This is a genomic window from Chryseobacterium oranimense (assembly GCF_900129755.1).
Classification (GTDB): Bacteria; Bacteroidota; Bacteroidia; order Flavobacteriales; family Weeksellaceae; genus Chryseobacterium; species Chryseobacterium oranimense.
The window spans coordinates 57,068-112,991 of sequence record NZ_FQWT01000003.1; the positions used below are offsets into that span (position 1 = coordinate 57,068).

At 40.2% G+C, this 55,924-nt stretch carries 67 protein-coding genes (1 of these 67 only partly in view); 33 read left to right on the forward strand and 34 right to left on the reverse strand.

Translation table 11 applies throughout. The features are described 5' to 3' along the window. The first annotated feature begins 73 nt into the window (after positions 1-73). From BUB03_RS10765 to BUB03_RS10780, 4 genes are all read left to right on the forward strand, one after another. A complete protein-coding gene (locus tag BUB03_RS10765; RefSeq protein ID WP_073062881.1) occupies positions 74-301 on the forward strand; it encodes a glutathione synthase in 228 nt (75 codons plus the stop codon). 8 nt (positions 302-309) lie between these two features. Further along, entirely contained in the window at positions 310-540 is a 231-nt protein-coding gene (locus tag BUB03_RS10770; protein ID WP_073062884.1) for a hypothetical protein, read from the forward strand. 162 nt (positions 541-702) lie between these two features. Then, positions 703-1,269: a YciE/YciF ferroxidase family protein gene (locus BUB03_RS10775; protein ID WP_040995074.1), complete on the forward strand. Its 567-nt coding sequence runs from the start codon at positions 703-705 to the stop codon at positions 1,267-1,269. Positions 1,270-1,402: 133 nt separating this feature from the next. After that, positions 1,403-2,011: a DNA-3-methyladenine glycosylase gene (locus BUB03_RS10780; protein ID WP_073063737.1), complete on the forward strand. Its 609-nt coding sequence runs from the start codon at positions 1,403-1,405 to the stop codon at positions 2,009-2,011. A gap of 36 nt (positions 2,012-2,047) precedes the next feature. Here the strand turns inward: BUB03_RS10780 and BUB03_RS10785 are convergent, their stop codons facing one another. Both BUB03_RS10785 and BUB03_RS10790 read right to left on the reverse strand, forming a co-directional pair. Next, the gene (locus BUB03_RS10785; RefSeq protein WP_073062887.1) at positions 2,048-3,445 is read right to left on the reverse strand and encodes an alkaline phosphatase; all 1,398 of its coding nucleotides are present in this window, start codon (positions 3,443-3,445) and stop codon (positions 2,048-2,050) included. 117 nt (positions 3,446-3,562) lie between these two features. Continuing rightward, positions 3,563-3,901 (reverse strand): MerC domain-containing protein, encoded by a 339-nt coding sequence (locus BUB03_RS10790; RefSeq protein ID WP_073062890.1) that lies wholly within the window; start codon positions 3,899-3,901, stop codon positions 3,563-3,565. Positions 3,902-3,987: 86 nt separating this feature from the next. On the opposite strand from BUB03_RS10790, the gene BUB03_RS10795 reads away from it, so the two are divergent. After that, entirely contained in the window at positions 3,988-4,386 is a 399-nt protein-coding gene (locus BUB03_RS10795; RefSeq protein ID WP_040995080.1) for a Fur family transcriptional regulator, read from the forward strand. A 68-nt stretch (positions 4,387-4,454) separates the two neighbouring features. Next, entirely contained in the window at positions 4,455-5,000 is a 546-nt protein-coding gene (locus BUB03_RS10800; protein WP_139258818.1) for a hypothetical protein, read from the forward strand. A gap of 3 nt (positions 5,001-5,003) precedes the next feature. On the opposite strand, the gene BUB03_RS10805 is transcribed toward BUB03_RS10800, so the two are convergent. Together BUB03_RS10805 and BUB03_RS10810 are read right to left on the reverse strand one after the other, a co-directional pair. Further along, complete coding sequence (locus tag BUB03_RS10805; RefSeq protein ID WP_073062893.1) at positions 5,004-5,468, reverse strand: NUDIX hydrolase; 465 nt, start codon at positions 5,466-5,468, stop codon at positions 5,004-5,006. Positions 5,469-5,502: 34 nt separating this feature from the next. Further along, the gene (locus BUB03_RS10810; RefSeq protein ID WP_139258819.1) at positions 5,503-6,354 is read right to left on the reverse strand and encodes an AraC family transcriptional regulator; all 852 of its coding nucleotides are present in this window, start codon (positions 6,352-6,354) and stop codon (positions 5,503-5,505) included. Positions 6,355-6,445: 91 nt separating this feature from the next. On the opposite strand from BUB03_RS10810, the gene BUB03_RS10815 reads away from it, so the two are divergent. The 5 genes from BUB03_RS10815 to BUB03_RS10830 all read left to right on the forward strand — a co-directional run bounded on the left by BUB03_RS10815 (position 6,446) and on the right by BUB03_RS10830 (position 10,924). Further along, positions 6,446-7,423, forward strand: a complete 978-nt coding sequence (locus BUB03_RS10815; RefSeq protein WP_073062896.1) for a polysaccharide deacetylase family protein — start codon at positions 6,446-6,448, stop codon at positions 7,421-7,423. A 14-nt stretch (positions 7,424-7,437) separates the two neighbouring features. Further along, the gene (locus BUB03_RS10820) at positions 7,438-7,830 is read left to right on the forward strand and encodes a DoxX family protein (protein WP_073062898.1); all 393 of its coding nucleotides are present in this window, start codon (positions 7,438-7,440) and stop codon (positions 7,828-7,830) included. Positions 7,831-8,048: 218 nt separating this feature from the next. Beyond that, the gene (locus BUB03_RS21695; protein WP_040995092.1) at positions 8,049-8,216 is read left to right on the forward strand and encodes a lmo0937 family membrane protein; all 168 of its coding nucleotides are present in this window, start codon (positions 8,049-8,051) and stop codon (positions 8,214-8,216) included. 185 nt (positions 8,217-8,401) lie between these two features. Continuing rightward, on the forward strand, positions 8,402-10,060 hold the full coding sequence (locus tag BUB03_RS10825; RefSeq protein WP_073062899.1) for an FAD-binding dehydrogenase: 1,659 nt from the start codon (positions 8,402-8,404) through the stop codon (positions 10,058-10,060). A 60-nt stretch (positions 10,061-10,120) separates the two neighbouring features. After that, positions 10,121-10,924: an SDR family oxidoreductase gene (locus BUB03_RS10830; protein WP_073062901.1), complete on the forward strand. Its 804-nt coding sequence runs from the start codon at positions 10,121-10,123 to the stop codon at positions 10,922-10,924. A gap of 60 nt (positions 10,925-10,984) precedes the next feature. Here BUB03_RS10830 and BUB03_RS10835 read toward each other — a convergent pair whose 3' ends face one another. Continuing rightward, the gene (locus BUB03_RS10835; RefSeq protein ID WP_175547500.1) at positions 10,985-11,977 is read right to left on the reverse strand and encodes an aldo/keto reductase; all 993 of its coding nucleotides are present in this window, start codon (positions 11,975-11,977) and stop codon (positions 10,985-10,987) included. 236 nt (positions 11,978-12,213) lie between these two features. On the opposite strand from BUB03_RS10835, the gene BUB03_RS10840 reads away from it, so the two are divergent. Then, entirely contained in the window at positions 12,214-13,206 is a 993-nt protein-coding gene (locus tag BUB03_RS10840; protein ID WP_073062905.1) for an SDR family oxidoreductase, read from the forward strand. A 58-nt stretch (positions 13,207-13,264) separates the two neighbouring features. Here the strand turns inward: BUB03_RS10840 and BUB03_RS10845 are convergent, their stop codons facing one another. Continuing rightward, positions 13,265-13,585 (reverse strand): helix-turn-helix domain-containing protein, encoded by a 321-nt coding sequence (locus BUB03_RS10845; RefSeq protein WP_073062907.1) that lies wholly within the window; start codon positions 13,583-13,585, stop codon positions 13,265-13,267. A 12-nt stretch (positions 13,586-13,597) separates the two neighbouring features. Continuing rightward, positions 13,598-14,026, reverse strand: coding sequence for a transposase (locus BUB03_RS10850; RefSeq protein WP_040995102.1), 429 nt, complete (start codon positions 14,024-14,026; stop codon positions 13,598-13,600). A gap of 409 nt (positions 14,027-14,435) precedes the next feature. On the opposite strand from BUB03_RS10850, the gene BUB03_RS10855 reads away from it, so the two are divergent. Together BUB03_RS10855 and BUB03_RS10860 are read left to right on the forward strand one after the other, a co-directional pair. Beyond that, positions 14,436-16,064 carry a helix-turn-helix domain-containing protein gene (locus BUB03_RS10855; protein ID WP_083538903.1) on the forward strand — a complete coding sequence of 543 codons (1,629 nt, stop codon included), beginning with the start codon at positions 14,436-14,438 and terminating at the stop codon, positions 16,062-16,064. Between the two features lie 152 nt (positions 16,065-16,216). Then, entirely contained in the window at positions 16,217-18,064 is a 1,848-nt protein-coding gene (locus BUB03_RS10860) for a chloride channel protein (RefSeq protein WP_073062910.1), read from the forward strand. Positions 18,065-18,163: 99 nt separating this feature from the next. On the opposite strand, the gene BUB03_RS10865 is transcribed toward BUB03_RS10860, so the two are convergent. From BUB03_RS10865 to BUB03_RS10880, 4 genes are all read right to left on the reverse strand, one after another. Continuing rightward, a complete protein-coding gene (locus BUB03_RS10865) occupies positions 18,164-19,108 on the reverse strand; it encodes an aldo/keto reductase (protein WP_073062911.1) in 945 nt (314 codons plus the stop codon). 167 nt (positions 19,109-19,275) lie between these two features. Next, positions 19,276-19,869 (reverse strand): hypothetical protein, encoded by a 594-nt coding sequence (locus BUB03_RS10870; RefSeq protein ID WP_073062912.1) that lies wholly within the window; start codon positions 19,867-19,869, stop codon positions 19,276-19,278. A 186-nt stretch (positions 19,870-20,055) separates the two neighbouring features. Beyond that, complete coding sequence (locus BUB03_RS10875) at positions 20,056-21,861, reverse strand: hypothetical protein (RefSeq protein WP_073062913.1); 1,806 nt, start codon at positions 21,859-21,861, stop codon at positions 20,056-20,058. 254 nt (positions 21,862-22,115) lie between these two features. Continuing rightward, a complete protein-coding gene (locus tag BUB03_RS10880) occupies positions 22,116-22,724 on the reverse strand; it encodes a hypothetical protein (RefSeq protein ID WP_073062914.1) in 609 nt (202 codons plus the stop codon). 523 nt (positions 22,725-23,247) lie between these two features. Here BUB03_RS10880 and BUB03_RS10885 point away from each other — a divergent pair. Continuing rightward, a complete protein-coding gene (locus BUB03_RS10885; RefSeq protein ID WP_073062915.1) occupies positions 23,248-24,498 on the forward strand; it encodes a site-specific integrase in 1,251 nt (416 codons plus the stop codon). A 196-nt stretch (positions 24,499-24,694) separates the two neighbouring features. Here the strand turns inward: BUB03_RS10885 and BUB03_RS10890 are convergent, their stop codons facing one another. Next, positions 24,695-25,048, reverse strand: coding sequence for a hypothetical protein (locus BUB03_RS10890; protein ID WP_139258820.1), 354 nt, complete (start codon positions 25,046-25,048; stop codon positions 24,695-24,697). A gap of 20 nt (positions 25,049-25,068) precedes the next feature. On the opposite strand from BUB03_RS10890, the gene BUB03_RS10895 reads away from it, so the two are divergent. The 11 genes from BUB03_RS10895 to BUB03_RS10940 are packed head-to-tail and all read left to right on the forward strand — an operon-like array spanning position 25,069 to position 31,145. Further along, positions 25,069-25,461: a single-stranded DNA-binding protein gene (locus BUB03_RS10895; protein ID WP_073062920.1), complete on the forward strand. Its 393-nt coding sequence runs from the start codon at positions 25,069-25,071 to the stop codon at positions 25,459-25,461. Between the two features lie 44 nt (positions 25,462-25,505). Next, on the forward strand, positions 25,506-26,579 hold the full coding sequence (locus BUB03_RS10900) for a DUF932 domain-containing protein (RefSeq protein WP_073062922.1): 1,074 nt from the start codon (positions 25,506-25,508) through the stop codon (positions 26,577-26,579). Positions 26,580-26,632: 53 nt separating this feature from the next. Beyond that, positions 26,633-26,803 carry a hypothetical protein gene (locus BUB03_RS21885; protein WP_167357242.1) on the forward strand — a complete coding sequence of 57 codons (171 nt, stop codon included), beginning with the start codon at positions 26,633-26,635 and terminating at the stop codon, positions 26,801-26,803. Positions 26,804-26,809: 6 nt separating this feature from the next. After that, positions 26,810-27,016 carry a DNA-binding protein gene (locus BUB03_RS10905; RefSeq protein ID WP_073062926.1) on the forward strand — a complete coding sequence of 69 codons (207 nt, stop codon included), beginning with the start codon at positions 26,810-26,812 and terminating at the stop codon, positions 27,014-27,016. A 16-nt stretch (positions 27,017-27,032) separates the two neighbouring features. Further along, the gene (locus tag BUB03_RS10910; RefSeq protein ID WP_073062929.1) at positions 27,033-27,371 is read left to right on the forward strand and encodes a molybdenum ABC transporter ATP-binding protein; all 339 of its coding nucleotides are present in this window, start codon (positions 27,033-27,035) and stop codon (positions 27,369-27,371) included. Between the two features lie 18 nt (positions 27,372-27,389). Further along, positions 27,390-27,605 carry a hypothetical protein gene (locus BUB03_RS10915; protein ID WP_228417841.1) on the forward strand — a complete coding sequence of 72 codons (216 nt, stop codon included), beginning with the start codon at positions 27,390-27,392 and terminating at the stop codon, positions 27,603-27,605. Beyond that, a complete protein-coding gene (locus tag BUB03_RS10920; RefSeq protein WP_073062932.1) occupies positions 27,602-28,213 on the forward strand; it encodes a PRTRC system protein E in 612 nt (203 codons plus the stop codon). Before BUB03_RS10915 ends, BUB03_RS10920 begins: the two co-directional genes overlap by 4 nt. A gap of 18 nt (positions 28,214-28,231) precedes the next feature. Further along, positions 28,232-28,450 carry a PRTRC system protein C gene (locus BUB03_RS10925; protein ID WP_073062935.1) on the forward strand — a complete coding sequence of 73 codons (219 nt, stop codon included), beginning with the start codon at positions 28,232-28,234 and terminating at the stop codon, positions 28,448-28,450. Between the two features lie 18 nt (positions 28,451-28,468). Then, positions 28,469-29,632, forward strand: a complete 1,164-nt coding sequence (locus tag BUB03_RS10930) for a hypothetical protein (protein WP_073062937.1) — start codon at positions 28,469-28,471, stop codon at positions 29,630-29,632. Beyond that, positions 29,629-30,339, forward strand: coding sequence for a PRTRC system protein B (locus tag BUB03_RS10935; RefSeq protein WP_073062940.1), 711 nt, complete (start codon positions 29,629-29,631; stop codon positions 30,337-30,339). Before BUB03_RS10930 ends, BUB03_RS10935 begins: the two co-directional genes overlap by 4 nt. Then, positions 30,339-31,145 carry a PRTRC system ThiF family protein gene (locus BUB03_RS10940; protein ID WP_073062942.1) on the forward strand — a complete coding sequence of 269 codons (807 nt, stop codon included), beginning with the start codon at positions 30,339-30,341 and terminating at the stop codon, positions 31,143-31,145. Before BUB03_RS10935 ends, BUB03_RS10940 begins: the two co-directional genes overlap by 1 nt. Positions 31,146-31,430: 285 nt before the next feature. Here the strand turns inward: BUB03_RS10940 and BUB03_RS10945 are convergent, their stop codons facing one another. The 22 genes from BUB03_RS10945 to BUB03_RS11060 form a co-directional block, all read right to left on the reverse strand. Beyond that, positions 31,431-31,880, reverse strand: coding sequence for a response regulator (locus BUB03_RS10945; RefSeq protein WP_073062944.1), 450 nt, complete (start codon positions 31,878-31,880; stop codon positions 31,431-31,433). Positions 31,881-32,151: 271 nt separating this feature from the next. Then, positions 32,152-32,451 carry a helix-turn-helix domain-containing protein gene (locus BUB03_RS10950; RefSeq protein ID WP_073062947.1) on the reverse strand — a complete coding sequence of 100 codons (300 nt, stop codon included), beginning with the start codon at positions 32,449-32,451 and terminating at the stop codon, positions 32,152-32,154. Next, a complete protein-coding gene (locus BUB03_RS10955) occupies positions 32,432-32,743 on the reverse strand; it encodes a helix-turn-helix domain-containing protein (RefSeq protein WP_073062950.1) in 312 nt (103 codons plus the stop codon). Before BUB03_RS10955 ends, BUB03_RS10950 begins: the two co-directional genes overlap by 20 nt. A gap of 174 nt (positions 32,744-32,917) precedes the next feature. Continuing rightward, on the reverse strand, positions 32,918-33,205 hold the full coding sequence (locus tag BUB03_RS10960) for a molybdenum ABC transporter permease (RefSeq protein WP_073062953.1): 288 nt from the start codon (positions 33,203-33,205) through the stop codon (positions 32,918-32,920). A gap of 110 nt (positions 33,206-33,315) precedes the next feature. Then, a complete protein-coding gene (locus BUB03_RS10965) occupies positions 33,316-33,765 on the reverse strand; it encodes a DUF3872 domain-containing protein (protein ID WP_073062955.1) in 450 nt (149 codons plus the stop codon). Positions 33,766-33,776: 11 nt separating this feature from the next. After that, a complete protein-coding gene (locus tag BUB03_RS10970) occupies positions 33,777-34,337 on the reverse strand; it encodes a conjugal transfer protein TraO (protein WP_073062957.1) in 561 nt (186 codons plus the stop codon). Positions 34,338-34,358: 21 nt separating this feature from the next. After that, entirely contained in the window at positions 34,359-35,255 is an 897-nt protein-coding gene (gene traN, locus BUB03_RS10975; RefSeq protein ID WP_073062959.1) for a conjugative transposon protein TraN, read from the reverse strand. Positions 35,256-35,286: 31 nt separating this feature from the next. Next, on the reverse strand, positions 35,287-36,621 hold the full coding sequence (gene traM / locus BUB03_RS10980; RefSeq protein WP_073062961.1) for a conjugative transposon protein TraM: 1,335 nt from the start codon (positions 36,619-36,621) through the stop codon (positions 35,287-35,289). Continuing rightward, on the reverse strand, positions 36,608-36,895 hold the full coding sequence (locus tag BUB03_RS10985) for a nitrogen regulatory IIA protein (protein WP_073062963.1): 288 nt from the start codon (positions 36,893-36,895) through the stop codon (positions 36,608-36,610). Before BUB03_RS10985 ends, traM begins: the two co-directional genes overlap by 14 nt. A gap of 20 nt (positions 36,896-36,915) precedes the next feature. After that, a complete protein-coding gene (locus tag BUB03_RS10990; RefSeq protein ID WP_073062966.1) occupies positions 36,916-37,353 on the reverse strand; it encodes a hypothetical protein in 438 nt (145 codons plus the stop codon). Positions 37,354-37,364: 11 nt separating this feature from the next. Beyond that, positions 37,365-37,988 carry a conjugative transposon protein TraK gene (traK, locus tag BUB03_RS10995; RefSeq protein ID WP_073062969.1) on the reverse strand — a complete coding sequence of 208 codons (624 nt, stop codon included), beginning with the start codon at positions 37,986-37,988 and terminating at the stop codon, positions 37,365-37,367. Between the two features lie 26 nt (positions 37,989-38,014). Next, positions 38,015-39,010 carry a conjugative transposon protein TraJ gene (gene traJ / locus BUB03_RS11000; protein ID WP_073062987.1) on the reverse strand — a complete coding sequence of 332 codons (996 nt, stop codon included), beginning with the start codon at positions 39,008-39,010 and terminating at the stop codon, positions 38,015-38,017. Between the two features lie 3 nt (positions 39,011-39,013). Further along, positions 39,014-39,646: a DUF4141 domain-containing protein gene (locus BUB03_RS11005; protein ID WP_073062990.1), complete on the reverse strand. Its 633-nt coding sequence runs from the start codon at positions 39,644-39,646 to the stop codon at positions 39,014-39,016. A gap of 258 nt (positions 39,647-39,904) precedes the next feature. Continuing rightward, the gene (locus tag BUB03_RS11015) at positions 39,905-41,719 is read right to left on the reverse strand and encodes a reverse transcriptase domain-containing protein (protein WP_073062993.1); all 1,815 of its coding nucleotides are present in this window, start codon (positions 41,717-41,719) and stop codon (positions 39,905-39,907) included. A 550-nt stretch (positions 41,720-42,269) separates the two neighbouring features. Then, positions 42,270-44,660, reverse strand: a complete 2,391-nt coding sequence (locus BUB03_RS11025; protein WP_073062996.1) for a TraG family conjugative transposon ATPase — start codon at positions 44,658-44,660, stop codon at positions 42,270-42,272. Further along, complete coding sequence (locus BUB03_RS11030) at positions 44,657-44,989, reverse strand: DUF4133 domain-containing protein (RefSeq protein WP_073062999.1); 333 nt, start codon at positions 44,987-44,989, stop codon at positions 44,657-44,659. The genes BUB03_RS11025 and BUB03_RS11030 overlap by 4 nt, the downstream gene beginning before the upstream one ends. Positions 44,990-45,000: 11 nt before the next feature. After that, positions 45,001-45,306, reverse strand: a complete 306-nt coding sequence (locus BUB03_RS11035) for a DUF4134 domain-containing protein (protein WP_073063002.1) — start codon at positions 45,304-45,306, stop codon at positions 45,001-45,003. Between the two features lie 201 nt (positions 45,307-45,507). Beyond that, entirely contained in the window at positions 45,508-47,157 is a 1,650-nt protein-coding gene (locus BUB03_RS11040; protein WP_073063005.1) for a hypothetical protein, read from the reverse strand. A gap of 31 nt (positions 47,158-47,188) precedes the next feature. Then, complete coding sequence (locus tag BUB03_RS11045; RefSeq protein ID WP_073063008.1) at positions 47,189-47,827, reverse strand: conjugal transfer protein TraD; 639 nt, start codon at positions 47,825-47,827, stop codon at positions 47,189-47,191. Positions 47,828-47,829: 2 nt separating this feature from the next. Beyond that, complete coding sequence (locus BUB03_RS11050; protein ID WP_073063011.1) at positions 47,830-48,102, reverse strand: DUF3408 domain-containing protein; 273 nt, start codon at positions 48,100-48,102, stop codon at positions 47,830-47,832. A gap of 11 nt (positions 48,103-48,113) precedes the next feature. After that, positions 48,114-48,563 carry a DUF3408 domain-containing protein gene (locus tag BUB03_RS11055; RefSeq protein WP_073063013.1) on the reverse strand — a complete coding sequence of 150 codons (450 nt, stop codon included), beginning with the start codon at positions 48,561-48,563 and terminating at the stop codon, positions 48,114-48,116. Between the two features lie 4 nt (positions 48,564-48,567). Beyond that, positions 48,568-49,335 carry a ParA family protein gene (locus BUB03_RS11060; RefSeq protein ID WP_073063016.1) on the reverse strand — a complete coding sequence of 256 codons (768 nt, stop codon included), beginning with the start codon at positions 49,333-49,335 and terminating at the stop codon, positions 48,568-48,570. 738 nt (positions 49,336-50,073) lie between these two features. Here BUB03_RS11060 and mobA point away from each other — a divergent pair. From mobA to BUB03_RS11090, 7 genes are all read left to right on the forward strand, one after another. Next, positions 50,074-50,511, forward strand: coding sequence for a conjugal transfer protein MobA (gene mobA / locus BUB03_RS11065; RefSeq protein WP_073063019.1), 438 nt, complete (start codon positions 50,074-50,076; stop codon positions 50,509-50,511). 87 nt (positions 50,512-50,598) lie between these two features. After that, a complete protein-coding gene (gene mobB / locus BUB03_RS11070; protein WP_073063022.1) occupies positions 50,599-51,888 on the forward strand; it encodes a conjugal transfer protein MobB in 1,290 nt (429 codons plus the stop codon). A 102-nt stretch (positions 51,889-51,990) separates the two neighbouring features. Next, on the forward strand, positions 51,991-53,991 hold the full coding sequence (gene mobC, locus BUB03_RS11075) for a conjugal transfer protein MobC (RefSeq protein WP_073063025.1): 2,001 nt from the start codon (positions 51,991-51,993) through the stop codon (positions 53,989-53,991). 196 nt (positions 53,992-54,187) lie between these two features. Then, positions 54,188-54,358, forward strand: coding sequence for a hypothetical protein (locus tag BUB03_RS21890; RefSeq protein ID WP_175547501.1), 171 nt, complete (start codon positions 54,188-54,190; stop codon positions 54,356-54,358). Further along, positions 54,355-54,951 carry a superoxide dismutase gene (locus tag BUB03_RS11080; protein WP_073063028.1) on the forward strand — a complete coding sequence of 199 codons (597 nt, stop codon included), beginning with the start codon at positions 54,355-54,357 and terminating at the stop codon, positions 54,949-54,951. The genes BUB03_RS21890 and BUB03_RS11080 overlap by 4 nt, the downstream gene beginning before the upstream one ends. A gap of 1 nt (position 54,952) precedes the next feature. Next, positions 54,953-55,417: a tetratricopeptide repeat protein gene (locus BUB03_RS11085; RefSeq protein ID WP_073063030.1), complete on the forward strand. Its 465-nt coding sequence runs from the start codon at positions 54,953-54,955 to the stop codon at positions 55,415-55,417. Between the two features lie 29 nt (positions 55,418-55,446). Continuing rightward, on the forward strand, positions 55,447-55,924 hold the 5' portion of the coding sequence (locus BUB03_RS11090) for a peroxiredoxin (protein ID WP_228417843.1). 125 nt of this gene lie beyond the right edge of the window; 478 of the gene's 603 nt are visible here — the first part of the coding sequence; its start codon is at positions 55,447-55,449; the stop codon falls past the right edge of the window.

The following is a 55,924-nucleotide window of genomic DNA, read 5'->3' on the forward strand; positions in this document are numbered from 1 at the left end:
TTTTAAATTAAAATGAAATTCAGGTTTATATTGGCATAATTTCTTCATTATTCTAAAAATAAAACCTTATCCCATGTTAAATAGAAATTTTACAAAAGCGGAATTCATATTGAATAATGAAAATCAGTATCAGTTAGAATTTAGCATAAAGGAAATCGGCCAGGGATCGAATCTCACGGTTGAAAGAAAAAATGAAAACGGCGAGTATGAAACCATTCAGGCCATGATTACCAGGCTGAACGACCAGATTTTTATAAAATGGAGTGAACCTTTCGACGGCAGATTAATTTTCGAAAAATAAAATATCTTATGAAATACACCGAAGCATTAGAATATAAAAAAGAAGCTGTAAAAAAAGCGGATGAATCCGTAATTCAGAATTATCATATTATTATTACACCGGCTGATACTGGAGAAAGTGCAAAATATGTCGAAGATTTTTCGAAGAATCCAGATCAGTTTAATGACAGCAGCTGTAAACAATACAGCTCAACTGATGACTATGAAGTGGTAAGTTTCAGGAAAGAGCCGGAAGATTAACGGTTCTTCTACCCTTTCCAGGCAACTATTTTCTTCATGGAAAATAATCTTCAGAATATATAGTTCCCTTGTTCGCAGCTACCACACGAATACCCGGAATTGCAGGCTGGTCCTATAATTGCAACTATCAGATAACAAAATCAACACTAAATTATAATTATTATGGAAACTAAAAAAACAGCAAGAAAAACAACGTCGAAAACTACAGCGAAAAAAACAGCAAAGACGCCTGCTAAAAAAGATGCAGCCAAACAATTGAAAGATCTGTTTGAGGATTCGCTGAAAGACATCTATTGGGCAGAAAAAGCTCTTGTAAAAGCACTTCCTAAAATGCATAAAAATGCTACAGACAAAAAGCTGAAAACGGCTATTGAACAGCATCTTAATGAAACGGAAATCCATGTGAAAAGACTTGAAGAATGCTTCGCTTCTCTCGGAAAAAAAGCCCAGGCTAAAAAATGTGATGCCATGCAGGGATTGCTGGATGAAGGAAAAAGCATCATGGAAGAAACGGAAGCCGGACCCGTAAGAGATGCAGGGATCATTGCTGCAGCACAAAAAGTGGAACATTACGAAATTGCTACTTATGGCTCACTTGCCGCATATGCCAAAGTTCTTAAAGAGAAAGACTGCTTAAAGAACCTTCTAGCGACTCTCAATGAAGAAAAAAAATGCGATCAGCTGTTAACTAAAATTGCCGATACTGCTCTTAACAGCAAGGCTAAATAATCATTACAGCAGTACATAAAGAGCCCTGTCAAAGGGCTTTTTTTATGCATATAATTCCGGATGCCAGCACTGATATATTGATTTATAAAAGCTGATGTTTACCTTTGCAGTAACTTTAAGTATGATCAAAAAAATGAAATTAAAGCTTCCCCTTTCCTATTATCTCAACCAGGACGTCATTTTTCTGGCTAAAGACCTTCTGGGGAAAGTACTTTTTACCGAAATTGACGGAGATGTCACGGCTGGCATCATCGTGGAAACCGAAGCCTACTTCGGGGTATTGGATAAAGCTTCCCATGCTTACGGAGGCCGCCGTACCAGCCGTACAGAAACATTATACCATCCTGGCGGTGTTTCCTATGTTTACTTATGTTATGGGATCCATCATCTTTTTAATATCGTAAGCTCCGTTGAAGACGAGCCGCATGCTGTATTGGTGAGAGCTGTAGAACCTTTAATCGGGTCTGATATTATGGAGCTGAGACGAAATATGCCTGCCTCCAGGCCTGCTATTTCATCAGGACCGGGCTCGGCAGCTAAGGCTTTAGGTATTGACCGTTCTTTCAATAAAAAAGATTTGACTGAACATGAAATATGGATTGAAGATCACGGCATCAGATACGCTGCTGATAGCATTGTAGCCGGCCCAAGAATCGGGGTGGCTTATGCCGAGGAAGATGCCTTGCTGCCATGGCGTTTTTATGTAAAAGGAAATAAGTATGTAAGCAAACCAAGATCCTGATCATTCCTGTTTTTGATTCATTTAAAGTTTACTAATTTATATTTGTCCCGCTTTCAGCATCAGATAATGCAGGTCTGTATTTTTAATAAAAGGCGGTAAAAGCTCTCTCCCCGGGCCGTACACTGCTACTTCCACATAATCCCCGGAATGGTCCATGCTGATCCAGCCGACAGAATTATGTTTTTTTTGAATTTCCGAATACGCTTTAAAAGGAAGTTTCTTATAGTTGTAAATTCCTCCTTCCTGTCTTTCAAGTCCTGAATAAAAGCTGAGCAAATGTTTCGCTTCATCATCAGCAAGACTTATTGTGTTGGTCTCATAGATCCAGTCTTTTATCTGCTGAAGATTAAAATCAGAATGAATGGCATTCAGGATGTATTCGTTTGTAAATTTATAATTGGAAATGCTGTTAAAATTCTGGGTAGCATCAGGACCGTAAATCGTTCCCGGATTGGCATTACCATGATCTGTGGTGATTATTACCAGCGTATTCTGGTCTTTTTCTGCAAAATCAATTACCGTTTTTATCGCTTCATCAAAAGCAAGCTGGTCATGGATTAAAGCTGAAATATCATTGGCATGGGCTGCCCAGTCAACTTTTCCGCCTTCGATCTGTAAAACAAAGCCTTCTTTATGATCTTTCATCTGGTCAATTGCAGTTTGAGCCATTTCAGCAAGGGATGGGGTTTGCTGCAGCTCAGGAATATTTTTTCTGTCGATGGAATATGGTAAAGCTCCGGAATTGAATATTCCTAAAACTTTCTTACCCTTTTCTGCTTTATTAAGATCAGCTTTACTTTTAAGGATCTGGTAGCCTTTCTGTTGGCATAGACTATAAACATCCTTCTTATCTTTTCTTTTTAAAGGATTAAAAAATTCATCTCCGCCGCCCATCATCACGTCAAAACCTATTTCAGCATACATTTCGGCTATTTCATTTTCTGCATTTCTGCTGTCGGAATTAACGCAAAAACCTGCAGGAGTGGCATGGGTAATGGTTACTGTTGTTACGCAGCCTGTTTTTTTTCCTGCTTTTTTAAATTTTTGCCAGACCGGGATATGCTTTTCTCCGTTGGCTCCGATATTAAGAACACCATTCCTTACCCGATAGCCTCCCCCAAAAGACGAACTGGCTGCAGCAGAATCGGTAACAATAGAACTTGCAGAAGCAGTATCCATCAATGCCCTGGAAACTTTGTTTTCAAGATACAGGCTCATCCAGTTTCCGTTCTTGCCCAGGATATTCTGAGAATACAGATTGGCCATGGCAAGGGTTCCGGAACTCATTCCATCACTGATCATGAAAATAATATTTTTTGCCTTGTTTTTAGGATCGGGAATTTCTTTTACTCCATTGGCAAAAAAGTCAACCGGATTTAGGGTGAATAGGCCGGACAGTAATGCTGAACCTTTTAAAAACTTACGTCTGTTCATCTTGGTAAAATTTCGTATGGCAAGTTAGAGGGTAATTTCAATTAAAGAAACAATGTTGCATTAATTAATTGTGAATTTTCATTTAAATATATCATCTGCTAATTCTTACAGGAATTACTAATGCTTGTGATTCCTGAAATTTATGATATGGCCTGTAATTAATCCTGCTGCGCCTGCATAAATCAATGGAATATGAAATTCAAAAATCAGGTCCGTCAAGACGGAAACAGCAATCAGGGCAATGGAAATCCAGAAAAGAAATTTCAGTCGGTTCCAGGGCATATTTTTAGTAATTCTGTAGACCACTACGGCACCAATAATAAGAAAAGTGAGATCAATAAACGGATTGTGGGATATTCCCAAAGGAATGATCATCAGAAGCGGAAAAGCAATACAGTGAATAAGACACAGAACTGCTGCGGAAATACCTACAGCATCAAGAATTTTTGATTTCATAAAGATCGGGATTTAAATTTCTTATTGTAACTTTGTTGCAAAAGTATAGATAAAATTTTAATTAAAGCAACTTTGTTGCATTAAAAATGAAACAGATCAGAAATACTCAGGCTAAAACTGAAATTTTAAATGTCATTAACCATTCTGACGTAGCACTCTCCCAACCCGACATTCAGAAAAAACTGGGCAATCTTTGCAACAGGGTGACCATTTACAGAGTTTTGGAAAGACTTGAAAATGAAGGACTCATCCATAAAATTGTCAACATAGACGGAGTTGTGAATTTCGCCAGATGCAGCGGGAAATGCAGTACGGAAAAACATGCGCACAATCATATTCACTTTAACTGCAAAGAATGTCATTCCGTAACGTGTATTGAAAATGCAGTTCCTGATATCAGCCTGCCTCCCGGCTTTACAGCACAGGAATACAATTTTATAGTGAGCGGAATATGTCCGAAATGTTCCGGAGCTAAAGAATTATAATGTTGCCTGCTATCCGGACCTCTAAAACCTTCAGCATCAGCATTCCTGTATCTGAATCAGATTAATGTTTGGAAAAGCAAATAAAAGTACTATTTTTATTTTCAGAAAAGAAAACACCCATTATGCCGACTGAAGCTTCCCACAAGCTGATTCCGATGACAGATTTTGTTATTGAGTATTACTCTAACGAAGGATATGCCGACCTTCAGACTTTGCGTCTGATGAAAAACTATGCCAATCTTCTAAGAAAACCTTTGACTCTTGGAATGTTTGTTCCTGTAGATCCGCAAGGAAATGTATTGAAAGAACCTAAAAATTACACCTCCTGGAAATCTCTTGATCATAATAACGTAAAAAGAAATGATACAGCCGGATTTGAGGAATATACAGAATATCAGAAAGCTGAAAAGAACTGCCTGTTTGAAGGTTTCACCATTGCCTACAACGGATATTCGGTGGTAAGGATTGTAGCTTCCTATGACCAGTCTATAGAAATCTCTTTTAATAAAAATGACCTGCTGTCAACGGCTTTTAACGATATTGAATCCCTGACTGTTTTCGATGACATTTATCTTACGGCAAATGCTCTAAAATCTATCGGGATTAAAAAGTAAATTTTATTCCTGCGTATTCACTAATTCTTCCAGTTCTGTGATGAAGGCGGCCTGTGCCGGATTGATTCTTTTTTGAGCTTCTTCAGATTCAAACCATTCCCATTGATCTACCTCAGGAATTTCGATCATTTTTGAAGACCTTGGAGGCCATTCTATCCGTAATGTATTGCTGTAAAGCCCGGATAATTCAATGTCACCCTCCATAGCCCAGGCATAAACAGTTTTGCCGCCTTTCTGCTTAACCGGTGTGAGCGCTGTGAATTTTCCTTTGATCACTTGGCCGGTTTCCTCCTTAAATTCAGTTAAAGCCCGGTCCAGAGGATCCTCATCAGGCTGCACCTCTCCTTTCGGGACAGACCATGCGCCTGTATCTTTATTTTTCCAGAAAGGTCCGCCCGGGTGAACCAGAAAATAATACAGTTTATTTTTCTCTCTTTTAAACAATAAAATGCCGGCGCTTGTTTTCATAACCTTAAGATAAGGCTTTAAGAATAATAATCGATCATGTGGTTAATTTTTTTTTCCTGAATGCTGATGGCGTCATATTTTTATAGCTCCGGAAGATCTTATTAAAATGGCTGGCATCATTAAATCCAAGTCGATCCGAAATTTCATTGATATGATAATTACTCTGTTTCAAAAGTTTTTCAGCAGCCTTAATTTTCTGATGCATCACATGCTGCTGTATGGAAAATCCTGTCTGTTTTTTAATGTAAATGCTGATGTAATTCCGGGAAAGCATGAATTCTTTCGCAAGGTTTTCAAGCTTCATTTTATCGGCATCCATTGCATTTACATTAATATAATAAAGGATTTTTTCTGCCGGGCTGATCTCTTTCGATACCCGTTCCATGCCTCCGCTGTTCATTGTATTTCTGATCAGGATAGTAATCATTGCAGAAAAAAGATCTGATGCTGTTTCTTTATTGTAAAGACTTTTATTGCTGAATTCATAAAGAAGAATACTGGCAAGCTGCAACATATGTTCCCTGTCTGCTTTGTTTCTTATGGCTGATTCATAAACCAAAGAGCTGTCTTCCATCATGAGGCGGATTACTTTATTAAGCTCGCTTTTCTTATCAGTATGAAGACTTTCCCAGATATAATTGTCTGTGAATTTGATATAAATGAACTTAGTTTTACTTTTTATAGAAAATTCATGAGCATCGCTGGGTCTCAGCAGAAAGACATCCCCTTTCTGATAGGTAAAAGTAACACCATTCAGGTGATGAGTGCCTTTTCCGCTTGCAATGACAATCAGCTCATAAAAATTGTGATTATGGTATTCTATATCCCAGATTTCCTTTTCAATACTGAAAACATTAAAAGAACTGAAGTTAACAATACGCTTCATGAATGAATGGATTTTTACAAATTTAGCATAAATTTTTACAACATAAACCCACCGGTTATTGATCAATTTTGCAGAACAAAAACTTTTTAAAATGAAACATTTAAAACAATCTGCCTTCCTGATCGCATCCGTAATGATGCTGGCTTCCTGTATCGATAAGAATAGGAAAGGCACCCATGAACAATCTGAAAAGACAGAATCAATATCCAAAAAATACTGGCCCAACGGCGCCCGCCTGGTTATCTCAGTATCCATGCAGTTTGAAACCGGAGGCCAGCCCGAAGGAGCAGAAAGCCCTTTCAGTGGAACTCCCCTTCCTAAAGGGCAGCCGGATCTTGCTGCAGAAAGCTGGTATCGTTATGGAGCAAACGAGGGAATTTACCGTATGCTGGATCTGTGGAAAAAATATAATATAAAAGTAACCTCCCATGTTGTAGGTACTGCTGCCGAAAAATATCCGGAAATTGCCAGGGCCATTGCCAATGGAGGCCATGAAATAGCAGCTCATGGCCTTGCGTGGGACAACCAGTGGAATAAAAACTATACGGATGAGCTGCATTTTGTAAAAGACGGTGTGGACGCAGTGGAAAAAATTACTGGACAGAAAGCTTTGGGCTACAACTGCAACTGGCTCAGAAGAAGCCCTAATACTTTAAAGGTCCTGCAGGAGCTGGGTTTCCTTTATCATATAGATGATCTCAGTCACGATGAACCTGTCATTACCAAAGTCAATGGCAAAAATTTTGTTGTAATTCCTTATACCCTCAGAAATAACGATATTGTGAATATTGAAGGCAAACACTGGAGCCCGGATCAGTTTCTTACCCAGCTGAAGTTTGAGTTTGACCGTTTGTATGAAGAAGGAGCTTCCAAAAGAAGAATGATGAGCATCAGTTTCCATGACAGGATTGGCGGTACTCCGGCAATGGTTCATGCTATGGAAGAATTTATCAGATATACTAAAGAAAGGCAGGGAGTCGTTTTTATGCGTAAAGATGATATTGCAAAAATGGTGATGAATGATCCTGCAACCCCAGTAGATAACAGCGAAGAAAAATATAATAACTAAAAAAAATAAATAGTATGAATAAAAATATAGCTTATGCCCTTTTGCGTATATCCATGGGAGTAAATCTTCTGGGACATGGTCTTGCCCGAATTCCCAAACTTTCCGTTTTTGCTCAGGGAATGGAAAAAGGTTTTGAAAAAAGCTGGCTTCCGCAACCTTTTGTACACTTATTTAGCACAACTCTCCCATTTTTGGAATTCATAATTGGCGGTCTCCTTATTATCGGCTTTAAAACCCGTTTGGCAAACATGGCGGGCGCCGCACTTATTATCATGCTTCTTTTTGGAAGCAGTACCGTTGAAGACTGGGAAGCAATGGGAATACAAATGATCTATGCCCTTTTCTTTTACATCCTGATCAGTAAAATAGAAGATAACTGCTTTGCACTGGACCGGAAAACCTCTTAGAAAGGAGGATTTAAAATCTTTAGATGTGTTAATTTTATTTCGGCTTTAATACACTGTAAATAAGTATGTTATTAATCTGAATAATCCTTTCATTGACTGAATTTATTCCTGCTGTAAATATAGTATAGATACCACATTTTAAATATTATTGGAAATTTTATTACATAAAGGCACAGAATGTGTATTAAATGAGGAAATAACATTAAAAATTTAAAGTCATGAGAAATTTATTATGGTTAGTCGCTGTCATTTGTATTATTGTTTGGCTTCTTGGAATGTTAGGTGTTGTACCGGGAATCAGTACCGGTTACTTAGTGCACGTACTATTGGTAATTGCCATTATTGTGATCCTTTACAATATCATTACCGGTAAAAGACCTCTCTGATAAAAAATCGAAACTTGCTTACATAAAAACAGGTCAGGAATACTTTTTCTGACCTGTTTTTTTATGAGGTCATATCCTGCCAGAGCCAAAATACGGTGCATTAATTTTTCAACATGCGGATATGAAATATTTTATATATTTATTATAGGAAATAAAATTCAGTAAAACAAAAGCAAATCAATACCATGGAAGAACAATTCCAGCCTGATGCTATCATTGTGGGAGCAGGATTAGCAGGACTTACCGCTGCTATGGAAATTACCAATGCAGGAAAAAAAGTACTCCTCCTTGATCAGGAAACGGAACAGAATATAGGAGGCCAGGCATTCTGGTCATTTGGCGGCCTGTTTCTGATTAATTCTCCCCAGCAACGCAAAATGGGAATTAGGGATTCTTATGAGCTGGCTCTTCAGGATTGGAAAGGTACAGCAGGTTTTGACCGTAAAGAAGATTACTGGCCCAGAAAATGGGCCGAAGCTTATCTGAAATTCGCAGCTTATGAAAAATATGCCTATGTGTCTAAGCTGGGAATTAAATTTATGTTCATGGTTGGATGGGCGGAACGTGGTGACGGGTCAGCAACCGGTCATGGAAACTCTGTACCGCGCTTCCACGTAAGCTGGGGTACCGGAACCGGAGTCGTAAAGCCATTTGTAGATAAGGCCTACCAAGCAAAAGAGAACGGGCTTTTACAGATGAAATTCAGGCACAGGGTAACTGAGCTGATCATAGAAAACGGCAGAATCAAAGGTCTCAAAGGTGATATCCTTGAGAATGACGATAAAGAAAGAGGTGCTGAAACCAACAGGAACGTCACAGCACAGTTTGAATACCATGCTTCACACATCATCATTGCATCCGGCGGCATAGGAGCCAACCATGAGTTGGTAAGAAAAAACTGGCCGGAAAGATTAGGAAAAGCTCCGGAAAATATGGTGTGCGGTGTACCTGCCTATGTAGATGGAAAAATGATCGGTATTGCTGAAAATTCAGGAGCCCATATCATCAATCCGGACAGGATGTGGCACTACACGGAAGGAATACAGAACTGGAACCCGATATGGCCGAAACACGGCATCAGAATACTGCCCGGTCCCTCTTCTTTATGGTTCGATGCAAAGGGAAACCGCCTACCAGCTCCTTTCTTGCCAGGATTTGATACTTTGGGAACCCTCAAGCATATACAGGATACAGGATTTTCTTATTCGTGGTTTATTTTGACCCAGAAAATCATTAAAAAAGAATTTGCCCTTTCCGGATCAGAACAAAACCCGGATATCACCAATAAGGACTATCCCCTTTTTCTGAAGAGAATTTTTGGTAAAAAAGCACCGGGACCTGTAGAAGCATTTAAAGAACATGGAAAAGATTTTATTGTTTCGGATGACCTGAAAGACTTGGTGGAAAGAATGAATGAACTCTCGGGTGCCCGCCATTTGAGTTACGATAAAATAAAGGAACAGATAGAAGCCAGGGACCGTGAACTGGACCATAAGTATTCAAAAGATACACAGGTAAATTATATCAGGAATACAAGGAATTATCTGGGAGATAAATTAGGCCGTGTTGCGGCTCCGCATAAAATATTGGATCCTAAAAACGGACCTTTAATCGCTGTACGGCTTCATATTCTTACCCGGAAAACATTGGGAGGTATCAAAACCAACCTTAACGGACAGGTACTGAGGGAAGACGATACTGTAATTGACGGACTGTATGCAGCAGGAGAAGCCGCAGGCTTCGGAGGTGGCGGAATGCATGGCTACCGTGCGCTGGAAGGAACCTTTCTTGGAGGATGTATCTTTTCCGGAATGAAAGCAGGAAAATACATAGCGGAACTTTAAACGTCAATAGTAAACAAATGATGAATGTAAAAGTTTAAAATAAACACTAAAAAAGCAAAGATGAAAAGTTATTTCAATGATAAAGTAGTTTGGATTACAGGAGCGTCCTCAGGAATCGGAGAAGCCTTGGTTAATGAACTGGCGATGAAAAGCACGGCAAAAATTATTCTTTCATCAAGAAATAAAGACCAGCTGGATGCGGTTGCTCAAAAAGCAGGTCTTGAATCTGGCCGTTTCACTGTACTACCTTTGGACCTGGAAGATTATAAAAAGATGCCGGATATTGTATCAGAAGCTGTAGACAGATTTGGGAAAATAGATATTCTGATCAATAATGCCGGGCTTTCCCAGCGTTCCCTGGCTATGGAAACCGATATAGAAGTGGATAAGCGTTTAATAGATATTGATTTTATAGGAACAGTAGCCCTTACCAAATCCGTCCTTCCCTACATGATCAGAAACGGTGGCGGACATATTGCCGTAGTTTCCAGCCTGATGGGAATTTTCGGGGCACCTATGAGAAGCAGTTACGCCGCTGCAAAACATGCACTCCACGGGTTTTTCGACAGCCTGCGTGCCGAATTGTATACAAAGAATATTACAGTGACAATCATTTGTCCCGGATTTGTACAGACCAATATTTCCATCAATGCAGTTACCGGTAATGGCTCATTGCAGGGAACTATGGATGATGCCACTAAGAAAGGGATGCCTGCTGATGTTTTCGCCCGGAAAATGCTTTCAGCTATAGGAAAAAAGAAAAATCAGGCTTCTATAGGCGGACAGGAAGTGATGGGAGCTTATCTTAAAAGATTCTTTCCTGACCTTTTGGCTAAGATTGTACGTAAAGCAAAAGTAGTTTAGTTAAAAATACAAAACCTCCCGTCATGAGAGGTTTTTATATTTTGAAAAAGCTTTAAAATTTTATGATCCGGGCACCTGTGCCTTTTCATAAATAAGTCCTTCAGATTTTAGTTCATTCCAGAAATCTGCAGGAATCTCAGCATTAAGCCCTTCCAGATTATCTTTAACCTGTTCCGGTTTGCTGGCTCCGGGAATTATAGATGCAAACTCATCCGATGCCAGTACAAAATGCAGGGCAGCATGTACAATATCTGTATTATACTTTCTGGCAATATCTTTTATGGCAGCTCGTTTTTCAGCCATGCCTTTTGGAATTACATCTTTATAATTGTATCGTTCTCTTCCGGCAATATACCCTGAATTGTACCCTGCACCGGAAACCAGCTTTACTCCTGCTTTTTTTACAGCGGGCAGAAGCCTGTCCACCGCATCTTCATGCTCAAGAATCGAATATTGGGTGGCAGAAAGGCAGATATCCGGGTCTGCGGAATCTATACAGTCGAGAATAGGTTCAATTTTATTTACTCCCATCCCCCATGCTTTGATGACCCCCTGGTCACGCAGTTCGGAAAGAACTTTAAATGCTCCTTTTCTTGCCTGTTCCAGAAAATATGGATACCGGTCTCCTACCTGATCTTCGGAAAGGTCATGAACATAAACAATGTCGATATGGCTTAGTCCTGTTCGCTCTAAACTGCTTTCAATCGATTTTTTGATGGCGTCTGCAGTATAATCGTGTTTAAAATCATAGTTCAATGGTTTTTTCCACATGGTAGGGGGAACTTCTGATTCCGGAACTTCATGAAACAGTCTTCCTACCTTAGTGGAAAATACAAATTCATTTCTGTCCTTATCCTTTAGAAAATGCCCGAATCTTCTTTCACTTTTGGTGAGGCCATACCACGGTGAAGTATCATAATAACGAATCCCCAGATCCCATGCGGTTTGAAGTATTTGGTAAGATTCTTCATCACTGATATTTTCAAAGGCGGTTCCTATAGCTACTCCACCAATTCCTAACCTGTGCTTTTCTGTTAAAATGTCTGTTTTCATATTGAGAATATTTAAGTGTTGGGTATAAGCAGATACAAACATCGTGCAGACTATCCCTTAAAAAACTGCGAAACATATTTATATTATGTTAAATGTTTGTCACAGAGTCCATTTGGTCTTGTTCTTGAATGAAAAACAATAGATTGACGCATTAAACTGAACGGATTTAATAGCCTGAATCACTTAATATTCCGAAAAGAACAGAATATACATCTTACCACCTTAAAAATATTAATATGAAAAATTCTAAAAAACCTTATTTGTTTGGAAAAACAGTGGTGATCACCGGAGCATCCAGCGGTATCGGCAAAGCCGCAGCAGAAGCATTTGCTCAGGAAGGAGCAGATCTTGTTCTCGCTGCACGCGGGGAAGAAGCTCTGAATGAAACGGCTGAAATATGCAGAAAGTCAGGAGTTGAAGTAATGGCAGTACCTACCGATATGTCTTCTCCTGAAGAAGTATACCGTCTTGCAGAAGAAGCTGTTAAAATTAATGGCAGAATTGATTGCTGGGTAAACAACGCAGGAGTGCTCGCTTTCGGGAAATTCGAAGAGATCCCTATTGAAGTGACAGACCAGATTATAAAAACAAATCTTTTAGGATATTTGCATGCTGCCCATGCAGTATTGCCGGTATTTAAAAGACAGAAAAAAGGAATTCTGATCAATAATATTTCCATCGGCGGTTGGATGCCTGCCCCATACGGAACAGCCTATACCGCTTCAAAATTTGGAATCCGGGGTATGGTGGAAACATTGCAGGGTGAAGTGTCGGATTTTCCTGATATCCATATCTGTGCTATGTATCAGGGCTTCCAGAAATCTTCAGGGATAGAACATGCGGCCAATTATTCAGGCATAAAACTGAGCACCCCTCCTCCATCGTTCGATCCGCGTGAGCTTGCTGCCTCAATGGTAAAAACAGCAAAGAATCCTGAACAGGCTGTTTATCCAGACTGGTCATCGGTTGTTTTTAAAAATCTTTATGAACTATTTCCCGGCCCTATCCGTTCTATTTCATCGGCTGCATTGAGAATGGTGATGAAGAAATCTGGCAACGAAGAAAATACTTCAGGAAACATACTTGGGCCCTCAGTGGGGAATATGAAAATTAATGGTAAAACATTACTGCCTTCTCCTTCCAAAGCACTCAAGGTGGCCGGAGCGGGAGCGATGGGCATATTGGCGATTGGACTTCTCTCATTGTCTTTATTAAAAGCAAGAAAATAATACTTTACAGTATCTCAAGAAAAAAATAGCCTCCCGAATGAGAGGTTATTTTTGATTTCTAAATAAATTTCTTTTTCCATTTTGAAATCGTATTCCTGCTTAGTTTAAAATGTCTGGCGAGCTGAGCATTGCTGTACCCATGTTCCTTCTGATAGTCCAGCATTTCAAGAATGGTCTCCCGGTCGAAACAACGGTGTCTTTGATTAAAAGTAAAGGCATTTTTATCTTCTCCGTCTGTAAGCATAGTACTGCATCTAATTACGTCAAGTATGGATAATTCCTTTTGTGAGAGCATGGATTTGAATAATTCTTTTTTTTCAGGGTACCTTTCATTGATAAGGTCTGTATAAATTCTTTTGTAGTCAGGGATGTTTTTCATTGTATATTATTCTTACATCATATTGTATTTATGCAGCCATTTGTAGAGGGTGCTTTTGGGAATTTTATATTCAGAAATGACGCTTGATTTTGTCATTTCACCATTTCTGATCTTGTCCAGAACAAACTCTATGATCTCCTTGGTATAAAGGTTTTTACGGAAAGAAGGCAATGAGTCCGGCGTATTTTTCTTCTGAATATAGTTCATGGAAGACTGTGGGGAATACAAAATCTGGTGCTGTGAATAGAGCCTGAAGAAATCATACTGCAGGAGCTTGCACCACCGTAATAGCATTTCTGTGTCGGAAGAAGGTGAATCATACATTTTGATGACATCCTCTTCCTTGCAGTTTAGAAATTTGCATATCCGCGACATTTCTATCCCGCTTTTGTCTGCCTTTTCTTTTATCATCGATCCAATATTCAGGTTTTTTAGATCCATATATTTTTTGTTTGTGTTTTTTATGTAAGGAATTTATTGCCTGGGAAAAGATAAAGGAAAAGCAATAGGACAAACTTCTTGTTGACAGGACTATTGCTTTTCATACCTGTGTTTTAGAATTTTTCAAGCCTGATTCTGTTAAGGACTATCATGGGATTCAGGAACAAGATTAAAGATTTAACCTGCCATAGAAAAGCTTTAAATGAAATGATTTCTGAAAAAAGAACAACTATTCTGAATATTTCGTTAAAATTAAAAAACAGCAGAATTAGAAATCGTTGAGGTGATGTAAACAGTTGTAATTCAGTGAGTTTAAAAAATTAATTAATCATATGAATTCTGAAAAACTAACACTATTAATGTACAGTTTTTATTAATATTGTACTTAATTTGCGCTTTCAAAACACACATGATGAAAAATATTGCTCTATTTCTTTTTTGTCTGGTTTCCGGACTTCATCAGGCCCAGATGAATTCTGAATTTACAACGAATGCACAAATTGACTTAGGAATTAGCCGGGCCGATGAGCTGTCTGCCTCCGATCCTGCCCAATCCATACGGCTGGCTAACGAGATTTACAGAGCTTCAAAAAAGCAGGGCTATACAAAAGGTATACTTGGAAGCAGTTCCATATTGATGGCAAGATATTATGATGCAGGTAACCACAAAAAAGTAATTGATCTGAGTTCGGAAGCTGAAAAGCTGGCTATTGAGCTAAAAGATAATGCAAAATTAGCCAATGTATACAGACTTAGGGCATCATCCTATACCGAACTCGGTTTTAATGATGAAAGCATCAGAGATTATAAAAAAGCACTCACGATTTCCGAAAAGGTATCTTCCAACGACAGAAAGAATTATCTAAAATCTTTAACCTATACCGGGATCTGTGGATATTTTGCCCATATAAATGCACCGCTCGACTCCGTAATAGCCTATCAGAAGAAAGCTCTTGAAAGTGCCGTTTCTATAAGTGAAAATAAGGATTTTATCTCCAGAAAATACCATCTTCTGGCCCTGTCTTACATCAATCTGGGGATGACAAGTGTTGCGTCACACCGTATAAAAGATGCTGAAAACTACTTCCTTAAAGCTCTGAAAATTTCCCAAAATCCGGATTATGGAGTACCCAAACGTATCAATATCACCATTCTTAGCGAATATGCCTGGCTCTATTATGACCAGAAGAAGTATAGGCAGGCCGTAGAATATGCTCAAAAAGCTGAACAATCAGAGAAAACACTCAGTATTCCTTACATACGGAGGGATCTTTATGAAGTAAGTTTCAAATCTTATGTAGAATTAGGTGAAAAAGAAGCCTCTAAAAAATACATGAATCTTTACACCAAGCTGAATGACAGCCTTGTGAATGAAGAAAAGAAAACAATTAATTCCCCGGTAAAACAAATTTTGGATAAACAGGGAGAAGCCTATACCTGGAATATTCAGAAAATCATTATGTTTTCTGGCGGATGTATGGCTGTTCTGCTGGCTGGCGGGTTGTTTTTATGGAACAGAAACAAGAAAAAGCTGCATAAAAAGTATGATATTGTGATTAAAAATCTGAAAGCAGCCCATCAGCTTCAGGCGGAAACCATAACAAGGCCTGAAGTTTCTTCTGAGAAAAGCATCAGTATCACAGATGAAACGGTAAAAACAATTCTTACCAAACTGGAAAAATTTGAAAAATCCCGGAAATTCACCAGAAAAGATCTCAGCCTGACTTCCCTGGCCAACGACCTGAATACCAATACGCGTTATCTTTCCGAGATTATCAAACAATATAAAGGAAACAATTACAATAATTACATCAACGGGCTCAGGATCAATTATATCACCAATAAACTGTATGAAAGCCCTATTTACAGGGAGTACAAAATCAGTTATCTGGCCGAGGCCTGCGGGTTTTCGTCAAGAGAAGTTTTTGCGGTTGTCTTCAAAAAAGAAACAGGGGTAAGTCCCTCCTATTTTATCAATAATCTCAAAAAAGACAGTATGGAATCTTCCACACAGGATTTCATTCAAAATCCGGAATAAAAGTTTTTGAGAATAATTTAAAATGATTTAACTTTCATTATATCAATTGTTTAATCTGCGTTTTGCACCCGTTTTCATCGTTGCAGATCAATTATTTATAAAGATATTTCATAAATTTACGGAACCATTATAATTTTAAAAGTGGTTTCCAGGTGAAAATTCACAACAAAAAAAAGTATTTAAGCTTTCTAAAATTTAAAAGAGACTTTCAGGAATACGGACTGGAAAAGGCCCGGAGCTACGAGCTGATCCTTCACTGGCTGAATAACAGGCTCAGCAGGAACCAGTTTCTCGTACTCTCCGGAATTCTTGTAGGCTGTACTGCGGGGCTTGCCGGAGTGGTCCTGAAAACCCTTGTGCATACCATTCACAATTTTATTACCCATAAAGTTCATTTTGAATACCAGATCCTGTTCTACATTGTCTTTCCTTTTTTGGGAATTGTACTCACTACTTCTATTGTGCTTACTATATTCAAAGGGCAGGACCGGAAAGGAATCGGTGCAATCTTATATGAAATTGCCCAGAACTCGAGTATTGTAGCTTCTGTAAAAATGTATTCGCAGATTATCCAGAGTGCCGTGACAGTGGGATTGGGAGGCTCTGCGGGATTGGAAAGTCCTATAGCTGTTACGGGAGCTGCCATCGGCTCCAATTATGCCCAGACCTACAGGCTGAGCTACAAAGAACGGACCCTCCTGTTGGCGGCAGGTGCTACCGCCGGGATCGCTTCGGCTTTTAATGCTCCGATTGCCGGGATCATGTTCGCTTTTGAAATTCTTTTGACAGGCGTGGTTTTTACAGATTTTATACCTTTGGTAGTGGCTGCGGTATGTGGAAGCCTTTTATCCAGAATTCTGCTTCAGGAAGATGTGCTTTTCAGGTTTTATACGAGGGATCCTTTTAACTATAAGAATGTTCCCTATTATCTTATCCTGGGAATTGTAACAGGATTGTATGCCCGTTATTTTGTGGTCATTTCCCAGAAGGTAGAGCATTTTATTAAAGAGCTTAAACTTTCAAGGATGCGCAAAGCAATGTTCGGCGGATTGGTACTGTCGTTGCTCTGTGTTCTCTTCCCACCCTTATTCGGAGAAGGATACGAGACGGTGAAAGCTTTTACCAACGGTAGTACTCATGCGATTATCAGAAACAGCTTTTTCAGGTATTTTGAGATCGGAGACTGGACCATTATTATATTTCTGGTTCTGGTATGTCTTTTAAAGGCTTTTGCCACGTCTTTTACCATATTCAGCGGAGGTAACGGAGGTAATTTTGCTCCTTCCCTTTTTGCCGGAGGTACGGTTGGGTATTTATTTGCCTTGGTTTGCCAGCACATAGGTTTTACCGATGTTCCGGTAACGAATCTCGTTCTTGTAGGCATGGCGGGTGCAATGAGTGGCGTGCTGTATGCTCCTCTTACAGCTATCTTTCTGATTGCTGAGTCCAGTTTTGGGTATGATCTCTTTATTCCGCTAATGATTGCATCTATTATCTCCTATCTGATTGCGAAATGGTTCTCCCCGATCTCTCCCGAACTTAAATCTTTGGCTGAACAGGGGAAAATACTGACCAAGCAGCATGATACCAACCTGCTTTTTGCTTTAAAAACCGAAGATTTCATAGATAAATATTCAGAAACGATCAATGAGCATGCTTCAATTACCGAATTATTCGAACAGGTGAAGAACGGAAATAAAAATATTTTTGCCGTCACAGATGAAGCAGGAAAACTGAAAGGGATTCTGACTTTGGATGATATACGCCCCTATCTTTTCAATAAAGAAACGGACAGCTCAATGACGGTTTCACAGATTATGAAAGCCCCGCCAGCAATCATTTACCGGGAAAATAAACCATTGGAAATCCTTCAGATTTTTGATGACTCCGGAGTGTGGAATCTGCCTGTTACGAGTGAAAATAATGATTTTATTGGGTTTATATCAAAATCATCGATCCTGATGAGCTACAGACAGCTCTTAAAAGAATACTCCGATTAAATTTTCTAAATAAGATCCGGGGAAAATAAAGATAACTTAAAAAAATATCCATTCAGTAAAACCGAATGGATATTTTTATTATATGTATGAGGTAAGAAATTATTTACTTGCTTCATTAAGCAGTTCAATATCTTCCTGATCCAGGACCAGTTTCGGAGCTTTGAATAAAGTATCAAGCTGAGAGGCGCTCGTTGCACTTACAATCGGTGCCGTGATCAGAGGATTAGCCAGAAGCCAGGCCAAAGCAGCTGTTCCCTGTGTGGTCTGATGCTTTTCGCTGACCTGGTCCAGAGCTTGCAGCACCTGAAGTCCTTTTGGGTTGAGATACTTTCTTACCCCATCACCTCTTTGGCTTTTGCTTAAATCCTCCTCAGTCCGGTATTTTCCGGTAAGAAAACCTGCAGCTAATGACCAGTATGGAAATACACTAAGGTCAAATTCTTGTACAAGCGGTGAATAATTTTTTTCGAACCCTTCTCTTTCCATCAAATTATAATGAGGCTGCAAAGCGACATATTTGGGAAGATTATATTTTTCCGAGGCTTCGAATGATTCCCTGAGGCGTTCAGGAGATAGATTGGAAGCAGCAATATATTTCACTTTTCCCGCTTTAATGATCTCGTCATATGCAGAAAGAGTTTCCTCTACCGGTGTCGTATTGTCATCATAATGAGTATAATAGAGATCAATATAATCAGTCTGAAGTCTTTGTAAAGATTCATCTACAGATTTCAGAATGTGTTTTTTGCTGGTATCCAGACCATGCTCTTTGGTTTGAGCTCCTACTTTGGTGGCCAGCACAATATTCTGACGGTTGGAGCGAGTTTTCATCCATTTCCCGATAATTTCTTCAGATTGACCGCCTATTCCGTTAACCCACCATGAATAAACATCCGCAGTATCTATAAAATCGAATCCTGCTTCCGTAAATTGGTCCAATATATCAAAAGACTGTTTTTCGTCAAGCGTCCATCCGAAAACATTTCCTCCAAAATTCACAGGAGCTACTGACAGATCAGTGTTTTTTATCTTTCTTTTTTCCATAAAAATGAATTGTAATTAAATTTTAAGAAGTATCTAAGGTAGGGAATATCATGGAGGATTCCAGATTCAAAATAAGCATACCGTTTATAGTTATTATAAATGGACAAGGCTAAAATCGCCTGTGTCAGTATGGTTTAATAACTTTTCAGAACCGGAGAATTTTTGTTTTAAGAATCCTTTAAATGTAACAGATCTAAAACCCCTGGTGAAACTTTCAAATCGGGCCGGAATTGTAGAATACCCTTTATAAAATGTCTTTTTAATTCCTTTCCATTGCGTATTGAAAATGGAGTATTTAATATAATGGTTTTATAAACTATCTTGTTTCTGGAATTATCAAAATAACATACACAAATATCAAGTGCTACATCTTCACCATCCGATACAAATACATCATACTTTTGCGGATCGGGATTTGGATATAAAGACTTAAAAGTTAGTGATTCAACATTTTTTTCATCTTTAAAATGGTGCAGCCCATTTTGATCAACAATTACTTTGATGATTTTATTTTTTCTGATCGCCATGGTATCCTTTAATATGAAATATACCAGAAAAGATAAAAGAATTATGCCCAGTGCCGCGGAAAGAATCTTAACTTCAACAGATATTTTTCCGGATTCAATAATAATCAGTTCTAAATAGACTATTCCAAAAACTGCAATCACAAGAACAGCCGCCCCAAAAGCCATTGCTATAAAAGTTGCTGTATTTGATTTTATTGATTCCAGTTTTGAAAATTCATTCTTCTGAACATCCATTTTTTGTGATTACAGTTTGAAACAAATGTAAGGAAGATAAATTTATTTATTAATATTTTTTGGAACAGCTCCAGAATTGAAAGCATAAAAGCAGGTAAATGTAATCTTACCCACCTGTGATCTGTCTGCAAAAAAACAGCCTCCATTATGTGGAAGCTGTTTATCTATCAATCTAAAAAAATACTGTTACTTTTCAACCTGAGGAATCTCAATAGCTGTAAGCATCAGTTTATATTCCTGCAGCTGCAGTTCTATAGTTTTTAACCCGCTTTTAAAGAAATTAGACGTTGGAAACAGGTTTTTATAATAATCTATTCCCTCAAGAATATTCTTTTTGAAAGTATTCCATTTTTTGACTTGGGCGTTGGTAATCTGTACCGAAGAATCACTGATTTCTTTTTTAAGGTAATCAACATACATTTTCAGCTCGTTGATGAACATATTCGGACGGTGATTATCAGGAAGAATATTGGTATTTCCGTAGATATGCCTTACCATTTCTGAAAGTGAAACTTCTTTATCAAAAAAAGCAAGATTAGGCCCCGGACATATCACTACGCCTTGTTTTTCACCTTTTATCTCCAGGTTCTGCTCTATGTAAGCTGCATTGACCAATCCTACACACAGACAGGCTTTATCTGTAATTTCAGTTTTTCTTTTGTTAAATTCTTCAGGGGTAAGTTCATGATCAGCCTCAAGCTCTTTTAACTTAATGTCCTGATACTTTTTAGAGGCTGTACATGTTCCTTGCGGTGAAAATTCCTTGCTCAGGGCCAGTAATTTTTTAGGGCATGAGCTTCCGTATTTTCCGGCGGCTTCTTTCTGGTATTTCAGGATTTCATTAGAGGTGCCTTTTACTGTATTAAAAGGAACTCCCAGAGGGGAAATATTACTCAGATAAAAATCCTGTTCTTTAGATTTCAAAAGCAGGTTTCTGGTTTCGGTGTCTACAGAAGTGGCTTCAGGAACCAAAAGGAATGGTGATCCCCATCCAACACTGTCCACCTGATAATTTTCGAGTAAAAACTCATGTTCCTCAGAAGTGCCTACGCCTCCCTGAACGGTAATTTTCATTTCAAGAGACTCAGAAATCACATGTTTTCCTTTCTGTTCCAGGGCAGTGACCATTAAAGCATGGGCAGATTGAATAAGATCATTTTTTTTCAGCTTAAATTCTTCCATGATAGGTCCCAGCAACATTCCTTCCGTAGCAAATGCATGCCCTCCGCAGTTCAGTCCGGACTCAATCCTGTATTCTGATATCCACAGCCCTTTTTTAGCTAGAAAATTCCCTTGTATCATAGCTGAACGGAAATCACTGACCTTAAGAATGATTTTCTTTTTCAGAATTCCATTACAGTCAGGAAAAAAGTCGTCAAATTCTTCAATATAGCTGTATAAGCGTGGATTCATTCCCGCAGAAAGGACCATTGAAGAAGACAGCTTGCTCTGTGCAAATCCGCGTAATGAGGCATGCGCATCATTAAATATAACAGGAAGCTGCTCATCTTTTTTGTAGTTGTCCTTATCCACTTTCGTCATGATATTGACATCGATACTTCCCGGCTTCAGATTAGCTTCAATAAAATTTTTGATGCCGGAACCTAAATTCTCTTTCTGATTCATCAGATTTTGCAATCCGTTTTTCAGGTCTGAAGTATTGGGCAGAATGGCCATGAAATTCTTTAATGTCTCTTTGTTTTTGATGATTTCCTGTTTGAAAGATTCAAATTTTTCATTTACGATATCATCTACCATATCCAGGTAGGCTGTAATTCTTTTCGCTCTGTAATCCTCGGCTTTTGTTGAAATCCCCAGATAATCAAGATTAAATTTCCTGTTGTAGAAGTTTTTCATTTTTTCCAGGATTTCATCGTCAATGATGGAAATAACGGAAGAAATTCCATACTGGGCAACACGGATCGGGCTGTCTATGGTATAAGCCAGTCCCATTACCGGAATATGGAAATTGTGTAACGGTTTATGTGTCATTTTATTTTGATAAAAATTCTTTCGCAAAGAATGAATTAAAATCCCGGATTACCTTATCCGGACCGATGAATAGTACGGTTTAAAATTTTAATTGACTTAAATTTATCATTTTAATATTAGTTATGCATTAAATAACACTTATAATATCGGAAATATGTTAAATATCATTTTTTGGAATAAGTGAAAATTGTCTGTTTGAATTAAATACGGATGAAAGCAGCTTTAACTGACTTAAAAAAATAATAAGCCTAACCCTATTCGAAATCCAGAAAACCGTCTGAAAGCTTTTTCCACTGTATTTTTGATAACCCCATTATTCCCCCGACAGCAACCATAAGATTCCTGATGATATCAATAAATCCGGCCTTAAAATTGGGACTCTCGTTCCTTCCGTAAACTGCTGCTTTCAAATGAGTGGGTGTTCTGGCAATCATAAAGGAAGAGGTTGCTCTGGAACTGTAAAAATGGGCAATATGTCTGTTTTTTTTATCTTGCGGGTTTCGGGAAGGGGTACAGGTCATGAGAATACTTTCAGAGAAGTTATCTTCCTGGAAACAGATATCGGTGACTTCTACCCAGTCATACCCTTTTGCTTCTGGATCTCCTGGCCCCGGAATGTCAATTCTCATGAAATCTCCTTTTTGAGGAGTTCTTTCTGTCTCGTTTCCCTGGGAATCATAGAGTTTGAAAGATGCAAACCCCTCACCGCAATAGCTTTGCCATTTGCTGACAGAGAAAAATCTTTGTTTTAACACATCAAATTTAAGAGGAAGAAGAGCAGGCTCAAACTCCTTCTGGCTTTCTGTGTCATGAAATCCGCCTGATTGCTGCTGGGGAACCCTGTTAATCTGCTTTGGTTTCATTGTAGATGATTTTATACTAAGTTATAAAAACCCGGAAGATCTCTTTATGAGCGGGGTCATAAGATAGAATAAAAAGCCTCTCAATTGAGAGGCTAATGTTAAAACGTAATGTATTGATGGGGAATATTATTTCCTTCACCAAAAGTAAGGGGAATGGGCGGTGTATTTTATGACTGGAGTCAGGTTGACAAATATTTATTATGGATTTTGTTTGGATTTTAAAGTTTTGTGTGCTTTTTTTGAAGTGATAATTATTTTAGAATAAAAAGATTATTAAAAAGCAAAGATAAGCAAAACGGTTAAACCCGTTACTATACAACGCTTTATAAAATAGTAGTCTTAGTTTGGAACTCGGTGTCTGATAAGTTTTAGGCTTAAAATGACAAGGTTAGGTTACTAATTCGTTACCGATTGATAAAGGTAACACCACAGCTTAACCAGTTATATTTCAGTGTTTTGCACTCTTTTTTATATTCCCTTGTAACTCAATGTAATTTAATTTTAAACATTAAACATTTGAGTTATGGAGCAGACAAAAAAGTCCACGTTCAAACTACTTTTCTATTTGAAAAAGAACGAACTGAAAAAGAATGGTAACGCCCCGGTTATGGCACGTATTACCATTGACGGAACAGCTAAAACTTTGGGTACAAAGTTAGAAATTAACCCCAATAATTGGGATTTAAAGTACGGAAGAGTTGAGGGTAAAAGTGCAACAGCTTTAAGCATCAACCAAAAATTAGACAATATACGTGGGCGTATCGACACGATTTATGAAGATATGCTGAAGCACGAGGGTTTTGCAACCGCACAAAAAGTGAAACTTTCTTTTTTGGGTGTTGGAGTAATGGATGATGCCATATTGAAACTTTTCAAAGTCCAAAATGAAGAGTTTGAAAATATGGTAGCAAAAGGCAAACGTACACAAGGCACTTACAACAAATATATCACCGTTTACAATCATCTTACAGAGTTTATCAAGGAACGCTACCATAGGGACGATATGGCGTTTCGGGAATTGACTACCGATTTTATCCGTGAATTTGATTTTTACCTCCGCATTGATAAAGGGTGTGCTCATAATACGGTTTGGATTTACACAATGCCTGTCATAAGTTTAGTTAAGCTGGCGGTCAAGAAAGGTATGATACGTGAAAATCCTTTTGAGGATTACGAAATCAGTATGGAAGAAACCGACAGAGGTTATATACTGAAAGAAGACGTAGAAAAGCTGATGATGTGCAAACCACCGCATAAAAGATACGAGCTTGTAAAGGATATTTTCATTTTTAGCTGTTTTACAGGACTTGCTTATGCGGATATTAAAAAACTGACGAGGAACAATATCCAGTCTTTTTTCGATGGTCATCAATGGATTATCAGCCGAAGACAGAAATCTGATATTTCTTCCAATGTTCGTTTAATGGAAATCCCTAAACGTATCATAGAAAAGTATATTGGCACTACACGTAATGAATTTATCTTTCCGGTTCCTACAAATGTAACCTGCAATAACCACGTTACTAAACTGATTGAAAAAGCAGAAATTATTACGGAGCAAAAAGTAACTTTCCATACGGCAAGGCATACTTTCGGAACAATGTTCTTGACCGAGGGCGTACCGCTTGAAAGCCTTAGTAAAATGATGGGGCATAAAAACATTTCCACTACACAGATTTATGCTAAAATCACAAGCCAAAAAATCAGTAAGGATATGGATTTGGTAACCCCAAAATTCAAGGCAATGGAAGAAGCATTTTTAACGGCTATCTAATTAGCTTTTATATTCATAATTGAGCAGAACTTAACGGTTCTGCTTTTTTTATGTCCATACTTTTTGTAGCCAAAGCACATTTACTTTCCCCAAAGCAATCCCACCGCAGTAAAAGAGCTTTTGACTACTTCTGAAACAGTAAATTGAAAAATGTAATCCCCCTGCACTAACCTCATTTCCATTTTCCAAATCACTTTTAACAGGCTATCACAGCCTGAATATTATCCCCAACAAAAATATTATTAGAATAGAATTTTCCACAATCAACCGGTAAAAAGGCAGCTAAGGTATAGCGGGCAGCCACGCACCTCCCCAACCAAAAGACTACGGCATAATGACAAGGCAAAATGATGGCTTCGCCGGGTTGTAGTGTGTTGCCTTGCCACCCTTCGGGACTTATTCCGTTTCCTTTTGGTTTTTCGCCTTGCCCGCTTGGATTATCTGCTTTCTTTTTTCCGGTTTTTCTTTTGGAAAAATTTATGCGAAGCGAAGCGGAGCAGACCACAACAGGAAGCAGGGAACGAGAAAAGCGAACGTAACAAAATGTCAAATTTTTAAAACAGAACGATTATGAACATCATCGGACGACTGACAAGAAATGCGGAAGTACGCACCTTGTCGAACAGCAAACAGGTAGTGAATTTCTCAATCGCTACGAACGACAACTATCGCAACAAGCAGGGCGAACGAGTAGAGCAAACGACCTACTTCGACTGTGCCTATTGGATTTCTGCAAAGGTGGCAACGCTACTGACCAAAGGCACTTTGGTGGAACTCACAGGTAGGGTAAGCACAAGGGCGTGGGTAGGCAAAGACGGAGAGCCAAAGGCAGGGTTAAACTTCCATACCTCAAACATCAAACTGCACGGAGGTAGCAGGAGAGCCGAAACCGTACAGGCTACTGAACAAGCAAACAACAACGAATTTACAGCACAGGGAACGGAGGACGACCTCCCATTTTAATCAAGAACATTCATTCATTTTTTAACATCAAAATTTTAAGCATTATGGCACACAACATCAATTTCAACGAGAGAACAGGAAAGTACAGTTTCTTTACAGTACAGCAAAAAGCGTGGCACGGATTAGGACAGGTTGTCGAACAATACCCGACAAGCGAGGAAGCTATTAAACACGCTGGGTTAGATTACGAAGTCGTAAAATCCCCACTATTTACCAAAGGTTCGGGCATTATCGAAACCGCACAGGGCATAGAGATAGGCAGTAGCGAATTGGAAGTACCTAACTATTTTGCTAACATTCGCACCGATAACAATGCAGTATTAGGCGTAGTCGGTAAGGATTACCACATTGTGCAAAACCGTGAAGCCTTTAATTTCTTTGATGCTATCGTAGGTGGTGGCGAGGGTATTCTCTACGAAACCGCAGGAGCATTGGGTAAAGGAGAACGCATTTTTATTACTGCAAAATTACCCGACTATATCCGTGTAGGCAATGGCGATGACGTTACGGAAAAGTACATCTTCCTAACCACTTCACACGATGGCAGTGGAAGTATAACAGCCGCATTTACTCCTATCCGTATCGTTTGTCAAAATACCCTTAACGCTTCGTTACGTAGTATGACCAATGTAGTCCGTATCAAACATACTTCGGGAGCAAAAGGGCGTATCGAGAACGCTCACAAGATTATGGGATTGGCGAACACATTGAGCAACCAATTAGAGGGCATTTTCAACGAGTGGACAAAGGTAAAGGTAACAGACCGAGAGGTAAGAAAGCTAATCCAATTGGCACTTTGCCCGAATAAGGAAACCCTTGATTTGATTAAAAAAGGTGCGGAAGATGAAGTTTCAACCGTGTTTAAAAATGTCGTTGATGACGCTTTTGGCTATGCAATGATGAGCGACACACAGCAAATGGACACGACAAAAGGCACATTGTTCGGAGCATACAATGCGGTTACAGGCTACTATCAGAATGTACGGAATTACAGGGATGACGAAGCCAAGTTGCAGAGTATTGTATTAGGCGGAACGGCACAAGCCAAATCACAGAAAGCATTTGACCTATGTACTGCCTTTGCATTAGACGGTGCGGAAATCCTAACACTTAATTAAATAACCACAGGCTACCGCCTTAATCGGTGGTAGCCTACTATAAAACAACAATAATGAAAGTAGAAACATTTATAGCAACCATAAAGCACAACAACGGAACAGTAAACCTCAAAGTGGTATCACTAAATGGTAAGCAGGGAGCAATACAGCAGATAACAACCGTAGAGGATTGCCCCGAATGTGCCATTACGGAAATAGTAAAGATTGATAACGACACAAATTAGTGAGAAATGAAGACAACATCAAAGACCGAAGCGAAGCAGTTGGCAAAAGCATACAGCCATAATAAAGAGTACAAAGACGTGGCTTTATACATCATCTACTGTAACCGAACAGAACTATACTATGTAGATACTAACAGCCTAATAAGGCTTTGGGAACAACTAATCGGCTACTATGTAAACGGAGTTTATACTGCCGAAAAATCACATTCATAACCTTTAAGCGAGTATAATGAAAACGAAAGCAATAGCCACAAAGTTTGTCCGCCACGAAGTACCCGAACTGGAAACGCTGAAATCTTCAAAGGTCTATCAGTTAAGGGAAAAACTGAACAAAGGCGAGAAATTGAGCCGAGCCGAAAAAAATTGGATTGCGGAAGCAGTAAACCGCAATGCGTTTTTCAGAAAAGCCGTACCCCTTATGGGTTATCGCTTTGGTTTTGAGGATATTTTAAAAGCCTATGTAGTGAAGCAGTACGACAGTTGGCAGGAATACAATGCCCCCGATAAAACGAGCCTACGGAGTTTCATTTATGGCAGGATTGAACAAATAGCGGAAATAAGCAAATAACATTTAAAAGCGAGTACAATGAAAATGCACGTAACAGATTTAAACGGTTGCCCCATTGAGATAACAGACCTTGATGAAGCTATCCAAATAACGAAAGAAAACAAGGAATACAGGCACGAGGACAAAAGTTTTTCCGAGTTCGACAAAAGGCAAAACGCCTATTGGACGGATATGTACGAAAAACTAAAAGCAATCAAAAAACAAGTAACAACAATTAAAATTTTAGAGCGATGAACACAAATTTTTTCAAACAAGTACAGCAGTTGGATTTTACAGGCAATTTACAACTGACGATAACCAAAGGAGCAGAAAGCAATCTAATTGTATCGGTATTGCTCCATAACGAACAATGCGGAGATAGTGCCAAAAACCTCATTCCCCCATTGACATTTAACGCCACCGCACAGGAGTTTGACGAGGGATTTTTTGAGCAAATAACCACACCTGTACAAAAGGTATCGGGCTTAATGGTAGATATGGAAAAGTTCCAAAAGCAATTGGACGAAGCCAAAGCACAATCGGCAATCGAGAAAGCAAAAGCCGAAAAAGAGAAAAAGGAACAGGAAGCCAAAGACAAGAAGTTTAAACAGGCTATGGATAAGGTGGACGAGTTGGAGAAAGAGGGTAAGTTCCGTGAAGCGTGGATAAAAGTACCCGACATAGCGGAGTACCCCGAAAAAGCGGACGAACTACGCAAACGCAAAACATCATTATCAGACAAGTTTGCAACACCGAGCCTTTTCGGAGCAACGGAAGAAACAGCAACCGAACCGCCACAGGTGGCAGAAGCTACTGCCGATTGCCCGACAGACACAGCGGACGAAGAAGAAAACGAGTATTAACCATTAAAAACGAGCATTATGTTATTAGCAACGCATTTAGAGAGAGTTTTTGTACTCAAAGATAAAGGACAGGACATCAGACTGACCGACCCAGAGCCACGTTGGAGCGTGGAAGCGGTAATGAATTATTACGCCAATATGTACCCCATTCTGACGACTGCAAAAGCATCTGCACCGCAGATAAAAGACGATGCAGTAGAGTACAGATTTGAGAGCGTAATGGGTACGAAAGGTTAAACCAAAAATTGTAAAACGATGAATTATGCACAAACATATCATATCGGGAATAATCAGCATACCCGAACAGAACAGGCAACGGCAATTGCACCGACAGTTGGGCGAATTCGCAAATTGGCTACAAAGACCAAAGGACGCAAACCAAGTGCAGAAAGACAAGCAGAAATCCGTACCAATAGCAATGCTACCAATGGTATTCTAAAGTGTACGTTTCTGCCTAAACTGAAAACGGCACAATCCGTACAGGCTTGTCAGAAAACGGAAAGGGATTTTTACAAGTCCCTTTCCAAACTTGCCGAGCATTACAGCATTGAGCCGATGACGACACAGGCATATAATTTCCCTTACAATATTGCATTAGGTATGTGGGATATAGACACAAAACTAAAACGTACCCACAGGAATTGGGATAGTTTACGTTTGTTACAGGACAGTAAGAAAACCATTTTGCAAAGCGAGGAAAGATATAACGTAGGTACGACTTTGTTTCATATTCCTATTGTGCCACTCTTTCAAATGCTCAAAGACCCGAAACGTAAAAAGAACGCACAGTTACTCATATCGGTTTGCAGTTATCTGTATCATATTGCCCGAATACCCTATTACCGACAGGAAGACAGTTATCTGTATTGGCTGTATGAAACGCATAAAGATTGGATTGAGTATGACGAAACGGACGAAACCGAAACCTATAAAAGTGAGTTGCGACAGGCAGAGGTAATTGGCGACAGGATAGAACAAAAGCTATACAACCGTATCAATCTAACATTATTTGAACAGCGTTTGAGCCGATTTAAAAGCCGTGATACATTCGACAGGGAATGTTGGCAGGTGGCTTGTAATGCGTTTGCTATTTACACGGAATACCCGAAAGCAACCATTTTCCGAAATGCACCATTTTCCGAAGAAGACCCCTATAATGATGATTGCGAAAATGAAGCAATCGGAATGGAAAAGTACATTTCATTTGTTGCCGATACCAAAGGGTTGCTTTATAACAGCATTGTAGAGAATATCAATGGCGAATTTAACGAGTGCGGAATATTGGAAGAACCGAGCATTTCCATACCCTTTAAAGGAAACGACACTTCGGGCAAAAGCCTTGATTTTGAAAACCGAATGTTTGACTTATTGGACGACTTGTATATGTTATTGGAAAACTATAAAACGACAGAAAAATGAATGATATAACCGAAAAATTTGGAACATTGTACTATCCAAAATCCGCTTTGGTTTTCTATGAAACCAAAGGAACGGAAACCGATATGTACGTGGAGCATTTTGATATGGACAGCAACGGAACGCCCGTAAATGCACACCCATTGACCGTTAAGGAAGCCGAAATATTGGCAAAGGCTTTACAGACCGATGAAGAAAGAAGCAGAGCATTTTTAAAACCAAAGGGAATTTTGCCGACCAACATTCTGCATATCAATCCGAGCGAAAAAGGTGCGGTAATATGGTACACCAAAGCACAGCAAAGGCAGTTGTATTTTGTGGGTAGTTTGGGCATACCCAACGGAAAGGCACAAGTACCGCCAATGCTTTGGATAGCAAACAAAAACAGCCTTGCAGTTTTTGCCCTTGCCACCAACCGAAGACCTACCGAGAAAACGCCTTTGCATTATGCCCCTTTTTTCAATATCTACGAAAAAGGCAATGTATGTATGGGTACTGTTAGTATCGACATCAAAAATTCGGCTTCGGTTGAGGAATTTATACAGGCGTGGGAACATTATTTTTTCAATTCCTATTTCAGCCATTCATTATGCGAAAATTTGACGAAGAAAAATATTGTAAACCTTTGGAAAGACCTTATCAATACAGATAAACCCTTTCCGAAAGAAGTATTAAAGAAGAACAACAAAACCCTTAAAAATCTATTGTGATGAATACTACAAAAACAGCAATCCATTTTACAGATAACTATCTGCTCAATCCGACAAACCCGATTTCGGTAAACCTTATCGGAGCAGGTGGCACAGGCTCAAAAGTATTGACCGCTTTAATGGAAATAAACGAGAGCTTGATAGCATTAGGACACGCAGGATTACAAGTCCGCCTCTGGGATGATGATATTATCACGAGTGCCAATTTAGGCAGACAGCGTTTTTTTGAATGTGAAACAGGATTGTACAAATCCGTTGCATTGATAAACCGTATCAATCGTTGTGTCGGTACAAATTGGAAAGCCGAAACGGTTAAATTTGAAAAGGACAATTTGGGAAGAATACCCGAAGAAGCAAGGGCAATCATTACTATTACTTGTGTGGATAACGTACAGGCAAGGTTTGGCGTTGCGGAAATTCTGAAAGAAGTCAGCTACCGCAGACACTACCAAAACCACCCTAAATATTGGTTGGATTTTGGCAACAGCCGACACACAGGGCAAGTGATACTATCTACTATCGGAGAGATACAGCAACCCAATTCGGAGAAATACGAAGCGGTTGGAAACCTGCCCTTTGTTACCGATGAATTTGGCGAATTGCTGAAGCAATCCGAGCAGGAAGACAACACGCCAAGTTGCTCACTTGCCGAAGCGTTGCAACACCAAGATTTGTTTATCAATTCATCATTGACCCAAATGGGTTGCTCCTTATTATGGGACTTGTTTCGCTACGGAATGACACCGTATAAGGGATTTTTTCACAATCTGAAAGACTACCGCACCCACCCGATTAAGGTCGCTTAAACGCCAAAATCGGCGGGCAAAAATGCAATTCCTCGCTACGGTCGGAAACGCATTTTTGCGGTTTGAATAGGTGCAACCCCTTTGTCAAAATGCACCGCTCCACACATTCCCTTTCTTTACATTTTACCAAACAGGTTGCGAGTTTTTTGCGTGGGATATTCGGTATCCCAAAGATTGGTTTTAGCATAATTGACTTCTTTTCTTTTCACACAGCGACCAAAGAAAAGAAGCAAAAGAACGTCGCTTTATTAGAACAGATATTTTTACGCTGTTAGGATTGGACGGTTACTTATTGCCAAAATATTCCTGTACAATCTTCGCTACTCCAACACTAAAATATCTTCCGCCATTTGAAACTCCCTCAATGGCTTTTTTAAAATCGTCCCCATCGCTACCAATGAGCAGATAACCGTCAAAACCTATTTCCAAAAGAGGTTTTACGGCTTTTTCTGTATCAATATCACTATGGGCAATCAGTTTGATGCTTGGGTATTTTGTCCGTAGTTCCTGAAGCTCTGCCAATATATCCTTATCGTAAAAGTCGAGGTCAATAATACAAACTTCGGGAAGTGGGTTTAATGCAGATAATTGAGTTATTCCGTCCCCGATATGTTCCGAGCGGTACAGTATCTCAAATCCTAAATTAGTGAGGTCATTGCAAATAATATTTACAATCGGGCTTTTATCATTGATAAAGGCGAGGGTAATGTTTTGTTGTTTTGTACCAGTTTCCATATCATATCTTTTTAGAGTTGATATGTGGTTCTGCACAAAAAAAGCGCAGGCAACCACACTTATCGATACTACGGCACTGGTACGCCTAACCCCGAATAAGCGAGCGCCCACGCCATAACGTGAGCGTTCTTACTTATTGCCTCGGGGTTACGAAAAATTACCAGTTTTTAGTACCAAGACCTAAAGCAAAAACACTTTAAGTATTTTCTATATTTTCAGACACAAATATACTAAAGTCATTTCGATAGAAACGCAGTCAGAGCAAAAATAATCACACACTGTGTTTGTTATGGGGTATATAATTCTGTTCCAAGACAGTGAGGATATCACTTTCCTTATAAATTATCTTACCACCTATCTGTATATACGGCAGAATATTATCATCACGGTATTGCTGTAAAGTGCGTTTGCTGATGTGTAACAGCTTGCATACATCTTCGCCCGATAGGTAAATTTCTCCGTTCATTACAGGACGGTAATTTTTTAGTATTTGTTCGATACGGCTTCGCAACCGTGTTATCATCTCCTGTTGTTCGATGATTTCTTGGGCTTCATTCGTCAGTAAATCCATTGTCGTTGGTATTGTACGGCTGTCCGGCTTCAAGCAAAGCCTGTACATCCGAGCGTTTATAATAATTCTTACGGTTCAGTTTGGAATAAGGCAGTAAGCTTTTGTCCTTATAGGTTTGCAAAGTCCGTTTGGTAATATTCATCATCAAACAGACTTCCTGGTTATCGAGCCATTGCTCCTCTTTGAAAATCGGGGTATATTTCCGTACAGCATTTTCGGTCATTTCCAAAAGTTCCCTTAGCTCATTCTTCATTCCGTCCAATGCGGATTTTTGTATTGCGATAACTTCCATTTTTTGCTTGATTTTTCTGTGGAAGTCGAATTTATCAAGGCTTTTTACAGGGTTGGGAAATGTGGTATTGATTGGCGTTGAAAGGTAGTGTTTGGCGTTTTACGTTTGCTACAAACGAAAAATCGGATAACCTTTTGGGCTATCCGATTTATTCAAAATATTGTTAGAAAAAAGTCAGTGTTGAGCAGGTTGCTCTGTCTTTACTTCCTGTTTTTCCTTATCCTTTTTCATTTGGCTGTAAGTCCAGATACAGACAACACCAAGAATAATCAAAGCATAAGCAATCCATTTGCCGACACGTTCTAAAAAACGCACAAATACGGCAGTAGAATACCTCGAAAACATTTCTACACCTGCCACGCTACGTCTGTAAAACTTCCTGCGGTTGATAAAATAGATAATCCCTATACCAACAACGATAACAATAATACCAAACACTAATTGAGCCGTAACCGTATCCATACCACTAAAATTATATCAAGTAAAATTAAACAAAAACATCTTACACCGAAAGCCGAAAAGCAAAAAACCGACCTGTAAAGTCGGTTTTTTTAGCTTCATTTATATTGTTCTTAATCACTACTATTAAACTGAAAGCTCAATTGCTTTTCGTTTCCGAAGCTGTCCGAAATCCAAACCTCAAAAGATTGTGATACGGTAGATGCCGATGTGTAATACAATCTGAATTGCTCCGTTGGCAATGGGTACAAATCGTTCGGCAGATACGGCGGTTCATCATAATACCGCAATGTGCCTTGCCCGTCAAATTGGAAGTATCGGAGAAAATACTGTGTGTTGCTGTAATTTCCTGTACGCTGTATGGTAATGCGTATTTCTACCGTCTGTCCGTTCGCTACGTCCTTTGGAACAGGCATCACATTTACCTCAAAAGGAAAATCGTTTTGTATTTCGAGTTCGTCATCTTTGCTACAAGATACCAAAGTAACCGAAGCTGTGAGGATTGCCAAGAGTACATATATCGGCAGTAATCCTATTCTAAATTTATTGAATATTGCTATCATCGTTTTAAATTTTAAAAGTTAAACCTTAATCCCACGCCTGCGGACGGTCGGAATTGTCGCAAATCCGTTCCCCATAAGACCTTTGTACGCCCTTGCAGGACAAGTACAAATCGGTCGGACAGGTACGTTTCAAAAGTGAGCCGTCCGCCAGCTCCATAAATGAAGTTGTCCTCACTCAAAATCTTTGCTCCGTCATACAACATCGCTTCGCCACGATTGATGCTTTCATAACCGACTACTCCTGTTATTCCGAAGTTCAGCGTGATGTTCTTACGGGCATCGCCCAGCAGGAAGAAACTATAACCACCCTCTGCGGTATAAGTTTCCTGCGGTATTTGAAGCGTTTTATAATCGTGGTACTGATGTGTATATTCCAACGCCCATATTTGATAATTGCCGTTTTTACCGTTCACGGTCATACCGATATTGATGTAATAATCGTTGCCGATTTTATCATCGGACAGTATGCCTGTGCTTATTTCCAATCCTTTTTGCTTTGGCAACATTCGCTGTGCCTGTGCAACCGTGATACCCATTAGAACGAGTACCACGGTATAGATATACTTTTTCATTGTTATTGCTTTAAAGGGTTATTAAAATTTTAGGTGCATATCACTGATTACACGAGCTTTGATTAAGTCCGAATTTTCAACCTGAAGCGTTTGATGTCTGCCACCGTTTTTCTCGAAGATTTCAATCAGCAGTACCTTGTCATCGGCAATCGTGAATTTGTCTAACAGGAAAACATTTTGTTCGGTAGATTTTCCGTTTATTCCGTCTTCCAAAGGCTTGTAGGTTCTTAGCGGTATCAAAGGACGTTCCTGCACAACGGTACGTTTTGCTACTTTTTTATCTACGACCTTGAAATTGATAAAGTCAATGTCAAACGGCACATTGGTTTTGTTACGCAATTCTGTATGGAAATAGTATTTGCCGTTGTGTATGTAAATTCCTTTCAGAATAAACTGTATTCCGAAACTCTTTGCCCCGATATGCTTTACAACACGCTTGTCTTTCTTGTAAATGGTTTCCAACAGCAAGCCTGCCAAAGACGGAGAATTGTTGCCCAATTCCTCGAAAAGCACATCGTTTCCGTTGGCTTTATCTACTGCCTTTTGCATCGTGAGCAGGTCATAGCTCATTGCCTCCGGATAGGAACTGTAAAACACATTGAAGCTGTAAAAACGCCCGTCATTGGTAATGACTGAAAAATTGGTTTCGGGTTCAAAATCCCTTACCGATGCTTTTACACGCAACACGTTTTCCGCATCTTCCGCTTTCCCTGCAATCAGGTATTCGCTACCCAAATCCACATAGCGTATAGCGGTGGGGAAAATCAGGTGCGAAGTTTTATCGTAGGTCACTTCCATTTTATACGGTTCTATCTTGCCCAATGCAAGTTTAGTTCTTGCACTATCCTGTGCGTAAGACTGTACGGCAAAGCCGAGTATCAGGGCAAATGCCCAAAAGGTTTTTAAATGATTTTTCATTGTTTTATTTATTATTTATTTGAGTTCAACATTATTTTTTAGATACAAGGAAGACCTGATGCCCTGCTTTTAAGGCAACTTTGGGTGTGCGTACCTTTTTAGCGAAATAGCCCGAAATACCCTGCACCACGCCACGGCTTAAATCAGCAGCAACCTGTTGTCCGGCATTCTGCGTGAGCATTATGCTTGTTCCCGAAGTCTGGCTCATATTGCCCGCCATTTCAGTAAGAGCGTTCATTTCGGGCGAATACGGAACGTACAAACCTTGCTGTCCGTCCAAATCGTAAATAGTAATATCAACCGGAATGATGTTACCCTCCAGTTCTATGGAGGTAACTTTTAGTTGTAATCTGCCATTCTGAAATTTAGCATTAGCTGTTACAATCGTTCCCTTTGGAATGGTACGTTGAGGCGTTTGGGCAGGCTCTAACAATCGCAGTCTTACGCCCGTTTCGCCAATGACCGTTTGGGCATCGTGTACACAGGCTTTAATGCTGTTTTTCGGTTGTACCACCTGCTCAACAGAACCAGCAGTATAAAAGCCACGATTTTTGGTTTGGCTCCAATCGGCTGCAAAGGCACTGTCCGTAGGCTCACGATACAAAGCGGAAACGGTGTTCTTTCTTGTAGGCGTGAATGCCACAAAATGCTCTTTCTGATTAGTCGATGCCCCTGAAGCTGTGTTGCCAGTAGGAGCAGCTTCTCCGGTATTCGTGTTTTGCGGAAGATACTTGGCAGCCATTTCATAGGATTTCTCCATCAGGGCAAGCTGGTCATCAACAGTTACAGACTTGGGTATATCTTTCTCGGCTAATTGTTCTTTTAGTTCGTCCAATTGCCTGCGGAGTTCCATTGTTTCCGAGTTGTTATCCTGATAAAATGAACCCAATGTGCTTTGTGCATTGCGGTAACTGTTTAATGCAGGATTTCCGCTTCTTCCTGAATTTCTGCCACCACCGCCATAGCCGTAGCTTTCGTCTTCTTCGGGAAATTCGTCAATCGGCTCATCTTTGTCTTCCGTACTCCAATAATCCGAAAGAGATAACAAGGCATTGCGTTTTTCCTGCTCTTTCTGTTGGAGCATTTCTAATTCATACGCTTTACCTTTATTGTCAGGCAATCCGGCTCCGGTTGCTTGCGGAACTGCATCGTTCAACCCGATGTTTTCGATTTCTTTTTTGTCTTCCGACGGTTTAAAAATCAAATACATACAGCCTACGAAAACAACTCCCATTAAACCAAAAATCAAAGGTTTTTTGAGTTTTTCCGTTTTATTCTCTGTACCGTTTTGCAGTACATCGGCGGTATCTTTCGGGCTACCCTCGGTTACCCGAACAACCGACTTTTTGTTCTCATTTTCTTTCATAAATCCTATTTTTTAAAATTGTTGTTAATGTGTCCTGCAATCTTGCAGGGCTTTCGTTCTTTTTGAGGACAGGGTTTTCGATATGCTCGATGTGCATATCGTTTTTTGACTGCCTTGTATCGTGCCATACTTTGGCAACCACCCCTGCGGTCAGGAGCAGGTAACCAACAAAGAAGTACAGCGTGTATTGGTGCTGTTTGCCTACGGGCAAAGACCGCCAACGCTCGTCCAGCCTGTCAAAGAACCTGTCCATATTTTCCCTTAATTTTTTCATACTTTAATGATTATGGGTTATCACATTCTAAACCCTCTTTTTCGGGGAGAAACCTGTTCTTTAGGTTTTTCGGTTACTTGGGCAATGGCTTCTTTTACTGTCGGAAATGAACTTGCTGTGAGATTTGTCAGTTTAGATTGCTTCAATAACTGTCCGTATTGGTCTGCTCTCTTTATATACATTTCTGTTTCCTGTAAATCGAATTTCCCGTTCTCGTATTTTACCCACATATTGCACTGAACATTTGGCTTGTCTTCGCCATTCCATTCGAGGTAAGTAGATAAATGCAGGTAATTTGCTAATAGAGGAGTTTCTTTACCATTGTCCCAAGCCTCCAAAAATTCACTAATACTGTCCTTTAGCCTGCCTGCACAACAGCTCTCCGTGTGGAAATAACCGTCATATCCCTTATCAGTAAGGGTTTTGGCAAACGTGTCTAAATCAAATTGCTGTCCCATATTCTTAAATTTTAGCGTTCGATGACTTCTATATCCCTGTTTTCAACCACCGCAAATTTTTCGATGTTAAAGCCCTGGGGATTGTTGTCAGAACGAACGGAGTTTACGAGATAGCAGGAAGTAATCAGGTTACGTCTGGTTACGTTGCTTGAACGGATGATGAACTGTTTGGCGTAGGTACGCACTGCATAGGGATAGGTATCGAAGTTGCATACGACACTATCTACCTCAATGCGTTGCTGAACATTGCCCGATATGATACGGCTGTAATAACCTTTTTCCGACAAGTCTTTGTAGTAATCGAAAGCTGATTTGTCGGCAAGGTTGAATGCTCTACTCATATTGCTTTCGATAGCATTTTTGTCGGGGGCAAGCGTAAAGAACAGTTCGTGAAAACGTCTGACGTGTTCCCTCGCTTCCACAGGTCTGTTAATACTTGCATCTTGCGATAAGGCAAGCATTAACGATTTTCCATTATCCAGCACATAGATTTTTTGCCGTTGTTCATCTGCAAAGCTGTACGATTTCCATACGGCAAATCCTACCACGCCAATGCAGAGAACGGCAAACACAATCGCATACAGGCGTATCTGCCGAAAGCTGTTTTCGATATTTCTTAAAGTTTTAAATTCCATTTTTTTAAATGATTATTCGTTTTACATTATTTTTTGAGTAGCTGACCTCCGATATTTCCGGCAGCAGAACCAGCTCCGGCACTTGCGATATTTCCGGCTTTCATTGCGGCTTGGTTTACATTGCGGGTAAAGTTTCCTGCACCTCCGGCTTGAATTACCCACCCTGTTACTGTTGGGATAGTGAAGTAACCCACAATGCCAATCAACATAAAAATGATATAGACAGTGTTGCTTGTATCAGGGATATACGTTGGGTCAGAGAGCATCTGTATATCCTTTTCGATAATCAGGACTTGTATTTTTGCGAGCATCGAGCTGAACAAATCCGCTACGGGCAACCACAGGTAAACACTCACATATCGGGTCAGCCATTGCGTGAGTGTGGACTGAAAACCGTCCCACACTGAAATCGCAAAGGCAATCGGCCCGAGTATGCTCAATACAATCAGGAAGAATGTTCGTATCGTATCAACCACCAATGCAGCCGCCTGAAACAACACTTCGAGCAGGTTACGAAACCAGTTCTTAATGGCTTGTTCGGTTTGGTAGGCAAACCTATCCATATACATTCCCGACATCGTAATCAGGTCGCCCGGCGACCAGCCCAATTCTTCGAGCTTATTATCAAATTCTTCGTTTGATACCAAATAGGCGGTTTCAGGATTTCGCAACATCGCTTCCCGTTCCAACAGGTCTTTTTTAGCTTGTAAATCGTTGAGGTCAAGCACCTGATTTTCGAGAATGGCGTGAGTACCTTGTACCACAGGACTTAACACGGCATTGATTGTTCCCAAAACAATAGTCGGAAAGAACATAATACAGATACCCAAAGCGAACGGACGAAGTAACGGGTACATATCAATGGGTTCAGCTCTACTCAATGCCTGCCATACTTTTATGGCGACATAGAACAAAGCCCCCAAGCCTGCTACTCCCTTAGCCACTGCCGCCATATCGGCGGACAGTGGGAGCATCTCATCATACAATGAGCGTAGGACTTCGTGCAAATTTTGAAATTCCATAGCTTACCAATATTTTTGGTTAGGAGTTCCGTACAAGTCAAGCACTCGTTTGGTATTATTCTGTTTCTTTGCACGTAGAATACTTACAGAGATGTTTTTATTCGTGTAGTATCTTACCAAGCTGTGATATTCTTTAACCTCTTTGTACACACGGTCGATAATATCCATTCTCTCCTTATCGTTCAGTGACAGGCTTGTAGAGGTTACAATCTGTTTCAGCTCTTTGAGCAGTTCGGTACTTTCATTCAGCAATGCCGAATAACCATTGCTAATAGCTGCCAATTCCTGTGCAGAAAAATTCGGGTCATTCATCATCTTACCGAAATTGGTAACATACATTTCCGATACATCGCCTACCAAGAGTACCGTTTGCTGTACCTTGCGGGCATCTTTAACCAAATTGTTTACCGCTTTGAGAGCATCGTAATATTCCTTGCCCTGTTCATACACTTTCTTTACTTCGTTGAAGTTCTTAATCACGTTGCTCACAGTCGAGGAAGTCTGTACGATTTCGTTCGCACTGTTGAGAATACCTGATGCTAAATTTGCAGGGTCAGTTACTACAAACTGGGCTTTTGCGGACGGTGCTACGGCAAGCATAAGTGCCGTACACACCATTAAAAACATTTTTTTCATTGTCTTGAAATTTTGATTGTTAATTACTATTGATTTGCATTGTCACGCCGTTGCATAGCGATATGCTTAATGGCGAGTTCTACGTTACCGTCCAATTCGGAAGCGAGTTGCATCACTTCCATTTTTTCGGTTTCCTCTGTCGTGTAAGCGTAGGATAAGGACCCGGCGCCTTGCCATATTGACTATGGTAGGTTTCCAAGAACTCTCCCCCGAACCGTACGTACCTGTCTCCAGGTATACGGCTCTCCATCAATTTATTCAGTCTAACTTGCCTGCGTGTATCTTATCGTGGCATTTTGAGCATACTGCCAAGGTTTTTCTTCTCCTTGCGCTCATTCGTTTTTCCCAGTCTTGCTTACCTTTCAGGTCTTTCAATTTGCGTATATGGTGCATTTCCAATTTCTCGTTGGCACCGCATAATTCGCATTTCTGGTTTTGCAACCTTGTTATAAGGCTGTTTCTTCCCCCTGTAATGGTAACCGTGACAGGTAAACTATCCACGTAAGCACCACGGGCAGCTTTTTGGCGTTTGAAACCCTCTTTGTAAAAGCGTCTGTACATTATATCTCCTTTCCTGTTTTTGTAGGGAATGGAAAACACTCCGTTGATACATCTTTTAGTCTTTTCCTGACTGATTGAAGTTTGGTATTTCAGTGCATACGTTTTGTACATACTGTACTCCAAGATGTAAGAAAATGACTGGACAAACGAGCTGTTGTTGGCAATTGAGTAATAATTGTAAAAGCCCCGTATTTCAGCGTTGTACTGACTGATGATTTCTAAGTCATCCAAGTCTTTCATGAAATAGCGTGAGCGTGGTTTCCAAACTTCTGTGCCTTTTTCATTTACCAGTTTCATGGCATTATATCTCAGTAGCTTTTTCTTCATCACGTCTGCTGTGACACGGAGTACAATCTTATCTCCGAAACATCTTACGGATCTACCGTGCTTATCTCTCTTGGATTCATCGGAGTTTCGCACGGAGACATCAAAGCCTAAGAATTTGGCTGGTTTCTTAGCATTAGTCACCAAGGTTTTTTCATCAGACAGTTCAAGTTTCAGTTTTTCATCAAGGTAAACCTTGATGTCTTCCTTTATCTTTTTGCAGTCTTCTTTGCTACCTATGACCCCGATAAGAAAATCGTCCGCATACCTAACGTATTTTAACTTTCTGAAACTGCCATCCATCTTGTCATAAGCTGGATATTTGTTTCTTTCCTGTCTCGACTCTTTGATGTACTTAATCATCTGCTCTCTGACAGTTTCGTCTGTCTCACATTTGAGTTCCTTGGCCAAGCGGTATCGTCTCTGTTCGTGTAGCCTGTACTGGCGTGTTGCCGTAGTTCTTTTACCCTTATCGAAGTCCTTGATATAATCCTTGACATATTTATCGAGTTTATCAAGGTAAATGTTGGCAAGGATGGGGCTTACAATCCCACCTTGCGGTGTGCCACTGTATGTTTTGTGGTACACCCAATCTTCAATATACCCTGCATTGAGGAACTTTCGTATCAACCGAATGAACCTGTCGTCAGCGATACGCTCCTTTAGGATACCAATCAATATTTCGTGATTGATATTGTCGAAGAAGCCTTTTATATCGCCCTCGATGAACCACCGTACAGCAGTGAATGACTGTTGGACGCTTAATAGGGCTGTGTGACAGCTTCTATTGGGTCGGAACCCATGTGAAGAATGCTCAAAGCTACCCTCATAAATTGCTTCCAATATCATTCTGATAACCTCCTGCACTAATTTGTCATCAAAAGATGGTATACCAAGCGGACGTTTCTTCCCGTTCTTTTTCGGAATGTATGTCCTCTTGGATGGGTTTGGCTGATAGGTCTCGTTTCGCAACGATGCAATCAGCCTTTCAATGCGGGATATACTCATTCCGTCGATGGTCTTTCCATCAACTCCTGCCGTCATATTGCCTACTTTACTGTAGATTTTCTGATAGGCGATAAAGTACATCTCTTCATTGAACAGAACCTTGTACAGCCTTTCGAACTTATAGTCCGTGTTTCCGCTGTGCCTTATTAGACTGTTCAATACTTTTTCTGGATTTCTCATAATGTCTCTCACATTTTCCGTTAATCGTATTAAACTAAATTGACTGTCTCCCTTCGCCATGTACAGGGCTTTCCCCTGCTCGGACTACTACGGAGACTCCGTTGCCGTATCGGATATTCAGGAGCTTTTTCCATAGCCACGCCTGTGGCATTCCGACTTAGGCAATCCCCATTTAGACATATAGCAACTATTGGCACGTTAGATTGTCGGATGCGATGTTCGCCCTTTTCTGCTTATTGCAGTTACGTTGTGGTCTGTTTATGCTATCACTACTACCTGTCATTAGGATATTACCACAAAGTGACGTTGGTAACTGTCTTCCGTCACTGCCTAAGAACTGACCGTTCGGACTGTCGTTCAATCAATCAAGACTTCATCCTTATATCTAACTTTTCAACTCGCCATTCAGTCGCAACACGACAATTAGTTGACTTATGGCTTTTCCGACATGCTACACTCCCCGTCGGGTTTCCCGTTCGGATAAGTCGGCTGTTGATGGGCGTTATAAACACTTGCCCAGTGGTTGCCAAACCACATTCACTATATGCCCTTATGGGCGCACCAAGTATTCTTCGAGGCTTACTTCCGTTGCGTACACTGCCGAGTGTGTGCCGCCCAATCCTATCCAAACCTCTTTGTACAAGCGACTGGCATCGTTGTTCATATTGATTGATAGTACCTGTCCTTTTTCCTTATCTGTAAGCCCCAACATCGCCTGTATGTCATCGAATTTATTCATATACTTACGCTGGTCTAAGAGGATTTTACAGTCGGAATTGTTGATGATACTTTCTTTTACAATGGGCGACTGGATAATATCATCTACCTCTTGCGTAACGACAATCGCCTCTCCGAAGAATTTGCGGACGGTTTTAAATAAATATTTTATATATTCCGCCATTCCTTCTTTGGCAATCGCTTTCCACGCTTCTTCAATCAGGATGAGTTTTCGGATACCTTTCAGCCTCCTCATTTTGTTGATGAAAACCTCCATAATGATGATTGTGACTATGGGAAACAGTATCTTGTGGTCTTTTATGGCATCAATCTCAAACACGATGAAGCGTTTGCTCAATAAGTCTAATTGCTTGTCCGAGTTCAGCAAATAGTCATACTCGCCACCACGATAATAAGGCTCTAATACATTGAGAAAATTGGCAATATCGAAGTCCTTTTCCCTTACTTGTTTTTCCTCCAATACTTTGCGGTAATCGCCTTTCACATATTCGTAAAAGCCATTGAATGACGGATAAATATTATCTTGCTTGATACGTTCGATATAGCCGGAAACGGCATTGGAAAGAGCAACTTCCTCCGACCTTGTGGGCGGTTCATCGTCCCGTTTCCACAAGGTCAATATCAAAGTCTTGATACTTTCACGCTTCTCAATATCAAATACACCGTCATCGGTATAAAAGGGATTGAACGCAATAGGATTATCTTCGGTATAAGTAAAATAAACACCGTCTTCGCCTTTGGTTTTTCCTTTGATGAGTTCGCATAATCCCTGATAACTGTTACCCGTATCTACGAGCAGAACGTGAGCACCCTGTTCGTAATATTGGCGTACCATATGGTTTGTGAAGAACGATTTACCCGAACCTGACGGACCAAGAATGAACTTGTTCCGGTTCGTGATAATCCCCCTTTTCATCGGCAAATCGGAAATATCCAAATGGATTGGTTTTCCTGTGAGCCTGTCCGCCATTTTGATACCGAACGGGGAGGGCGAATTGTGGTAGTTTGTTTCTTCCGTAAAGAAGCACAATGCAGGTTCTATGAATGTATAGAAACTTTCCTCACTCGGAAAATCCCCGGCATTTCCGGGCATACCAGCCCAATACAACGTAGCTACATCCGTTGTGTTGTGCCGTGGCTTGCATTCCATAAGTGCCAATGCACTACCGCAATCGTTCTTTAACTGTTTGAGTTCCGCAGGGTCTTCCGACCACGCCATAATGTTGAAGTGCGAACGGATTGAGGACAAACCGAAGCTGTGGGCTTCATTCAGATACTTTTCTATCCACTCTTTGTTAATCTGATTGGCACGGCTGTACCTTGCCAAAGAGTGCATATTACGGGCAGATTTCTCAAACTTTTGCAGGTTGTCTTCGCTGTTATCCAAGAATATGTACTGATTGTAAATGTGGTTACAGCTCAATAACAATCCCACAGGTGCAGCAAAGGACAAACGGCAGTCGCTCCGGTCGGTGGATAGCTTTTCAAAACGGGTATCAGCCGAAACAGTTGCAGGCAGGTCGTCCGTATCGGACAAGGTATGCAAAGACAACCTTTTGTTTCCGATACGGACTTCTTCACTTCCCAAAGCGATGTCCTGCATTGGTGTTCCGGCTTCTCTCGAAAGTGTCAGGTATTGTTCCAGCAACCCCTGTTTTTCGTCCGTTCCGATGATGTCGTCCTCGGTCAAACGTCGCAAGCTCACAAAACCACTATCGTTTACGATGCGTTCAAATTGGGCAACCGCTTCCATAAATCGGTGTATCGTTTCCTTATTGATTTCCTTTGGAATAAGTGTGCCTTTGCAAAGCGAACTAAAGTTGCTTTGCATACGCATTCTGTTCTTTGTCGTCTTGGTCAGAAATAGATAGCAATAGTGGTTCAGGAATGGTCGCTCGTTGAAATTCCTTTGATAACTTTTGGAAAGGAAACTTTGGTCTTCCTGTGCCAAATCGGGAGCATAGTTTTCCTTGATGTACCAATCCTGTTTGTGAATGACCGTAAAATCGGGCAAGGTCTTGATTGCCTTGTGCCAAGCGGAATGAATGGCTTCATATTCCGCAGAGGCAACCGTAAACAGTTCCGGCAACCGTACCTCAAAACAGGCGGTAATGTCTGCATCTTTCGATAAGATACAGTTGTTTTCTACTGCCAACAGAGGAAACTTGTTTTCCAATGTGGCTGTTTTGGCTACATTTCTCATACGGCTTTGGATTTAGGAGTGAATTTTAAATACCTGTGTACAGGCTTGCGACAGATGATGTAGCGAGGGTGTCTTTTTCCCGCACTTACTTTCATCAGACCGTGTTCGCCGTATTTTTTGTTCAGCGAAAAGGTTTGCCACACAATCAGCGAAGCACCTCCGGCTCCGAGGAACAGGCAGACGTAATTACTTACGCCAGCCATATACAGTATCATCACGAAGATGAGCGTTCCGAGCAGACCACCTGCGAAGATGAACAGGTATTGAGCTTTCAGCCCTTTAAATTCCACTGTCCTGCCGATGCCTTTGTTAATGTTGTAACTGTTCATAAGGCAAAAGTTTACAGGAAGAATGAACGTAGGATGGTAGCCGCTACGATTAAGAAGATACACGCACCGAACCACGAAGCCGCAGTCTTGCTCGTGTCGGGGTCGCCCGAACTGAATTTGTTGTACACTTTAACTCCCCCTATCAATCCCACCACCGCACCAATGGCGTAGATTAATTGGGTTGCGGGGTCGAAATAAGACGTTACCATTTGGGTAGCCTCGTTGATACCAGCCGAACCGTTTCCCTGTGCGAACGCACCCATTCCTGACAGCATAGCCACGGCTGCCAGCAAAACTTTTTTTCTCTGTTTTTCCATAATTGAAACACATTAATTTGTTATTGTTATCCCGCACCTTGCGGACTTTCGGAACAAAGGTGTTTCAGAAATCAGGGCGTTATAATAAAGTGGCAGTCAAAGGAAGTGTTTGGCTGTGAGTGGCTTTGTAGCAAGCGTTTAAGCAAAAAAAAAACGCCAAACTTTTTTACTGTTTGGCGTTTCATTTTCCGTGGTTCCGATTTACATTTTTCGACTTTTTCTTACTGTTTTGTTTACCTCTGGCTTAGGTTTTATGGGCGGTTTTTGCTCCGGCTTTACCTGCTGGCTGTTATTTTTTTTGATAGTTTCGGCAAAGCGGGTATGATGCCACGGTATTACTTTGGCTTCATAATGCAGATGTACCCCCTCTTTTTTAAGATAATCCGAGCTATTTAAATTTCCTGATTTGTTTTCCCAAATTGGGTCAAGGGTACGTTTTCGGGGTATTTGTACAACAATAAGGTCTTTGGGAATTTCCTTTACATTGAGGCTTACTTCCTGAAAGGTATGTGTCCTTTGGTTGTATGGAATGGTAAATACATTGTCTTTGTGCGAATAATAATGTTTGAGTTCGGAAAAGATGATACCACGTGACCAAATATCGTCTTTAGGGTGTAATCTATCATTAAACAAATCAATGTGAAAGGTGTGTCCTGCAATATCTATCGTTGGTAAAATTCCTTTATTGGCAATTTTATCAAACGCATCTTGATTGACCATAAGTTTGAAGTCGTCCATTTCCGCTATTTTGTCTTCAGAAATGTTATGCTTCTTAGCCATTCCTATTGGGTCAAGTTTTACGAAGTCGGGTATTTCAATATATTTTGCTTCCCATTCAGAGTATTTTGTCAGGCTTTTGCTCTTTGGGCTGAACCAAAATTTATAACCCTCTGCTGGCAATTCTTCAATATCTTTTATAGAAATCACATTTTTAGGGTTGGCTTTTTCCCGCAGTTCCAACTGATTAGCATCCACAATAAATTCTATACCGTCTATTTTATATGTTGGAAGTATTCTCTCTGTATCGGTGGGTATCCTATACAGGGTGTCCTTTGGCTCATTGACGATATATTCTTCTTTTGGTTGTAGCTGTTCCACAACATTACGCTTTATATGTTCTATCAAATTGGTTTCTATCCACGGCAGGGTACGGGCTTCAAAGTGCATTTGTTCTAAATATTGGTTAGTAAGACTGTTGCCGTGCTTTCTGTCCCACCCAACTATGTCCAAGTCGTATTGACCGGGGAACTGTACGATAATAATATCTTTAGGCAGTTCAGTTATTGCAGAAACATCGTCCTGCTGAAATTCGTGTGTGGTAGGATTATAGGGAATGATATACGCCCGTTTATCACGGTCATAGTAGTCTTTTATTTCAGTAAAATTTATGCCTTTGGATTTAAAGTCGTCCTTTGGTCGCAGTTTGTCCATTTCTAAATCCACATAGAATGTATGACCTGCAATATCAAGCGTAGGCAGTATGCCTTTATTCAAACGCAGGTCGTGTAAACTGCCCGGCTTTATTGATAGTTCAAAGTCGCTCTTTGCTTTTACTTCTTCCAAACTAATATTATATTTTTCAGCCATACCCAATGGGTCAAGGCTCTTTAGTTCGGGTATCTTAATATCCGGGGTATTCTCTGGCAAGCCAAATTCAATTATCCTGTCAATGTCAGGAAAATTCTTTTTGTTCAAATCGTAATAAAATGAGTAGCCTCTTTCTCCTGCGTAGTGCATTAGCTCTATGCTCATCACATTTTCCGGATTATCTTTTTCCCGTAATTCTTCTTTGAGAACATCAACAATAAATTCAGTTCCCTCGATTTTAATTTCCGGCAATTCTCTTTCCATATTTCATTATTTATAAAAGACAAAGGGAAGTCTATATAAACTCCCCAATGTCAAAATCACTCAAATCACTTTTCCGCAAGGTGGAAGAACTGTCCTCCATTTCAGATGAGAGTGTGCTGTCCAAAAGCTCGGCAATTTTTCGGGAAGCACCCTCAATGGAATTTTCCAGCAGGCTGAATAATTCAGTTCCCTGTAATCTTTGAACTATCGCCACCGCTGTTTCCTTTTGGGATTGTTCCAAATTTTCTTTTTGGAGCAATGCCCCTACGGAGCTTAGTTCGTCATAGGTAACCCCTTGGGCAAGACTGTCATCGCCACCGGATATTCCATACCTGTTCCACTCTTCTTCCTCTTCCTCCAAATCAGGCATATTACTAAAAACTTCGTCCAGCTCTTCCTGCGGAATTTGAACACCAACGTTTTCATTTTCGTCGTATTCAATGTCTAAATTATCAGGGTTTATTACTGCTTCCTCAATTTGGCTTTCATTGGCAGTGTTTGGCAGTGAATGGCTTCGTACAGGCTTAGGCTGACCCATAATATCGGGCAGGTTCGGATTGACTTTTTCCTGTTTCGGCTGTTTTTGTTCCGACCTTTTTTTAATGATAATCTTATCCTGCACAAGCAGGATAATAATTACCAGCAGGCATATCACAATTACTATTTCCATAATCAAAGAATTGGTTTTTGTTTTTCATTATGCAACGCTCTTATATCCTCTCCAAAATCCTGAAAATGTTGCTTCAGCACATTGTACAGGTAATCGGAAATTGTGATTTTTCCATCTCCGAGCATAAAAACAATACGGGATATATTTTGGTGGAACTCTTCACTGATATAGACTGACTTCCCGCTTTTAGCCAAAAATCCTGTCGGCTGTAAAAAATTGTCCTTGTATTGCCCAATACAATCGGGCTGTTCCTTTTTCTTAAATAAATTTTTCATAATCAAATACTTTAAAAAATGGGTTTAAACTTCTCATTAAAATCATCTGTAATTGCTTTCTCAAATAGTTCAAAATGATGTTCCAGAATATTGTCAAGATAGGCATACAGCGGTATCTCATCTTTCCCTATAACCTGTACGATGCGGGATAACCGTTCGTGATATTCCTGCCGGATATAAATGCTTTTATCCCCTCGCTTCGTCATAGAATGGGTTTTCAAAAAATGTTCGCCGTAGCTGCCGTCAAGGTTTTTCTTTGTTCGGTTCCTTTCTCGTTGTACAGGTTTGCTTTGTTGTAATTCTTCCTGTTTTAGCTCGTTTTTTGCCTCTTCCTTTTCCGGCTCTTCGATGGGTTCAGGCGGAAGCCGTATTCCGTCCTTTTTGATGCCGTCCACCATAAGGTTCATCATTAACTCTTCGTTAATGTCAGGCGTGGCTTTTCTTTTATTATCTTTCTCCATAGGGTTATAATTGAGTGATTTTTAAAAACTCTTCTATGAACTGGTCTAACTGACAGGCTTTCATCAAACGTTCATCGGGAGGCATTACGGTAGAACGGAAAACGGTTTTACTGTCCGCTTCGCTTTCTTTGCGGAAACGGGTGCTGTTCTTGACTTGGCTTTGCATCAAGCTTAACCCTAATTGTTCAATCAGTTGGTTATACACGCCATATAGGGGTGTGCTTTCCCTGCCATCAACCTGGTTCCAAAACAGGTTAATGGTTTCTATGGAAGTTTCCCCTTTTTTCATAATCACGTCCTGCAAAAGCTGTGTAAAAATGAGCGTACTTTCCATTACCACACGGTCTGCCGTAATGGGCGTAAAAATGTGGTGCATTCCTGCCAATGCTTTTAGAATGCCGGGCGTATTCACGGTTCCGGGCAGGTCAAAGAATACAACATCAACCGGAACGGAAGAAGCGTTTACAAATTCGTGAACTGCTCCCAATACGCTATCCGCTTTGTGCTGCATAATCGGGTAGGCTTTTTTGTTGATAGTGGTAAATTGTTTGTACGCCAGCTTTTTCAAAGCCTCATTTTCCATTACCATTCCCAAATCCCTTGTCTTCATTTTCATAAGGCTGTGCTGTGGAAAATCCGCATCGAATACGGCTACGTTGTAGCCCATTCGGTAATGGAGCGTACTTGCGACAAGTGCTGTAAATGTACTTTTGCCGACACCGCCTTTTTGAGAAGAAAAGGCAATAAACAGAGGTTTCTTTTTTGTGTTCATATTTTAAAAATTTAATGTTTCTACTTACTTGCAGTCCTGCGGACAGTCAATCAGGCGTTCCTGATTTCGTTCGGGCTTCCTTGCAGGATAGCCAGCAGGCTTTCTTAACCGAACTCGTGATTTCCTGCCTGTCTGCGATACGGCAGGACGGCACTCATTCCTGTATGCTATCAGGCAGAATAGCCATCATTCTTGCGTTCCTGTAATCCTGCATTCAGGAAAGCAATCCCGATTGATTGCAAGCCGTCACGCTGTCATTCTTGCATCCTTGCATTCTTGCAATCCAGCCGTCAGGATTGCAGGATTGTTTGTATTCTTGAATGCTATCAATCTATCAGCCCTGATTGAGTTCCTGCCTGAAATCTGATACAAAGAACTATGGATATTCTTTCCGCTGTATGTGTGTGGCAGTGTTTGGCGTTCAAAGGCAGTGTTTGGCACTGCGATACAGTACAACCCTTTCGTAAACAGGGCTTTACTTTGTACAATGATTTTTATTAACGGATTTATGCAAAAGTCTTTTGACAAATCGGAGGGTAACGGGAACGGCTTCGAGCCGTTTTTCCCTGTTACATTTAATCCGTCCCGTAGGGCGGATTATTGTGTTCACCGGAACACGGCAAGTTGTGTTTTGAGGCACTCTAAACCGAGTTTAGTGCCTCAAAACAACTTGCCCTTGCAGGGAGCAGAAAAACCCTCCGAAGTCGGCTTTTCGTGTGAATTATAAATGGATTAGTGATGAACGAGAACAATAACAGCAAACAGAATAAGGGCGGTCGTAAGCCCAAGCTCAACCCAAGCACCCACCGCCACGTTTTCCGATTGACAGATGAGGAAAATGCCAAACTTTTATCGCTTTTTGAAGCATCGGGAATGCCCAATAAAGCAAAGTTTATCATTTCGCAAGTGTTCGGAAAGGAAATGAAGTCGGTCAAAATTGATAAAGGAACGGTTGATTTTTATATGCGACTGACTTCTTTTCACAGCCAGTTTCGGGCAATAGGTATCAATTATAATCAGATTGTAAAGCTGTTGTACCGTCATTTTTCGGAAAAGAAAGCCGCAGCTTTCCTGTACAAATTGGAAAAGCAGACGGCTGAAATGGCAATGTTGTGTCAGAAAATCATCCAGCTAACCGAAGAATTTGAAGCCAAACATCTGAAAAAACAGCGTTAGACCTGGATGAGCTATCCATTAAAAGATAAAAATTAATAGCTCATCCACGCTTCATTACCATTAAGAAAATAAAAAAATCAATGAAAAATGATAGCAAAAATCGGAAGAAGCGAAAATTTGTACGGTGCGTTGGCATATAATAATCTGAAAGTGGAAAAGGAAAACGGACAAATTCTGTTTACCAATAAGATAATTGAAACGCCAAGCGGAGCATATACCGTTTCTCAATTAACCCAATCTTTTGAGCCGTACCTTATCGCAAATCGCAATACGCAATATCACACCTTGCATATTTCGCTCAATCCCGACCCGAAAGATAAAGTTAGCGATTACAAGTATAGGGAAATGGCACAAGAATATATGCGGGAAATGGGTTACGGCGAACAGCCTTTTGTGGTCTTCAAACATACCGATATTGACCGTAGCCATATCCATATCGTATCGGTCTGCGTGGACGAACAGGGCGTGAAAATTTCGGATAGTTTTGAGAAAATGCGGTCTATGAATGTATGCCGTGAACTGGAAAGAAAACACGGTCTGATACCCGCAACGGACAAAGAACATAATCACAATGATAAGGTTTTTCGTCCGGTGGATTATCGGGCAAGTGATATAAAAAGTCAGATTGCTTCGGTCATTCGCCACTTGCCGAACTATTATCAATACCAAACTTTGGGAGAATACAATGCTTTGCTATCCCTGTTCAATATTACTACCGAGAAAGTGGAGGGAGAATTACACGGAAAGGCACAGCAGGGTTTATTGTACATTCCATTGAATGAGAAAGGCGAAAGAGCCGGACATCCGTTTAAGGCTTCGCTTTTCGGAAAGAACGCAGGGCTTCCGGCTTTGGAACTGCATTTTGCGAAATGCAAAACAACACTGAAAGATACCCCAGCTAAACAGACCTTAAAATCAGCCGTTACTATTGCCCTGCAATCCACAAACAATGAACAGGCTTTTAAAAAACAATTAGGGGAACAAGGGATTAATGTTGTGGTGCGTAGAAATGACACGGGACGTATTTACGGAATGACCTTTATAGACCACAATTCTAAAAGCGTATGGAACGGTTCACGTTTAAGCAAGGAACTTTCCGCCAATACCTTTAATGATTATTGGAACAACAACATCAAACCGGATATTAAAGAACCAACTGTACAACTGCCAAAAACATCCCCATCAAATGATGCGGATCTTCCTGCGGAAGAACCACATCATTTGTTCGATTTCTTAACTACTGAAAAACACGAAGACCGTTTGATTGAAGCCTTTGGAGGTTTGCTTATACCTGAAGCACAGGGAGAAGACTACGAGGAACAGGGCTTTGCCAACAAAATGAAGAAGAAACGTAAACGCAAAAGAGGTCAGCAGTAGTATTCAGCCAAATACCGCCACTCAAAGCCAATGACTGCCAAATTCTTATAGCCACTATGTAGAGCCTATAAATTCACGCCCGAACATTAAAACTAAAAAATAATGCAGGGAGAAGACGATTTAAGAGGACTTGCCAAGATTATGGCATTTATGCGGGCAGTGAGTATTCTATTGGTACTGATGCACCTTTATTGGTTTTGCTACGGTTTCTTTATAGAACGTGGCTGGACATTAGAACTCATAAACAAAATATTAGGGAATTTTCAGCGAACGGCAGGACTGTTCTCACACACCTTATATACCAAAGCCTTTGCTTTGGTATTGTTGGCATTAAGCTGTTTGGGAACAAAGGGCGTAAAGAATGAGAAGATAACCTGGTCTAAAATTTACGTGGCTTTAGGCGTTGGTTTTGTGCTGTTTTTCTTGAATATACCGTTGTTAAAGCTATCTCCGGTAATAGGCACATTTCTGTATATCCTTACTATATCGTTAGGTTATATCGCCCTGCTGATGGCAGGTGTATGGATGAGCCGATTGCTCCGTACTAATCTGATGGACGATGTTTTCAATAATGAGAACGAGAGCTTTCAGCAGGAAACCCGATTATTAGAAAACGAATATTCCGTCAATCTTCCAACGAAGTTTTATTATAAGAACAAATGGAACAACGGTTGGATAAATATCGTCAATCCTTTTCGGGCAACGATTGTGTTGGGTACTCCGGGTTCGGGAAAATCGTATGCCATTGTAAATAACTATATTAAGCAACAAATCGAAAAGGGTTTTTCGATGTACATCTACGATTTTAAGTTTGATGACCTTTCCACCATTGCGTACAACCATTTGTTGAAGCATCGTGATAAGTACAAAATACAGCCAAAATTTTACGTGATAAACTTTGACGACCCACGCAAGAGCCATAGGTGCAATCCACTCAATCCCGATTTTATGACGGACATTTCCGATGCTTACGAAGCGGCTTACACCATAATGCTGAACCTCAACCGTAGCTGGATACAGAAGCAAGGGGATTTTTTCGTGGAAAGCCCAATTATCTTATTAGCAGCCATTATCTGGTATCTGAAAATATATGATAACGGTAAGTATTGTACATTCCCACACGCCATTGAATTGCTGAACAAAAAGTATTCGGACGTATTTACTATACTCACTTCATATCCCGATTTGGAAAATTACTTATCGCCCTTTATGGATGCTTGGCAAGGCGGAGCACAAGACCAATTACAGGGACAAATCGCATCGGCTAAAATTCCATTGTCGAGAATGATTAGCCCACAGTTGTATTGGGTTATGACGGGCGATGATTTTTCGCTTGACATCAATAATCCGAAAGAGCCTAAGATTTTATGCGTGGGTAACAACCCCGACCGTCAAAATATCTACTCCGCAGCTTTGGGTTTGTACAATTCGAGAATTGTGAAACTCATCAACAAAAAGGGGCAATTAAAGAGTTCGGTTATTATAGATGAGCTGCCAACCATTTATTTTAGAGGACTGGATAATCTTATCGCAACTGCGAGAAGTAATAAGGTAGCGGTTTGTTTGGGTTTTCAGGATTTTTCGCAATTAACAAGGGATTACGGCGACAAGGAAAGCAAGGTTATCCAAAATACGGTAGGTAATATATTCAGTGGTCAGGTGGTCGGCGAAACGGCGAAAAGCCTTTCGGAACGCTTCGGGAAAGTATTACAGAAACGCCAAAGTATGACGATTAACCGTAACGATAAATCAACTTCCATATCCACACAGTTAGACAGCCTTATTCCGGCTTCCAAAATCTCAACCTTAACACAGGGTATGTTTGTGGGTTCTGTATCGGATAATTTCGATGAGCGTATCGAGCAAAAGATTTTCCACGCTGAAATTGTCGTGGACAATGAAAAAGTTGCCGCAGAAACTAAAGTATATCAGAAGATACCGGAAATCCTGTCCTTTGTTGATGAACACGGAGAAGACAAAATGAAACAGGAAATTGAAAGCAATTACCGCCAAATAAAACAGGATATTGTACAGATTATCGAAACGGAATTGGAGCGTATCAAGAATGACCCCAACTTGCAGCATTTGGTACAGGAAGGGTAAATAAAAAAGGAGTATATAAAATATTTCTCTTTCCTATTAAACTCGAATTATTCCGTAAAAACCGAAGTTTTTAGAGCTTCGGTTTTTTAATTGATATATACAGCCTCTCATTATTTTAAAATAATCCGTCTAATTATTTTGTTAGTCTGTTCTAACTTATTATTTTTGCCAATCTAATTATTGTAAAATTTAGACTATGGAATACGTGATAGAATTATTAGAGGAAAACAGAAAGTATCTGGAAAGGCATATCCGGGATAATAACCTGATGCAGAAAGATATGAAGAAAGCTACAGAGGAATTAAGCCAGGTCAGTCAATTAAAAAGAGCAATCAAAATTTTAAAACTAAAGAGCAGAAAACAATGAAAATTACACAAGCATTACCGGAATTACCGTACGACAAAAACGCACTGAACCCGATTATTACGGAAGAAACGTTTGATTACCATTACGGTAAGCACCACGCTACCTATGTCAATAACCTTTCGGGGCTGGTAAAGAATACTCCTTTGGAAAGTGCGACAGTAGAAGAAATTATCCGCAAAGGCTTTACGGAAAACAATGCACCATTATTCAACAACGCTGCACAGCATTGGAACCACAGTTTCTTCTGGCACTGCCTTTCTCCGAATGGCGGAAAAGCACCTGATGGCAAAATAGCGGAGCTTATCAATCGGGATTTCGGCAGTTTCGGGGATTTTAAAAACAAATTTTCAGAAACAGCAGTCAAACTCTTTGGTGCAGGCTGGGCGTGGCTGGCACAGAATGAACAAGGGTTGTTGGAAATCGTACCAATGAAAGATGCCCACACACCGCTAACAGAGAATAAAACACCGGTTCTTACGCTTGACGTATGGGAACACGCCTATTATATAGACTACCGGAATGCCCGCCCAAAATTCGTAGAGGGATTTTGGGAAATAGTGAATTGGGATTTTGCAAACAATAATTTAAAATAAAATGAGTGATACCTGTATGAACCATATAGAAAGACATTGGCAGGCGTTGACGACCTCCACTAATGAAATTTTTAACCAAGGTAATTTTGAAAAAGCACTGTCCGGTTATAAAGATGCACTGTACAGAGCGGAAGTGCTGAACAATAACATCCCGGATTGCATACGTCTGAAAATACCGTTCATACAGGTATATATCATTTCCTGCAATAACCTGGCAAACACCTATGAGGAATTGGGCAAGCTGGAAGAAGCCGAAAATATGCTCAAACGAACGGTTTATTACCTGTTACATCTTGCGGGAAATAAAGAACTCAACATAGACGAAATACAGTCTGAATTGAAAAGAGCTACGCTGGCTTATGTACGGTTTGCAGAAAAAAACGGTACCGGAAAAACAAAACAGGAACAGCTTTTCAAAACACTGAAAGAACAATTAGTAGAAAACAATTTAATAAAAGTAGAATAGAAATTATGTGCAATTCAGTAAAAAAACTAATGAACCAACAGCAAATGCAACTGGTACAAAAAGGACCATTAACCATCGGGGAAAAACTGCCCGATTTTGCAAAAAAAGCGATTGTTACAACCGATAAGGGAATTGAAATCATTGACATCAACCAGCAATACGCTATGGAACAGGGCAAATGGACGGTATTGTTCTGGTGGCCGAAAGATTTCACGTTCGTTTGTCCTACCGAAATCATCGAATTTGATAAAAGCAGTGCAGCATTTGCAGAACGTAATGCCGTAGTTATAGGTGCATCTACCGACAGCGAATTTGTGCATTTGGGTTGGCGGCAAAATCATCCCGGATTGGCAAAACTGACTATCCCGATGCTCGCCGATACCTCTAAATCATTGGCAGAAGAAATGGGCATTTTGGACAATAACGAAAAAGTCGCCTATCGTGCCACATTCATTATCGACCCTAACGGTAAAATCCAATGGGTAAGCGTGTACCCGATGAATGTGG

Excerpts from the sequence above, each read along its gene's own strand:
- BUB03_RS10920 (WP_073062932.1), top strand. The coding sequence starts at position 27,602 with ATGAACACAAATTTTTTCAAACAAGTACAGCAGTTGGATTTTACAGGC.
- BUB03_RS10985 (WP_073062963.1), bottom strand. The coding sequence starts at position 36,895 with ATGAAAAAATTAAGGGAAAATATGGACAGGTTCTTTGACAGGCTGGAC.
- BUB03_RS10870 (WP_073062912.1), bottom strand. The coding sequence starts at position 19,869 with ATGGATGTTCAGAAGAATGAATTTTCAAAACTGGAATCAATAAAATCA.
- BUB03_RS11050 (WP_073063011.1), bottom strand. The coding sequence starts at position 48,102 with ATGAAAAATTTATTTAAGAAAAAGGAACAGCCCGATTGTATTGGGCAA.
- BUB03_RS10780 (WP_073063737.1), top strand. The coding sequence starts at position 1,403 with ATGAAATTAAAGCTTCCCCTTTCCTATTATCTCAACCAGGACGTCATT.
- BUB03_RS11035 (WP_073063002.1), bottom strand. The coding sequence starts at position 45,306 with ATGGAAAAACAGAGAAAAAAAGTTTTGCTGGCAGCCGTGGCTATGCTG.
- BUB03_RS10880 (WP_073062914.1), bottom strand. The coding sequence starts at position 22,724 with ATGAAACCAAAGCAGATTAACAGGGTTCCCCAGCAGCAATCAGGCGGA.
- BUB03_RS10895 (WP_073062920.1), top strand. The coding sequence starts at position 25,069 with ATGAACATCATCGGACGACTGACAAGAAATGCGGAAGTACGCACCTTG.
- BUB03_RS10825 (WP_073062899.1), top strand. The coding sequence starts at position 8,402 with ATGGAAGAACAATTCCAGCCTGATGCTATCATTGTGGGAGCAGGATTA.
- BUB03_RS10790 (WP_073062890.1), bottom strand. The coding sequence starts at position 3,901 with ATGAAATCAAAAATTCTTGATGCTGTAGGTATTTCCGCAGCAGTTCTG.
- BUB03_RS10855 (WP_083538903.1), top strand. The coding sequence starts at position 14,436 with ATGATGAAAAATATTGCTCTATTTCTTTTTTGTCTGGTTTCCGGACTT.
- BUB03_RS10950 (WP_073062947.1), bottom strand. The coding sequence starts at position 32,451 with ATGGATTTACTGACGAATGAAGCCCAAGAAATCATCGAACAACAGGAG.
- traJ (WP_073062987.1), bottom strand. The coding sequence starts at position 39,010 with ATGGAATTTCAAAATTTGCACGAAGTCCTACGCTCATTGTATGATGAG.
- BUB03_RS10850 (WP_040995102.1), bottom strand. The coding sequence starts at position 14,026 with ATGGATCTAAAAAACCTGAATATTGGATCGATGATAAAAGAAAAGGCA.
- BUB03_RS10935 (WP_073062940.1), top strand. The coding sequence starts at position 29,629 with ATGAATGATATAACCGAAAAATTTGGAACATTGTACTATCCAAAATCC.
- BUB03_RS11080 (WP_073063028.1), top strand. The coding sequence starts at position 54,355 with ATGAAAATTACACAAGCATTACCGGAATTACCGTACGACAAAAACGCA.
- BUB03_RS10820 (WP_073062898.1), top strand. The coding sequence starts at position 7,438 with ATGAATAAAAATATAGCTTATGCCCTTTTGCGTATATCCATGGGAGTA.
- BUB03_RS10770 (WP_073062884.1), top strand. The coding sequence starts at position 310 with ATGAAATACACCGAAGCATTAGAATATAAAAAAGAAGCTGTAAAAAAA.
- BUB03_RS10915 (WP_228417841.1), top strand. The coding sequence starts at position 27,390 with ATGAAAATGCACGTAACAGATTTAAACGGTTGCCCCATTGAGATAACA.
- traM (WP_073062961.1), bottom strand. The coding sequence starts at position 36,621 with ATGAAAGAAAATGAGAACAAAAAGTCGGTTGTTCGGGTAACCGAGGGT.
- BUB03_RS10865 (WP_073062911.1), bottom strand. The coding sequence starts at position 19,108 with ATGGAAAAAAGAAAGATAAAAAACACTGATCTGTCAGTAGCTCCTGTG.
- BUB03_RS10765 (WP_073062881.1), top strand. The coding sequence starts at position 74 with ATGTTAAATAGAAATTTTACAAAAGCGGAATTCATATTGAATAATGAA.
- BUB03_RS10835 (WP_175547500.1), bottom strand. The coding sequence starts at position 11,977 with ATGAAAACAGACATTTTAACAGAAAAGCACAGGTTAGGAATTGGTGGA.
- BUB03_RS10990 (WP_073062966.1), bottom strand. The coding sequence starts at position 37,353 with ATGGGACAGCAATTTGATTTAGACACGTTTGCCAAAACCCTTACTGAT.
- BUB03_RS11040 (WP_073063005.1), bottom strand. The coding sequence starts at position 47,157 with ATGGAAAGAGAATTGCCGGAAATTAAAATCGAGGGAACTGAATTTATT.
- BUB03_RS10970 (WP_073062957.1), bottom strand. The coding sequence starts at position 34,337 with ATGAAAAAGTATATCTATACCGTGGTACTCGTTCTAATGGGTATCACG.
- BUB03_RS11025 (WP_073062996.1), bottom strand. The coding sequence starts at position 44,660 with ATGAGAAATGTAGCCAAAACAGCCACATTGGAAAACAAGTTTCCTCTG.
- BUB03_RS11045 (WP_073063008.1), bottom strand. The coding sequence starts at position 47,827 with ATGGAAATAGTAATTGTGATATGCCTGCTGGTAATTATTATCCTGCTT.
- BUB03_RS11005 (WP_073062990.1), bottom strand. The coding sequence starts at position 39,646 with ATGAAAAAAATGTTTTTAATGGTGTGTACGGCACTTATGCTTGCCGTA.
- BUB03_RS10830 (WP_073062901.1), top strand. The coding sequence starts at position 10,121 with ATGAAAAGTTATTTCAATGATAAAGTAGTTTGGATTACAGGAGCGTCC.
- BUB03_RS21890 (WP_175547501.1), top strand. The coding sequence starts at position 54,188 with ATGGAATACGTGATAGAATTATTAGAGGAAAACAGAAAGTATCTGGAA.
- BUB03_RS10805 (WP_073062893.1), bottom strand. The coding sequence starts at position 5,468 with ATGAAAACAAGCGCCGGCATTTTATTGTTTAAAAGAGAGAAAAATAAA.
- BUB03_RS10925 (WP_073062935.1), top strand. The coding sequence starts at position 28,232 with ATGTTATTAGCAACGCATTTAGAGAGAGTTTTTGTACTCAAAGATAAA.
- BUB03_RS10930 (WP_073062937.1), top strand. The coding sequence starts at position 28,469 with ATGAATTATGCACAAACATATCATATCGGGAATAATCAGCATACCCGA.
- BUB03_RS10965 (WP_073062955.1), bottom strand. The coding sequence starts at position 33,765 with ATGATAGCAATATTCAATAAATTTAGAATAGGATTACTGCCGATATAT.
- mobB (WP_073063022.1), top strand. The coding sequence starts at position 50,599 with ATGATAGCAAAAATCGGAAGAAGCGAAAATTTGTACGGTGCGTTGGCA.
- BUB03_RS10940 (WP_073062942.1), top strand. The coding sequence starts at position 30,339 with ATGAATACTACAAAAACAGCAATCCATTTTACAGATAACTATCTGCTC.
- mobA (WP_073063019.1), top strand. The coding sequence starts at position 50,074 with ATGAACGAGAACAATAACAGCAAACAGAATAAGGGCGGTCGTAAGCCC.
- BUB03_RS10945 (WP_073062944.1), bottom strand. The coding sequence starts at position 31,880 with ATGGAAACTGGTACAAAACAACAAAACATTACCCTCGCCTTTATCAAT.
- traK (WP_073062969.1), bottom strand. The coding sequence starts at position 37,988 with ATGGAATTTAAAACTTTAAGAAATATCGAAAACAGCTTTCGGCAGATA.
- BUB03_RS10815 (WP_073062896.1), top strand. The coding sequence starts at position 6,446 with ATGAAACATTTAAAACAATCTGCCTTCCTGATCGCATCCGTAATGATG.
- BUB03_RS10845 (WP_073062907.1), bottom strand. The coding sequence starts at position 13,585 with ATGAAAAACATCCCTGACTACAAAAGAATTTATACAGACCTTATCAAT.
- BUB03_RS11085 (WP_073063030.1), top strand. The coding sequence starts at position 54,953 with ATGAGTGATACCTGTATGAACCATATAGAAAGACATTGGCAGGCGTTG.
- BUB03_RS10885 (WP_073062915.1), top strand. The coding sequence starts at position 23,248 with ATGGAGCAGACAAAAAAGTCCACGTTCAAACTACTTTTCTATTTGAAA.
- traN (WP_073062959.1), bottom strand. The coding sequence starts at position 35,255 with ATGAAAAATCATTTAAAAACCTTTTGGGCATTTGCCCTGATACTCGGC.
- BUB03_RS21885 (WP_167357242.1), top strand. The coding sequence starts at position 26,633 with ATGAAAGTAGAAACATTTATAGCAACCATAAAGCACAACAACGGAACA.
- BUB03_RS10905 (WP_073062926.1), top strand. The coding sequence starts at position 26,810 with ATGAAGACAACATCAAAGACCGAAGCGAAGCAGTTGGCAAAAGCATAC.
- BUB03_RS10840 (WP_073062905.1), top strand. The coding sequence starts at position 12,214 with ATGAAAAATTCTAAAAAACCTTATTTGTTTGGAAAAACAGTGGTGATC.
- BUB03_RS10795 (WP_040995080.1), top strand. The coding sequence starts at position 3,988 with ATGAAACAGATCAGAAATACTCAGGCTAAAACTGAAATTTTAAATGTC.
- mobC (WP_073063025.1), top strand. The coding sequence starts at position 51,991 with ATGCAGGGAGAAGACGATTTAAGAGGACTTGCCAAGATTATGGCATTT.
- BUB03_RS10900 (WP_073062922.1), top strand. The coding sequence starts at position 25,506 with ATGGCACACAACATCAATTTCAACGAGAGAACAGGAAAGTACAGTTTC.
- BUB03_RS10955 (WP_073062950.1), bottom strand. The coding sequence starts at position 32,743 with ATGGAAGTTATCGCAATACAAAAATCCGCATTGGACGGAATGAAGAAT.
- BUB03_RS21695 (WP_040995092.1), top strand. The coding sequence starts at position 8,049 with ATGAGAAATTTATTATGGTTAGTCGCTGTCATTTGTATTATTGTTTGG.
- BUB03_RS11060 (WP_073063016.1), bottom strand. The coding sequence starts at position 49,335 with ATGAACACAAAAAAGAAACCTCTGTTTATTGCCTTTTCTTCTCAAAAA.
- BUB03_RS10910 (WP_073062929.1), top strand. The coding sequence starts at position 27,033 with ATGAAAACGAAAGCAATAGCCACAAAGTTTGTCCGCCACGAAGTACCC.
- BUB03_RS11030 (WP_073062999.1), bottom strand. The coding sequence starts at position 44,989 with ATGAACAGTTACAACATTAACAAAGGCATCGGCAGGACAGTGGAATTT.
- BUB03_RS10775 (WP_040995074.1), top strand. The coding sequence starts at position 703 with ATGGAAACTAAAAAAACAGCAAGAAAAACAACGTCGAAAACTACAGCG.
- BUB03_RS10960 (WP_073062953.1), bottom strand. The coding sequence starts at position 33,205 with ATGGATACGGTTACGGCTCAATTAGTGTTTGGTATTATTGTTATCGTT.
- BUB03_RS10785 (WP_073062887.1), bottom strand. The coding sequence starts at position 3,445 with ATGAACAGACGTAAGTTTTTAAAAGGTTCAGCATTACTGTCCGGCCTA.
- BUB03_RS10810 (WP_139258819.1), bottom strand. The coding sequence starts at position 6,354 with ATGAAGCGTATTGTTAACTTCAGTTCTTTTAATGTTTTCAGTATTGAA.
- BUB03_RS11055 (WP_073063013.1), bottom strand. The coding sequence starts at position 48,563 with ATGGAGAAAGATAATAAAAGAAAAGCCACGCCTGACATTAACGAAGAG.
- BUB03_RS11015 (WP_073062993.1), bottom strand. The coding sequence starts at position 41,719 with ATGAGAAATCCAGAAAAAGTATTGAACAGTCTAATAAGGCACAGCGGA.
- BUB03_RS10875 (WP_073062913.1), bottom strand. The coding sequence starts at position 21,861 with ATGACACATAAACCGTTACACAATTTCCATATTCCGGTAATGGGACTG.